The following is a 57671-nucleotide window of genomic DNA, read 5'->3' as shown; positions in this document are numbered from 1 at the left end:
CCGCTCGCAGGGGTGGCCTGGATGGAAGCCGCAGGAACGGGAATCGGCGTTGAAGTGGGCGTCGCGGTCGGCGAAGCGGCAGGTGTAGCGCTCGGCACGCTACCAGGTGTTGCGGTCGGGTATATGGTCTGCCCGCCATCGTCGATCTCGGTGATCACCAGAGAATCGATCGAAGACAGGATTACGTCATCTTTAATGCCGCTTCCCTGGATGAACAGGCTGACAGTCACCGGGTCTATCATGGTAATCACATAGTTGATACCCTCAGTAAGGCCTGAAGTAGCCATCACCTGCTCGAAGTAAGAATACCACAACAGCGAATGGTTGCTTTTTACGGTTATGGTGACGTTCATAACCTTGTTGGTATTGATCACGTTGTAAATCGGGAGCACGGTCGTTTTAATAGTACTGGTGCCGGTCGAGCTCACGGACTGCCGGGTTCCGGCGATCCTAGTAGGGTTTGCCGTTACAATAGCAGTCGTATTCGGGTCGTTGTAGACCCGGGAGACCGATACAGGCGGCGAAGCGATCATGGCGAGGCCGCCCGTCTGAGAGAGCACGAGCATGCCGCACTCGTAGTCGACCTGTTGATCGACGTAGAAGTGATTGCTGGAAGCATAGGCCAGGCGTCCCATCGGCGCAGGGCCGCGGGTAGTGATCATGGAGTTGTTATCGGTGATCAGCTTGTTGTTCGAGTAGGCGATAATGGAAAAGTTACCGTAATCAGGGTCGACTTTAATGGTGCCGCTGGAGGAGGATGGGTCGATAACAGGCAGAGAGCCGCCGCCCATCTCGATCGGAGAGCTGGTCGTGAAGCCGTTGCCGCTCGTGGAGGAGGCCTGGATGGTACATATCTGCGTCTTCAGATTCTGCATGTCGTCGATGACGTTCTGCATGTGCACTGACTCGGCTTCCTTTTTCATGTCCGGCACGTAAACCATCTTTACGGTTGCTACGACCGTGATCAGCAGTGCCAGAACAAGGACCGCACCGATGACGTTAGAGACCGCACGGTCTGACCGTATCATGGGCATGATATCACCTTTAAGTCAGGGCTGATATCGGACGGTTTATACAGTGTAATTTTATTCGTCAGATTGTCGTCCATTAAGATTCACCTCACCATCTCGGGCATGGTATCGATGGTGAAATCGCCCAGGACATGGTTAGTCATGCTATTGTAGACCATGATGCTCATCCTCTGCCGGGTATCCACATTCCTGAGATACAGGTTCTCCCCAAGATCCCACCTGCCGTTCCCATTCGTATCTGATGCCGTCGCGAGTATTACTTGACTGTTGATGACTACGGCGATCTGGCCGTAGGTGATCGTATCGCCCCCGGTATGACGGATGGCCAGGATCGTATCGTTCACCGCATGCGCGTCCATATGGATGATCTCGTTCTTCGGCTTGGTGATGATAGTGCTCACTGCCGCGATCAGGATGATGAAGATTACGACTGTGATTACGAGCATCATCATTTCGCCGATAACTTCGGATGCCGCCCCGTCCGATTTTCCCTCAGTTTTTCCGTTCCGTAGCATAGCCCACCAACCTATAAGAACAACATGAATACGACATAGCCGATCAAAATCATGACCGCCGAGTGTTTCAGCCCCGAGTAGACATTGCCTTCGCCCATCATGCCTGCGACCAGCCCGGAGAACAGGCCCTGTATGAGGACTGCATGCATAAAGATTAGCTTGTACATCTCTACATCTATACCTCCGGAGAATGACGCTGCAGTACTCGCCGCCGAAGCCATGCTCAGCTGATCATTAATGGGCGTAGCCGGCACTACTGGCAGGAATACAGTGCTCAGGGTGTACAGGATGTAGAGGAACACGAAGAACGAGATGTAGATGATCGACAGGTATAGCAGCATGTTCAGGAACCGCTCTTCCCTCTCGCTCTGGATTGCCGCTGCATCTGCCGCCGCGATGAACAAGGTTTCCTTTATGTCGCCAGTGGATTCGCTGGCCTTGGTGATCAGCGTCACCACTCTTCTGATGGATGCCGTGTTCACCCGGTACTCGAAGCGGATGAGCGCTTCTTTAGCATCGGCACCCCACTCGATATCTGTCCAGATTTTCCGGATCTCGGAGTTGAGCACGCCCATGTTCGAGTTCAGCAGCGCTTTGATCGCCATGGTCAGCGTCAGCCCGGACTCATTGAAAGACGCGAGGCGCTTCAGGAACTCCGGCACGGCCGCGTCCATTTTTCTGACCTTTTTCGAGCGCAGTTCCCAGCAGATGATGAAAGGTATGATTGCCACCGCAGCAGCGAGCAGCAGGATATCGTCGACGTGGGAGATCATGCTGAAGTAAGGAAGGCTGAAGTAGGGATAGGCTAAGCCGATAAAGAGCAACGCAGCGATAGGTACAGTCAGGTACAGTATCTGGTAGGGCTTGTTTACAAAAGCGTTTAACGGGTCATCAAGGAATCGGCGTATCCGGTATCGGAGCGCCGCGAGCTTCAGGATACGCGCGGACTGCGGATTGCCGGGGAGCTTCGTGACTCCGGCAAACTCGTCCATCTGACGCTTGAGAACGATCACTTTGGTATCGTCGCTTTCCAGCCCCATAGCGATGAGCAGCCAGATGAACATGACTGAGCCCAGAGGAATTGCGATGTAGACCAGCAGGTCGATCTGGCCGGTGTTGCCAGATGACACCATACCCATGGACACCAGGATGGTGATCAGGAACAGCGGCCCGGCGACAAAGGCAGTGACGTATACTTCCGCCAGCATGCTTAGCAGCTCCAGAAGCGTCTTGTGCTCCTGGACAGCGATTGCCTGGAACTGGTCTGCCCTCGTCCTCAGGAATTTCTCGAGGTCTCCGCCGCTCTCCATGTGAGTTGCGGTGCTCTCGAAGAAGTTTTTCAGGTGATCGGAAGGGGTTATTGTTGCAGCATGCCGCAGGGAGGTGATCAGGTCCATGCCCAGCAGTTCGACTCCCTGTACCACAGCCTGAAACTCGAGGGTCACCTCGCCGTAGATCTCCCGATGCTCGTTGATCGCCCTGAAGATATCCAGCAGGCTCATGCCGCCGCTGCGCATCGCGTGCATAAAGGTCACCGCATGGGGCAGCATCTGATCTATAGCGCTCTGCCTTATACTGGACTTATACAGAGGATAGTTACGGAACGTCACATAAACCAGGAAAAAGGTGGCCGGAAAAGACACGCCAAGGATGAGGAGGATGAGGAAAAGCTCACTGCTGATTACTTGCAGCAGGAAGCTGTCGGCAGGAGACACTCGCCAGGGCACAAAAGTCCCGTCGGGCGAGGTAAATTTTACCATTAGCGCCGTGAGCAGGCAGATCAGCGATACCGATATCCCGCCCAGGACGCTGAAGAACAGCATGCGTGACACGTAGATATCGAGCGGCACCGGGATGTTGGCCTTCTGCATGTGTAGCTGCAGGTCGTAATATGCCGGACGGTTCTTGCTTGCATATTGGCCGAACAACCGGTATGTGATACCATCGATGGGGCTCAGAGCGCTGACCATCCGGGTTACCTTCTGATACCCTCATCAAGGGTGCCGGCAAACGTATCGTTTCTGATCATTTCCATAACTTCGGCGGGCATCACATAGTAGGCATTGATGGCTGTAGTAATGTGTCGATAGTCACGTATGCCTTTGTTACGCAGGTAGTCCAGAACTTTACACCGGTTAGCGATCTCTTCTGTAAGCCTGTTGCGGTCCCATCCCCGCCGGGCCATGATGTCCGCCATCACGACGGAGTCCCCCATGGCCTCGAAGGTGTCGTCGACCGAATTCCACCGGTACAGCTCGTTGATCCGGAGGTTGTTGGTCCGTGGATCGACGCCGGTGATCTCCACGATAGCCTTGTTCCGGCGGATCTTCTTGCCCTCCTGGAACACCAGCTCCTGGATACACACGATGTTGAGAGCGGTGAGCATCATGTTCGGGACATTGATAGGATCGTTCAGCAGGCGGTTGACCACGGCCTGAATGGAGCTCGCATGCATGGTCGAGTAAGTCGTGTGGCCGGTGTTCATCGCCTGGAACAGTGTGAGCGCTTCCTTGCCCCGCACCTCGCCCACGATGATGTACTCGGGGCGCTGGCGCAAAGCTGCACGCAACAGATCATACATTTCGATCTCCACGGAATTGCCCTGCACCTGAGACTCCCGGGTCAGTCCGGCGATCCAGTTGCTGTGATAAAGCGTCAGCTCCCGGGTATCTTCTATGGTGATGACCTTGGAGTTCTGAGGTATGAACTGCGATACGGCGTTGAGCGAAGAGGTTTTTCCCGAGGCCGTTCCGCCCGCGAAGATCAGGTTCCGGTTGTTCTCGATGGCCAGCCAGAGGTACGCAAGGATTTCCAGGGACATGGTGTTATAGTTCAGGAGGTCGATCGGCGTGAACGGATCTGTCCTGAACCGCCTGATAGTGAAAGAGCTGCCGTGAGTGGTAATTTCCCGGCCGAGCGTAGCTTCGATACGGGAACCGTTCGGCAACGCAGCGCTTACGATGGGCATGGCAACTGAGATATGCCGGCCCCCGCGTTGTGCAAGCTTAACCACCATGGAGTTAAGCTCCGCCTCGCTGAAGGAGATATTGGTTTTAATGTTCTGGTATTTCTGGTGAAACAGAAAGATGGGAATGTCGACACCGTTACAGGATATGTCCTCTATACGGTTGTCCTGCATCAGAGCGTCGATTTTACCATAGCCCAGGTAGTTGCGCTCCAGATAATACTGTATTCGCTCCCTGGAGGCATTATCCAGCTTGATGCCGTAGATGCCCAGCAGCGTATCGCACCTTGACCGCAAAACCCCGGAGCGATCAGACCCTGCTTTTTCCATGTCGCTGCGAATGAGGATGTCGCGCAGATCACTATATATGCGTTCCAGCAGCTCGGCCTCGAATTCAGTGAGTGTCGGCTCGTTGACGTTGTAAGTGTACTCCCTGGTCCGGGAATCGAAGAGTATAACGGCGAAAGAGAAAGGCTCTTTCAGCCAGTAGCGCTCTGCTTCGACAATGCCGTCCTTAAGCGCCACGCTTGCCGGAGGCTTTTCTTGCGCGCCATCAGCGCATGCCGGCATCTCGGGGCTGCCCGGAAGGGGCATCTTTTTCAGCCGGGACCCGGCATCATCGATCTTATGCTCTTCAGCCGTTACAGGAATTGCACCTCCTGCTGACGAGAAGAGGGAAAAAGATACTGGCGTAATCCGTTTCATACACACACCATACAATACCTCTACCTTCAGGAAACCTACCCATTGACAAATAATTAAAGTTAGTCTATTATCATCCGATATAATCTTTATCGTTAAATATTGCCGTAATTGTAAATTAGAAAGCAAATAATCCTCCAAAATGGAAATAAATGGCAATTTACGTTATGTTTATGTAATTACCCGCAGGTAACGATAAGATTAAATCAATCACGCCATAGATATAAATCAAAGCGGGAAAAATAGGTTCGAATTAATAGATAAGCTCTGAAAGTATTATAGAGAGTATCAGATATTATAGAACACTATAGGTATGGGTATGTATGGAGACGATTTATAGAAAGGTTCCGACAGGCATAACGTCCTTTGATCCGGTGATTAAAGGAGGCTTCCCTGCGGGATCGTTCGTATTACTCCTGGGAGAAGTGGGAGCAGGCAGTCAGGAGTTCGTCTATTCGTCCGCCCTCATGCTATCGAAGATGAAGTACGATCACCTGAGGGCGAAGCCGGATGCGAAGCTCCCGGAGAAGATCGTGTACATATCGTTCACAAAGAGCAAGGAGAACGTCTTACAGAGTTTTGCTACTCTAAAATTAGCAAGCGCTTCAGAACTGAATAGTGCCCTGACCTTCGTCGACCTGTCAACCAAGTACTTTGCGAGAACACAGGTACCCATAACCTGGACGACCGGCAGCATGGGATCCCTGAGCGAGCTAAAATCAGAGCAGAAAAATAAGTCTTTATACGAACTGCTTGTCGAGACGCTGGATACGTATGCGCCCAACAACCTCGTGATCATTGATTCACTGACAGACGTGCTGCGCAGCGCAGTAGCAGATAAGGTATCGTGGACAGACTTTGTGTCTCTCCTGAAAGGCATAGGGCGCATGTCCAAGCAGTGGGACTCTACTATATATGCTCTGCTAACCTCCAACATATTCGATCGCAGTAACGAAGAGGAAGTCTCGGACTGCGCAGATGGAGTCCTGGTCTTCAACTGGGAATCGACAGGCGCCAACCAGCGACAGCGCATGATGTATATTAAAAAATTCAGGGGGCTCATGCCATATCTGGAAGAGGACAACGTCGTACGCTTTGAGACGAAGGTTTCGGCAAGCAGAGGGTTTGAGATATCCAACATCAAAGAGATATTAGGCAGATAATAACTGGGGTAGAAGAATGAAGTTACTAAGCACAGGAGTACAAGGGCTGGACGAACTGCTTCAGGGGGGTTTCCCGGAAAAGCACATGATCGTCGTGGTCGGAGGCATGGGCACCGGCAAATCCACGCTAGCCTTGCAGTTCCTGGTCAACGGCCTGAAGAACGGCGAAAAGTCAGTGTACATGAGCCTGGAAGAGAGGGAGTCCGAGATCGTCGAGTCAGCTGAAGGCTATGGGTGGGACCTGCAGACCTATATTGATAATAACAGCCTGATCCTGATCAGACTTGATCCCAACGACATCAAGACCACACTGACCCGGATCAAGAATGAAATGCCCCGGCTCATCAAGACATTCGGGGCTACCCGGCTGGTCATCGACTCGATCACCCTCTTCGAGATGATGTTTTCGGACGAGGCAGAAAGACGGCTAAACTTGTTCGAGATCTTCGCGATCCTGAAGGAAACAGGCGTCACTGCACTTATCACTTCTGAAGCTTCGAGGGCCGACGCGTATTCCAGCCGGTACGGGCTCGTAGAGTACGTGGCAGACGGCGTGATCATCCTGCGCTACGTGAGGCCAGATCAGCTAAGGGACGTCAAGCTGGCGGTAGAAGTAGTGAAGATGCGCCGCCACAAGCATTCCCGGAGCATCAAACCCTACGAGATTACGGACGAAGGCATAGCCGTGCACTCGGAGTCAGAGGTATTCTGAGCCTGAAGCGGGCCGAAGATATTTTTCCGAGAGGTAACCTGCCTATGCAGGTAGCCTCCCATGGGCAGATTGTCTGCTGGCGATAGCGCCGTGCCACCTCTGCGGCACGGCAAAAAATGAACCTTTCTTCTTTTTTCAGCCACTGCAGGCCACTTTTACCGTAAACTATGATGCTACTGCAGGCCGGCAGGCTTTACGCGCTTACAGCGGATTTGTGGCCTGCCAGACAATAGTTTTTTATATCTTCAACTAATTATAATAACTTCCGGACAATCATGAAAAATCTTTGCGGCAGCAGAAAGGTTTATTTTATGATGCGATAATTATTAAATTAACAACCGAATAGGAGGGAGAGGTTGGCTGTGGAAGAGCCCCAGAGATTGAGGAGGAGAGCACAACAGAGCTGGAAAAATAACGTCGAACAGGACTTAACCAGGCTGCTCGACCGGAAAGGCGTCCTCGGCGCGTTTCTGATTTCCAGGACAGGAGAGACCGTTACTCAGGTCTTCCAGGACACTACGGTGACCACCACGGCGGTCCCCAGGCAGAAAGAAAGCTCGCTCATGCAGATCGTCCGGAAGCTGACACCGCTCATGCAGAGCATGAGAAACGTGCCGCTCCGGAGGACCATCTTCGAGACCACAGAAGGGTCGGTCATATTATACAGTATGGAAAATGGCATAGTCGGCTGCATCCTCGACAAAGAGTTCGATGTTGTCTCGATAATGCTCGAAATTCAGACTGTCGCCGACATGATCAACAGCCACCTGAATAACGTCGACGTGGGCCGGGAGGCACTGGAGAGTCGCTTGCGGGAAAACCGCGAGGAGTTCCGGGCCTTCAGCCACGATCTGCTAAGAGAGATAGAAAAGCACTTTGGTACGGTGACCACTGAACAGATAATCGACAGGATGGTAAGGTGAACAGATGAAAAAGCTCAAGACTGGCATTCTAGGCTTAGACAGCCTCCTTGACGGAGGCTTCAACGAGCATTCCGCCACGATTCTCGTTGGCTCGGCTGGTACAGGTAAGACGACCATGGCTCTGCAATTCCTCCGAAAGGGGCTGGAGAACGGATCAGACGCGATCTACATCACCCTCGAAGAGCCTCGATCCCAGATCATCGAAGAGGCCCGGAACATGGGCTGGGAAGACATCGAGCAGTACGTCGAGAAAGGTTCGCTGGTGTTCCTGGAGGCCGCGGGCAAAGACCTCGCAGATTTCATCAAGGAAGAGCTACCCCGGTTTGTCAGCGAATGGGAAGGCTCGCAAGCCCGCATCGTCGTAGATCCGTTGACGCCTGTGATCTGGGCTAACGAGAACAAGTACGACCAGCGCATGCTCATCTCTCAGCTGTTCAAAGAAACCAAGCGCATGGGAACGGTGCTCAGCACTATCGAAGAACACGGGGTGACCGGTGAAATGACTGGCAGTGAGACGATCATCCCGATGTACCTGGCTGATACCATACTTCACATTTCGAGCGTGAGCATGGGCAACCGGATGATATCGATCAAGAAGTCGAGGCAATCGTGGCACAGCGAGAACAACTTCCCGTACCGTTTCGTGCTCGGCATTGGCATCGTCATCGATACCACAGGAATGAGTGGCAAGCGTATGAAGAAGATCACACCGGAGCTCAAGCAGCGCACCTACGAGACCATCATGAGGGTCAACAAGGATAACGTGGAGCAGGTGAAGAATATTATGAGATACCTGGAGCGCGCGGATCTGGGAGATATGGAGCCCGAACAGATCCTGGACATGCTCATCGAAGACTACAAAGTAGCACAGTGACGGTCGTGACGGATGCATAAGCAAGTATCGGATGTGGCTGAAGGCTGCATACCCGTCGCCACCGGGTCGATCTGCAGGAAATGCAGCAGTAGCCGGATAAAAGTGATCTACTTCGAAAAAGAAGGCAAAAAGTTCGCCGTATGCGAGGACTGCGGGGACATCAGGAGTGTGGGCTCCAGCCTGCAGGACTGCTACGAGAAGTGGAAATCCTACCGGGAGGCCCCGCCTCGATAGACCATGAGACGGGTTTTCCCCCTTTCTTTTTAGCTTAATCTCGCGTGCGCCAGACCCCGGATAAGGGTAAAACGCCGACACATTATTTTTTAAACTTTTTCCGTATTTATAATCAATAATTTCCACCCATGCACTAAAAGTATTTATACAAAATAGTCAATCATTTATGTGTGAGGGGCTGTAACCTCACAGAAGTTGTGCTATATTAGCAAAGATATCACTGCACAAGCAGGGCAGGGGCTTCCTCCCTGGCACATGCCCTGTCCAGATCATACGCGGGCTTGATCTCGCCTATGATAACCGGAACAAACCAAACCCCGATGCGAGGGAAAGTATCCATTTTTATACCTCCCAAGCCCTCGCATCTACCTTTCATAAGATCGTCCTCCAGAAGCAGGAAAAACATCCCGGATACCCGCCAGCCAGCCGCAGCTTCCCCCTTCCGGGCACTTTTCATGCAAAAAGTATAAGAGTCATGATGGTGTTTATTGAAAAAGTAAGCGGGCCTGTGGTCTAGTTGGTTATGACATCGCCTTTACACGGCGGGGATCAGGGGTTCGAATCCCTTCGGGCCCACTTCATTTTTCCTGAAATTTTTTGTATTGTATGTTTTTTACAGTAACTTTTTGGATTCATCATCAAGTCCTCCCTGGCCTCCGGTTCCTCACTATCCTCCTCTCTGATCTCCTGACCTCTCTGATCTCTCCCCGAGATCGTTCTCTCTGATCTCCGGTGCCTCGGAAACCTCACTGTTGTCCGGCTTGCGTATCCGTACCATGGAAAATGTGAGGTTGGGGAGTGCCCGGAGATCCGGGAGACTTTTTTTCAAACTGGGAGGTCAGGGAGGTCAGGAGGTCTGAGAGGAGGAAGGTGAGGAGCCGGAGGCTTGGAGAGGATAAACCGGCTGTCGGGAATCGCCTTTTGAACGCCTGCCATGGCAGGCGTTCTCAAGGCGAATATCCTGGCAGAAGAATTGTCCAAAAAGTTTTAGGAAAGACGATACTTGAAGATGTTAGTGAATTCATTAGCGCAATAGGGCTGTCTATCCTGACCAGCTTATTTCCCGCACTTCTCGACCGCCGGCAGCAGCACGACAAACCGGCTACCCATGGTGTAGTCGCCGCTCACCCGGTCTTCGACCCAGAACCGGCCGTTAAAGTCGTCCACGAGGATTTTGGTGAGACACAGGCCGAAGCCTTTGCCGCTCGCCCGGGTCTTCTCCAGCGACAGCCGGTCGAAGAGCTTCATCTTCAGGTCGTCCGGAATGCCTGGCCCGTCGTCCTCAATCTCGACCCTGCATTTCATATGCCCGCACTCTTCGTACTTCTCGGCCCTGACGTTGACAGAAAGCCGTCCGGTAGAGTGCTTGATTGCATTGCCAATCAGGTTCAGAAACACTTCCTTGAGAAGCTCATTTGCTATTACTATGCATGAGCAGGTGGAGACAAGAGTGATCTTTATGTCCCGGCCTGCGACGGCAGGAAACCGGGAGATGACCTCGCGGAGCAGGCTTTCGATATCGATCTCCTCGGCTTTGTAGACGCCAGCTTTACTTTTCTGTATCTTCCGGACGTTATCGATAAGCCGGGAGTTTGCCCGCAGGGTTTCTATAGGCCGGGTGATTAAAAACCGGTCTTCGGTGCCAAGCGATCCATGGGCCTCTATGATGTCATCGGCCAGCTCAAGGTAACCCATGGCAATCTGGTTCATATTATTGATGTCGTGGCCCATCAGATCCACGTATAGCTCAGCCTGAGCCTTGGCCGCCTTCAGCTCGTCTTCAGCGTGTATTCGCTCGGTGATGTCCTGGATGGTCCCGAAAAGCCAGGCAGGCTTACCGTCCGGGCCGGCAATCTGCTCACCTTCGACTCTGACGATAGAGACAGAATCATCAGGGCCGACGATGCGCAGCATCGTATCCAGCGTGCCGCTCGCGCAGCTGGCCAGCTCAGTAAATTCCCTGGATACACGGTCAAGGTCGTCCGGGTGAATGTACTTTTTTAGAATAGCTTCAACGCTTGAAGTAGAGGTGAGTTCATCGGTCCCGATAATGCGGCACACTTCGTCGGAACAGGTGAGTGTACACGTCGCCAGATCGAACTCCCACAAGCCTATGCGGGCGTTCCGTAGCGCTCTTGCCATACCTATCTCGCGTTTTGAGTACACCGATTTTCCCAGCCTCATCTCAGCCATGCCTGAACAGCTTTCTACAGGAATATTCAGACCTGTCGAACTTAGCGGTTTTTTCATATGACTAATGTTACATTCCCCGCTGATTAGGCAATTAGGATTTTCATAGATATTAATGTTTATATCAGGGCCCAATGTAAAAGAAAAGCGTAAAATAAAAGTATAATATAAAATTGTTATTTGTTAGGTATCCCGGCGATCACTTGTTGCACTTCATCCCGACTGCATCAGCGATGTTCTTGACCGCATCGTCCACGTCCATGTTGGCCGCTTTCGCCGCCCTCTGCAGGTCTTCCATCGTGATCAGGTCAGGGTTATTGTGCTTGTCGTGAGGCATTCCGCATCCGCAACTAATACACATATTATCACCGTAGGTAACAGTCTCGCAGCGGAGATAAAAAATGTACTAGTGTATTAATTACCTGCATAAACCTTAACCACTGGTTTATCAAGCCGGGAACAGATAACATTATGGAGCTGGTAACACGGTATTGGACGAGATCATCTCCGCACTCTCGGGGCTGCTAAACTACGCGTGGATATTGCTGTTCGTAGTCCTGTTCGTCATCCCGATCTTGCAGCGCTACATGGTGAACTCGGCCAGAAAGAGGATACTCAGGCGGATTTCCAGAGAACGCAAGTCTCAGGTGATTACGCTGATCCATCGCCAGGAAACGATCGCGTTTCTGGGAATTCCCCTGTCAAGGTACATCGACATAGACGACAGCGAAGAAGTGCTGCGCGCAATAAGGACCACTCCCCCCGACGTACCGATCGACCTGATCATGCATACCCCCGGAGGTATCGCACTGGCAGCCACCCAGATCGCCCTTGCGCTGAAGTCTCACCCTGCCAGAAAGACCGTCATAGTGCCTCACTATGCCATGAGCGGCGGCACGCTGATCGCCCTTGCCGCAGACGAGATCCTGATGGACCCGCACGCAGTCCTCGGACCGGTCGATCCCCAGCTCGCAGGCAAAGACGGCGCTTTCGCCGCCTCGTCCATCCTGAGCGTGCTCCGGCAAAAGCCTGCCGAAAAGATCGCCGACACGACCTTCATCCTCGCAGACGACGCCCGCAAGGCGCAGGAACAGATGAAGGAACTGGTGCGCATTATTATTAAAGGCAAGTGCGGCGAGCCTAACATCGAGACGATCCTCGCTGAGCTGGTCAGCGGCAAATATACGCACGACTACCCGATCTTCCCGGAGAAGGCGCTTGAGCTGTTCGGCGGGTGTATCAGAATTGGCATCCCCCCGGCAGTCTACGACCTAATGGACTTCTACAAGATGGAGATGAGCTCCAGACGGCCCGGCGTCGAATACATACCCATAGCGCCGCCAGAAAACCAGCGCGGGCGCTGATGCGCGGAGAACAGTATCCATTCTTTTTACCACGCTTTGGATTTTCGGCATTCAGATCCTCCCTGGCCTCCGGCACCTCACTGTCCTCTCCTCAGATCTCCTGACCTCTCTGACCTCACCCTGAGATCGTTCTCTCTGATCTCCGGCTCCTCCTAAACCTCCCTGTTGCCCGGCTTGCGCACACGTACCGGCAAAATTAGAGGTCGGGGAGTGCCCGGAGATCAGGGAGACTTTTCAAACTGGGAGGTCAGAGAGGTCAGGAGGTCAGAGAGGAGTAAAGTGAGGGGCCAGAGGATTGGAGAGGGAAAACTCAGTCGCCGGTGTTCGCCTTTTGAACGCCTGCCATGGCAGGCGTTCTCAAGGCGAATATCCTGGCAGAAGAACTGTCCAAAAAGTTACAGGAAAGACCATACACAAGGTACACGAAGTACGCGAAGTTTTACGATAAGATCATATTACAGCATGCCGTTATTATCGAACTTTGAGTACTTCGTGTACTTCGGGTACTTCGTGTAGATGGTACGGGCACTCGTACGAAACGTTCCAATAATGACTCGTGGATGGAAAAGGTGTTTTCAAGTAGAGGCTATACAAAATGTAAAGTTATATATACAAAAAGTAAAGTATACTTTACATATATGATAAACCACCTGAAGGAACTGAGGGCCCGGCACAATATGACGCAGGAAGACCTGGCGCAGAAGGTCGGTGTCTCGAGGCAGACGATCGTCGCCATCGAGAAGCAGAAGTACGACCCGTCGCTGTCGCTCGCGTTCAGGCTGGCCAGGTGTTTCGGAGTCAAAATTGAGGACATATTCGAGGAGGATACCGATGTTCAAAACTGAAGAGTCGAAAGTATCAGTCGCAATTCTACTAACGTTCGCCATACTGCTGGTTACCGGAGTCTATCCGCAGTACGTGCTCTGGATGACGATAGCGGTAGTCGCACTGCTCGTCGTACTAACGATCTACAGCGTACTGGTAAAGAAGAGATCCGGCGAGCCCCAGGACGAGCGGTCGGCGAAGTGCTCGCTTCTGGCCTCCCGTAACGGGTTCATCGTCGCGATCGCACTTGTGACGCTGCTCGGGGTTACTGTGAAGCTTGGCGCTCCGATAAGTATGGACAGTCTGGTCCAGATGACGTGGGGCCTTAGTACGGCGACCTACTTCCTGTCGTACATTGCGTACAAGAGGTTAGGGCTTGCGTAAAAAAGAAGTTATGCTTCTGACCTGATCATAATCAGAAGCATCTTAAATCTTTTAACTGCAGTCAGCGAGTGGATTGCATCCTTCGGGAAGATGATCATCTGCCCTGCCGTGACTCTGTGGGTCACGTGGTTGACCATGATGTCGGCTTCGCCGTCCAGAATGTAGACCATCGCGTCGAAGGGTGCGGTGTGCTCGCTCAGCCCTTCTCCCTGGTCGAAGGAGAAGACGGTCACGGTGCCTGTTTTCTTGCGGATGATCTCCCGGCTGACGACTGCGCCGTCCTGGTATTCGACGAGCCCCGCGAGATCGATCGGGCGGGCCAGCAGGTTCTCGGTAGTAGATTTCTTTTCGGGCATAAGATCACTTACACTACGTATGCACGCAAACGATAAAAAAGTAAGCCGGCGATGGCGTGGAATAATATAATGAACATGACCCTCAGACAGATCAGTATCAGGCACGTGGGGGAGACTAAGTGAAGAGAATAATGGCGATACTGGCACTGCTGATGGTGCTGACGGCTACTGCTTTGTCAGCATGTGCTCAGCAGGCAGTCCCTGGTGACCTGAAGGCGGACGATAATATGGCTACACAAGTTATGGCGCTCGACATCACGAGCCCGGCATTCAAGGACGGGGAGCGGATACCGGTGAAGTACACGGCAGACGGCGACGACATGTCCCCTCCCCTGAACTGGTCTCGAGTAGAAAACGCCAGTGAGTATGTGCTGATCTGCGACGACCCGGACGCGCCTGGCGGCACCTTCACCCACTGGATCATGTACAACATACCCAGCGGCTTCACCAGCCTGCCCGCTGGCGTACGGCAGGAGGAAGAGCTGGACTACGGAGCCATCCAGTCTAAGAACAGCATGGGCAACCCCGGCTACAACGGGCCTTCGCCACCCCCGGGAAAGCCACACAGGTACATCTTCAAGCTCTACGCCCTCGACGCCAGGCTCAACCTGCCGGCCGGGATCACAAAAGACCAGCTGCTGACCGCGATGAAAGGGCACGTGATCGCAGAAGGGAGCCTGACCGGAATTTATGGGCGATAAGTGGCTATACAGCCATCCCCAGGGTATACTGGTAATAATACACCACAGAGGCACAGAGATACACAGAGAAGGGTTTACCACAGAGGCACAGAGACGCACAGAGACCTGTATTGAATAATTTCTTCAGCTTAACACATTGAAGAATCTCTGTGCGTCTCTGTGTTCTCTGTGGTAGCTATCTCTCTGTGAGCCTCTACGTAACTCTGTGCCTCTGTGGTAAAAGGAGACTTGTTGTCGTAGAATACGGATTGCCATCCGGGGGAATGAGAAATGGCCCGGCATTAATAGCCGGGCTTATACCTTTCTCCCTGCAGGTAGTGTGGCAGGTAGATAAACCGTTTTCCGGTGATGTTCAGCGTGTAGTCGAGCCGCTGGAGGGTGCCGGGCTTTTCTGCCACGCTGGTGACGAAGATGAAGTCCGCCATCTGGGGCAGGAGCTCGACGGTCAGCGCGCACTTCAGCCTCCGGACGCCGGGCTCGGGCTTTGATGCCCGGTACTGGGGCGGGTTGCCCGTATGGTACATGGAGACGTCCTTGAAATGCCCGGGATCCATGTCATAGGCGGGCATGTAAATCACGATCGTACCCTGCCGGTCCTGGCCGCCGCCGAGGAGGCCGAACAGGTTCCCCAGCCCGCCTCCCTGGGCGCTCAGGTTGTGGATGTCGAACTGCGCGTTCAGCACCCAGAAGGGCAGGTAAACGCGTTCGCCTTCGCTTTTTTTATCTACGTCGAAAGCCCCGAACTCGTAGCCGATCGTTTCTACGTTGCCGTTGCTGCGGACGTGCATGGTCCCGCAGTTGTCGCAGAGAAAAACGTTGTCGACGTCCTGCGGTTTTGAGAACATGGGCGTCTTACAGTTCGGGCAGTATACCTGTACAATTTTTGTCGTCATCTTATCGCCCTCCGAACAGCGACGGCGCGATCTTGTCGAACGCGGCGTCTTCCGCATCCGGCCTGTTATTCTTGAACAGGTTGTACCCGCCTTTGACGTCGCCGGCTGTCATTTCTACACCGTGCCTGAAGAACCCGAAGGATCCGGCGGCGATAATGAGGCTTGCGGCCATCAGGAACAGCGCCAATCCGCAGCCTCCCTCGGACTCGATGACAAGCCCGATCCACGCGCTGAAGCCGATGCCGACTCCGCCGACGGCCATGCCGACGGCCATGCTGAGGCTCCGCCACAGGTAGTCGCCTGGCGCCCTGCCGGAAAGGACCCGGCCGGTGATACCGTCCACGGTAGCGAAATACATGCGATCGGCGTACTTGTACCGGACCATCCATATCGGGTAGAAGACCAGCGACAGCCCCCGGGGAATCACGTTCACCTGCTGGAAGGTGATGCTCGGCACGCCTGCATAGGACACTGCTTCAGAGCGAATCTGGGACAGGCCGGTACTCAGCGCGTCGGTGCTGGAGGTCGTCGCCTCGAAAGTGGGGATGCTCCCCTCGTCGAGGATGACCGCTTCTCCGTCCAGGTTGCGCAGGCGCTCGACACCGATGTCCCCGGCGTCGCTGGCTACCTGAGTCCAGTCCATGTCCCGGGCCACCATCTTTTCCAGCGGCACTCTCTCGGTGCGCTTGTTCCGCTGGACCGTCTTGTAGCCGCAAACCCAGCCCGCCGCCCTCGCCCGCAGGCGCCAGAAGGGCACGTAGATTGGATAGCACTCGGTCACTTCGCCCCGCCGGCGCAGGTCCCGGGCCTTGAACCCACCTTTCCACCACCGGCGTACCTCGGCGATCGCCTGGTCTCGGCTCACTTTATTCCTGAAGGTGATGCGGCGGACACCGTCGTCGCCTTCTATGGACAGGATCGCAGAGCAGTACTTACATGAGGTATACTTCGTCCCCTCGTCGACGCTCACGTCGCCGCCGCAGTTGGGGCAGTTCATGGAGAGAGATATGCTCATGTTAGAACCTCCTGACTACGACGTATGCGGCTGCTGTGACGAACGGGATGGTGAAGAGCGCGACCAGCAGGATGATGATCCATACGAATATAGCCGAATCTCCCGCGCCCATGGATAAGATGAAACCGGCGAGCCCTTCCAGGAAGAAGATGCCGAAAGCCGCGGCAGCGATGAGCAGGTAGGGCGCCGCTTTCCTGGTCGGGAACTGGCCGGTATAGACTTCCCCGGACGAGCCGTCGATGACGGCAGGGTACTTAGTACCCCTGTACTCGTACTGGATAGCCCAGATCGGGAAGAAGACCAGCGCCTGCTCGAGCGGAGTGCCCTCCAGGCTTGACAGGTAAGCCGTCATCTCGATGTCCGGCTTGACCAGCTCGACACCGCCGGTGCTGTAGCTCTCGTCGAATATTTTTAGATCGCCGGCGGGAACTTTCAGGGAGTGGAGCCCGGGCATGGTCGTGGATTTGGCCGGCTCGACGAACACTTTTTCCTGGCCGGAGATGTTCCGCCTGAATAGGTAGACCGGGAAGTATAGCTGCCTGAAGTCGGTGATCTTCGCTGTCTGTTCCAGGTCCCTGGCCATTTTGGCCCCTGCAGTCCACCGCTTGAAGATGCCCTCTGCGTCGTTCCGCTGAATGAAGAAGGGCATGATGTAGAAGAAGCCAGCGCCGCTTTTGTCGATGTACAGCTGCGTACCGCAGTGGCTGCACTTGACGAACTTGACGCCGGAGTCGAAAGGTATGGGTGCACCGCACCGGGTGCACCTGATCTCTGCCATTAGTTTTTCACCCTAGCTGATTTCCGCAGCTGGGGCAGAACTTGCTGCCGGCAGCGACTTTAGTGCCGCATTTGGGGCAGGCCTGCTCCCCACCGGCGGGCTGGCCGCAGGACGGACAGAACTTCGCACCGGGAGGCAGCGCTGCCCCGCACTTGCTGCAGACGGCGGTCTCCTGCTTCGCACCGCAGGACGGACAGAACTTCGCTCCCTGCGGGACGCTGGCGCCGCACTTCGCGCAAGGAGTGCCGGCGGCAGCCTGTTGCTGGGGCTGCTGCTGGGGCTGTTGTTGCTGCTGGCCCATCTGGCGCATCTGGTCGACCATCATATAGCCCATGCCGATGCCTGCGCCGACTCCGACGCCTGCTCCAGCGCCGCCGCCCGAAGGGTTCTGGGCTGCCTCGCGCATGGCCTGGCCGGTCTGGTACTGCATATAGTTAGTGCCCAGCACGCCCATGGACGATCTGGTATCAACAGCCTTCTGGACTTCCTCCGGCATGGTGATGTACAGTCCGGAGAGTTTGTCCATGGTGATGCCGTAAGGCTCGAAGTGAGCCTTGGACCGCTCCAGCCACGCCTGCTCGATGTTGGTCAGGTTGGCCGCGAGGTCTGCCACGCCCATGCCGCCGTTCTTGGCGTCGCCCAGCACGTCGTATAAAACGACTACCGCCTGGTCCTTGATGCGCTCTTCCACGTCAGCCGAGGTGGTGTAGCTGAAGGTGCCGACGAACTGGTTGATGAAGTTCATGGGGCCGGTGACCTTGTACCTGAACTCGCCGAACACCCGGAGGTTGACCAGCCCGAAGTCCTTGTCCCGGAATACGTATGGTTGCTTGCTGCCGAACTTGCCGTCGAATACCCGCTTCTGGATGTAGTATACTTCCGCGTCCTGCCTGACGCCGGACAGGAATTCCACGATGCGGCCGACGATGGGCGCGTTCATGGATGTCAGCGCATACCGGTCAGGCCGGTCGATATAGTCGAGGGCTTTGCCGTCCCTGTAGAAGACCGCCATCTCGTCCTCCCGGACGACGATGTTGTCGTTGAACCGGATGTTCCGCGGCACCTTCCACATGATGTTGCCGCGCTTCTCGTTCTCTTCCCAGGCGATCGTCGCAGCGCCGATGACGCTCTTCTTATCTCCGCCTATGATTGCCATGCTTTTACACCTCTGTGCCTGTGATGAAGGCCATCCGCCTCTTGTTCGTGCCCTGCATGCCGTCGAGCTTGATCGCGAGTTGAGCCAGCGCCTGCCGGTAATCCGGGCCGCCCGTGACGGCCAGAGACTTAACCCTGTCTACTTCAGCCTTGATCTCGGTCAGCAGCGTGACCATATTCAGGTCATACTCGTACAGCTTGTTCAGCCGGTCTTCGCCCACCCTGATCCGGGCGTCGATGCCTGAATAGCCCTGGGCGGCATGCCGAATTTCGCCTTCTACGGTTTTGAACTTGCTGATGAGTATCCCGATCTTGTCCAGGCCTTCCATCTGCCCGTTGTCCAGCAGGATAGTCCTGCATTCCTCAAAGTCGCCCCTGATCGATGCCAGCCGGTCAGCCACCTGAATGCGTAACATGTTGTCAGCGGCCCTCAGATCTTCTTTCGCTCGATACCCGCTGAACCCCGGGATCATGCTCTGGATTTTGGCTATGATGCCCCGATCTTGCACGACCTTATCTCTTAAGTCAACCATGTCAAATCCCTTGCCAGTTATAGGTTAGTTTAAAGTTTCCGGCTATACGTGGAGGCCAGTGATGCCCCAGATTCGATTCTTCATAAAATAGGACCTGTCAGCTGATAATCTTTATTATGTACGAAACTGGGCCGTCAAAGATCACTCAGGCAATCATCCGTCATTTCTTTGACCACAATAGCTAATTAATAATCGTTATAAATCAATACTTTTAAATACCATAAATAATCATTATAATTTGTTATCCCGCTGGAGGGATGACAGGAGATTGATAGAGGATGACAAGACGGAGGAGTCCAGAATAAGCGGGACAATATTGCTGGCCACAGATGGCTCGCTCCCGGCGCTGGCTGCTACGATACAGGCAGTAGAACTGGCCAGAGCCAGGAAAGCAAAGCTCTCCGTGCTCAACGTCAGAGAGCAGGGACCGGTAACTGGCATCGAGAAGATGGCGGAAAACTCGGCCCTTCGCAGGAAGCCCGAAGTCGACGGCATGGAATTTGCCCGCAGGCTGGCTGGCAGCCAGAGCGTTGCCGCCGAGTTCCTGACCAGAGACGGGCCGGTGGTAGGAGAAATCATCCGGACTGCCGCGGACATCAAGGCAGACATGATCATAATGGGAGCTTCAGACCCCAGGGGTATCAGCGGATTACTTCTGGGGAACGTAGCGGAAGCAGTGGTGAAACAGGCCCACTGCTCAGTCGTGGTCATCAAGCCGACAGAAGCCGAAATCCAGACAGCCCTGGATATCCTCAACGGTGCCGGGCACAAGGTGCCGGCTATCGATATCTCCGACATAACCGGCTCTGCCAGATTTAAAGTCGGGCTCGTGCTTTTTGGCCTGTACATAGCAGGCTACTCGGCCTTCACCATCACGGGCAGCTTCGCCAAAGGCCTGTTCAGCCAGGGCTTGCTGGGGCTGAACGTCGCCCTGGTGTCAGGCATGGTTCTGATCGCCGCAGCCATCCTCATGGCCATCGGCTATAGCTGGTACGCGGGCAGGATGGAATCAGAAACCGGAGGGGTATAGATGGATTATAGTTTCAAGCCCATTGCGTTCGCACTATTCTGCCTCATCACGCTGCTGGCCCTGGGGCTTTCGGCTTACGCTGCCAGAGGCGTGAGGACTGCCGGCCACTTCTACGCGGCGGGCGGAGGAGTCAAGTGGTTTGTCAACGGCATCGCTTTCTCCGGGGACTACCTGAGCGCTGCCTCGTTCCTGGGCATAGCAGGAATGATCGCGGCGAGCGGGTTCGACGGCTTCATGTACAGCATCGGCTTCCTCGCGGGCTGGATCGTGGCCCTGTTCATCGTGGCGGAGCCGCTCAGGAAGATCGGGAAGTATACGTTCGCAGACGCGCTGACCAGCACCTTCAAAAACAAGTACGTCAGGCTCACTGCGGCCATCAGTACGCTGGTGGTCAGCGTGTTTTACCTCATTCCCCAGATGGTCGGCGCTGGCTCGATCGTACAGCCATTGATCGGCCTGCCCTACGAGCTAGGCGTAGTTATCGTGGGGAGTCTGGTTATCGTGATCGTGGCCACGGCCGGGATGGTATCCACCACCTGGGTCCAGTTCATCAAGGGCTTCCTGCTTTTGATCGCCGCCGGAGGTCTTACCATAGGAGTGCTTATAATGGCGGGCCAGGGCCCGATCGACTTCATCTCGTCGATACTGTCGAGCCAGTCGATCCAGCTCCCCAAAGGGACAACGGTGACTGGCGAGCAGTTCCTGTCCCCCGGCCTCAAGTACACCAACCCGTGGGACTTCGCCTCGCTGGCCCTCGGACTGGTGCTCGGAACTGCTGCGCTGCCCCACATCCTGATCCGGTACTACACGGTGCCGAGTCCCGCAGACGCCCGGAAGTCCACTGTAATCGCCATCATAGCCATCGGGATCTTCTATATCCTGACGCTGTTCCTGGGCCTCGGAGCGAACTACTTCGGGACTTTCGACCCCGGGAACGAGAATCTGGCCGCCCCTCTGCTGGCGCAATACATAGGCGGTGAGGTATTCTTCGCCCTCATATCGTCCATCGCGTTCGCCACCATCCTGGGAACTGTGGCAGGCCTGATCATGGCGGCCGCAGGAGCGATCGCTCACGACATATACACAGAGATACTGGGCAATAAATCGGATGAGTCGAAGAGCCTGAAGGTCTCGAAATTGACAGCGATCGCAGTGGGAGTCATCGCGATAGCTCTGGGTATCCTGGCCAAAGGACAGAACGTCGCCTTCCTGGTCGGGCTCGCTTTCGCCATAGCCGCCTCGGCTAACCTGCCGGCTATCCTGAGCACGCTCTTCTGGAAAAGGGCGACCGACAAGGGCATAATAGCGGGCATACTCACCGGACTGGTATCGTCGATCGTCCTGATCCTGATCAGCCCTACAATAATGGGCTCAGGGGCGATTTTCCCGCTGAACAACCCGGGAATCGTCAGCATTCCGCTGGGCTTTGCGGTGACAGTCGGCGTCTCGCTGCTCGATGCAAGGAGAGTTGCGGATGAGATAACCGTAAAAACTGCAGGATCATAAGCTGGTCCTGCAACTTTTTTATTCAAATTCCCGGTAGAACAACCACGATTAATCGTTATAAAAACATTTAAGTATTTTAGAATGAACTATCGTGACAATACCGGTGACTATTCAATGGTTCAACAGAATATGACAAAAACTGGCGCATCAGCGCTCGCGATAGAGGATGTTACTAAAACTGGCGCATCAGTGCTTGCGAACCCGGCCCCCCTCGGGCTGATGGGCTTCGGAGCGACCACTGTGCTGCTCAACCTGCACAACGCGAACATAATTTCCGCTACGAGCCTTGGCATGATCTTCGCCATGGGCATCTTCTACGGAGGCCTCGCCCAGGTCATCGCCGGCATCCTGGAGTTCAGGAAGGGCAACACCTTCGGCATGACGGCATTCACGTCCTACGGCATGTTCTGGATCGCGCTGGTCGCGCTCCTCCAGTTCCCCAACATGGGCTGGGCAGCCAGTGTCGATAGCGCCTCGATGGGATTCTTCCTCGGAGTCTGGGGCCTATTCACCGCGTTCATGTTCGTGGCCACCCTCAAGAAGAATCTGGCCCTGCAGATCGTCTTCGGCAGTCTGACCGTGCTATTCTTCCTGCTGGCCATCGCCGACTTCACGGGCAGCGCCATGATCAAGACCATTGCCGGATATGAGGGCATCCTCTGCGGCCTGTCAGCCATATACCTCGCCTGCGCCGAAATCATGAATGATGCATACGGGAAGAAAGTGTTGCCCGTGTGAAGTGGCCGTAAGGCCACATTATATCTTTTTTACCATCAGGGACTTATATCCCGGATAACTGCCAGACAAGGTTTATCTGCCAATACAGGATAGATCTGTTTATGGCCTTACGAGACGACATCTGTTCGGCGATGGAAAGCTACATGATGAACGCCCCCTCGGACTGGAACACGGTTACAGTAGAGGAGTTGAAGCAAGAGCTTGCATCGAACCCGAAACTTTTCCTGTTAGACGTCCGGGAAAGGGACGAGTTCGCTTCCGGCCACATCCCGGGTGCTGTTAATATATCTGTCAGAGAGATCCCCCAGCGCGTCAAAGAGCTGCCTCGCGAGAAGGACATGAAAATTGTTGCTTACTGCGCCAGCGGCATCCGCTCCGCCTACGCCACCATGTTTCTGAGAGTATACGGCTACTCCGACGTCCGCAGCCTGGTCCATGGAATAAGAGAGTGGGTGGCCACCGGCAACCAGATCGTCGCATGAGCCAGCGACCACGAACAGCCCTAAAAGTTCTAACCACGGCGACACAGAGACACAGAGACAACTGTGACGCCGAACAGAGCACTCCTTTTTAGTCCGCTGCGACACGGAGACAGCCTATTAACCAATAACGGTTTACTGGCTAGATGTTACATTATATCATTATGGTCTCATGACCGGTAAACTAAATTCTATAGTGATTCCTCGTTCCTCCAGCCGGGTAACAATAAGTCGGTTGTCTCCGTGCTCCCGGCCCGCCGTGTCGCTGTGGGTCATAAAAAAGAGCCTTGCACTTCTGGTACGGTTGTCGCCGTGCCGCCGTGCCGCCGTGGTTCAAATAACCATCCTGCCATCGTTTCTCGCACTGTCTCCGTGCCGCCGTGCCGCCGTGGTTAGAACATCTGCCCTATAGTTGTCGGGATAAGGAGCCGTGCCGCCGTGGTTTAGTCCAAGCCCTAAAACGCTACTTTTCTGATCTTCATCACCGAGTAAGCGATCAGTGGCATTATGGATACTATAAGCCAGATGAAGGCGAGGGACATGGAGGTCCGCTCGGCGATGAAGCCTACGATTGGGAAGACGATCATGACGGCGATGCTGTTCATCTGGGCCTTCATCGAGAGCACCGTCGCCCGGTTCTCCGATGGCACTCTTTTGTTGATCAGATCGCTCAGTATGGGCCAGAACCCCACGACGAAGATCGTGGCAATCCAGAGGAACAGGACTACTACAGGCGAATCTACGACGGCAAAGAGCAGGTACATGGCCAGGATGACGGCCGGTACTATGATGACGATATCCCGGTTGCTGAATCTTTCCAGCACGTGGGCATACCTGGCGCCCAGTGCGGCGAAGATCGAATCGGCGCTCAGGATCAGGCCTATAAAGTAGACGGGGATTGCCATCGCCTCGAAGTATTTCTGGGAGTACATGTAGATGGTCTGATCGATGACCGTAATGGCTGCCGATATGACCAGCAGGTACAGGATCACCGGATTGCCGGCGATCAGCGTGACCGACCTGGTCAGCAGTTCTCTCAGCCTCGGCCTGCGTGAGCCGTCAGCGCGCTTGCGGGTTTCTGTGAACAGCAGCGCAGGTATCAGTGCGCAGAGCAGTATGCCAATCGTGGCATAGTAAACCCAGTCGTAGGAGACGTTGGCTATGAAGCCGCCTGCGGCGATGCCTGCTGCCGCAGCGATGAAGGTGACGGCGAGGACGTTGCCGTACACCTGCCTGTAGCTCACCTGCTGTCCGGTCTGCTTGCACGTGTCGTAGGTGAACGACTCCGAGGCGCTGCTGTACAGGACCATCGCCAGGGCGTTCACCGCGAAGCCGAGCGCAAAGCCTGCAAAGCTATGGGAGAAGAGGATGAGCGTATACCCGGCGATCCTTGCGATCGCTGCGATGATCAGGCTGGTTTTCCGGCCGAGGATGTCCGAGATGGCTCCTGCCGGTATCCCGAACAGCAGCATAGCCAGCTGATAAACGGATTCTATCAGCCCGATCTCTAACAGGCTCATGCCCCTTAAGCTCAGGAAAAGCATCCAGATTGCCCGGTCCAGTGTGCAGTTCATGAGCGCCGTGTAAACGTAGTTGAGCTTGATGTTCAGCCGGATCCTGTCGAGAGAGTCAGTCATTGCGGACGCTTCGTGCTCGATAATGGTGCGGAATCATATAAGCATATTGCGTGAGACCAGGTAGTTCCTGTCCGGGAACCGGACAGGCGGGGAGTACCATAGCCGGGTGGACAGGATAAATAATATCCGTTGCTTACTTCAGAACGGATAAATCGATAACCCTTTACAAAAGTTTAATATCTACACGATCGATAGAGCATATGAATCTAGTTATCAGGCGCCGATCCGATGCTATGGTTTAGCATGGCACAGCCCTTTTCGGTGCATGGTAAACGGGAGGTATATACATGAAGAAATTATCCGCAGTATCGATTATTGCTATCGCTCTGATGACGGTCGTGCTCGTCGTCAGCGGTTGCACGACTCCGACCGCCACTCCGGCAGCCGACGTCACCCCGACTCCGGCCGCCAACGTTACCCAGAACCTGACTATGACCCCGGGTGTCCTGTCAGTCGCCACCGAAGCGCACTACCCGCCCTTCGAGAACATCAACACCACGACTGGCGAGTTCTACGGCTTTGACATCGACCTCATGAACGAGATCGGCAAGGAACTGGGCCTCGAGGTCAAGTACACTGACCACGCCTTCGACACCATCATCCCGGCCGTCCAGGCTGGCAAGTTTGACTGCGCCATCTCGGCGTTCACCATCAGGCCGGACAGGCAGCAGTCTATCGACTTCACTGACTGGTACTACGAGTCCGCAGGCCAGGCTATCGTCACCAAGCCCGGCAGCTCTATCAAGAACGCTTCTGACCTTGTCGGCAAGATTGTCGGCGCCCAGGCTGGCACTGTCGGCTTCGACGCAACCAAGGCCATCGAGGGCATGCCCGAAGAGAACGTCAAGTCCTACGCCACCATGAATGAGGCCTTCATGGCACTCAAGAAGGGCGAAGTCGAGGCAGTCGTCGGCGACTACCCCGTTTGCGAGCCCTACTACAGGGACACCCCGGGTGACTACGCGCTTGCAGGACCCCTCAGCGAGACCGAGTACTTCGGCATCGTGGTAAACAAGCAGAACAAGCAGCTCACTGCAGCCATCAACGAGGCCCTTGCCAACATAAAGGCAGACGGCAGGTACCAGACCATTTACGACAGATGGTTCGCATAAGCGCCTGAAAGGCACGTAAATTACGTGCCTCTTATTTTTATTATGATGTAAAAAAACGTTAGCTAATTGAGTATGGATAAAAAGCTTTTTAATTGATTGATTATTAGTAAGTAACTTGCTGAGGAATCCGGGGAACGGGCGACCTTAGTACTTTAAAAAAATGGTGCGGTGATATAAGGTGAATAAAGGGTATAGATCGTTGTGGTTAATCGGCATACTGACTCTGCTTACATGTCTGGCTTTTGCAGCTCCTGCCTCGGCCCAAAGTACGAACGCCATTGTGGTCGTAAACGACGACCTGTTTTCACCCGTCCAGGGAGCCTCTGTTTATATTGATGAAACTTATATGGGCCTGACCAATTATGACGGCTCGATCAAAGTAAGCAATTTTACCCCGGGCATGCACAAGATCACCGCAAAAAAGGAGGGTCTCCAGGACCGGGTCAGAGAGTACAACCTCCAGTCGGGCGTCACCGTCCAGCTACAGATGAAGAGGGTGACGACGAGCATTTCACCAGACATTGTCACATTCATTATCCGGGAAGACAGCGCATCTAAAAGCATCGTCGCCGGAGCATCGATCTACATAGATAATCAACTGGCGGGAACGACCGATACAAGGGATGGCAAGCTCCAGATAGAGCTGACAGAGGGCATCCACGAGATTAGCGTCCATAAAAGCGGCATGATGGTCAATACGTCGACTATTGACGTCAAGCACGGCCAGACGTACATGATCGCGCTGACGCCCGGAAAGACCTTCTCTATCTTCGACGGAGAACTATTCATCTATTCTTTAGAGAAAGAAGTCACCAAAGGCCTGGTTACAACCCTGGAGCTGTCGATAATTGCGATGGCGATAGGCCTCGTAATCGGCCTGATCATGGGCCTGGGAAGGACTTCTACTAACATCCTGTTCCGGGGCATCGCCTCGATCTACGTGGAAGGCATCAGAGGATTACCCCTCCTGCTCCAGCTGCTGTTCGTCAACTTCGGCCTGCCATTCCTGATCCAGGACCTGACCGGCGGGTCTTTCAACATCGACGGGTTCACGGCCTGTATCGTAGCCCTTTCCATGAACAGCGGCGCCTACATGGCAGAGATCTTCAAGGCCGGCATCGAAGCGATCCACAAGGGCCAGATGGAAGCCGCCAGGTCGCTGGGCATGTCCCACTACCAGGCGATGACCTTCATCATCCTCCCCCAGGCGTTCAAGATCGTCCTTCCGGCGCTGGGTAACGAGTTTATCGCCCTCATCAAGGACTCCTCAATCGGCCTGGTCATATCGGTCTCGGAAGTCCTGTGGTGGTCCAAGACGGTAGGAGCAGAGCACTACAACACCTTCACCCCGCTGCTCGCCGCCGGACTGGTGTACCTGTGCATCACCATACCCCTGGGCAGGATAGTCCAGTACATGGAAAAGAAGTATAACGTCAACGCCAGAAAAGGCAACCTGCCGGCCAAGAAGAAGAAAACACCCCAGAAGGAGGCAACCGTATGAGCCAGTACATGGTAGAGCTGCAGGACCTCCACAAGCAGTTCGGAGAACTGGAAGTCCTGAAAGGGATCAATATGCAGGTGAAGAAAGGCGAAGTGGTGGTCATCCTGGGCCCCAGCGGCTCAGGCAAGAGCACCATCCTGCGGTGCATCAACCGGCTCGAGGAGCCCACCTCAGGCAAAATCTTCGTGGAAGGCATTGAGGTCACCGACAGGAGGACAGATCTCAACAAGATCAGGCAGCGCGTCGGCATGGTCTTCCAGCAGTTCAACCTGTTCCCCCACATGACCGCCCTGCAGAACGTCACTCTCGCCCCCATCAAGGTGCAGAAGAAGTCGAAAGCAGAGGCAGAAACGCTGGGTAAAGAACTCCTGAAGAAGGTGGGCCTGGAGCAAAAGATTAACAGCTATCCCATGCAGCTCTCCGGCGGCCAGCAGCAGAGAGTTGCTATCGCCCGCGCCCTCGCCATGAAGCCGGACGTCATGCTGTTCGACGAAGTCACCTCGGCACTCGATCCCGAGTTAGTGAAAGAAGTGCTGGACGTCATGCGCAACCTCGCCATGGATGGCATGACCATGATGGTGGTCACCCACGAGATGAACTTCGCAAGGGAAGTAGGCGACCGCGTCGTCCTGATGGATGGCGGTGTCATCGTCGAGGAGAACACCCCCGACCAGTTCTTCACCAACCCCCGGCACGAGAGGACCAAGAAGTTCCTCAACATGATCAAGAACTGAGGCCGCCTGCGGGCGGCCGCAAAGTGCCGGGCTCCGCTCCACTTTTTTACTTACCCACCCATTATTTAACTCTCGGCTGTGCCCGAGAGCCTTTTTATTCTGGCTGTCGAAATCCGCTTCGTCACCTTCCGCCCTATTAAAAAACCGAACCGGCCCTCCGGCGCCTGTCGATTTACACGGGCGGCGTGGTACGATTTTTATTCCCCATAATTATAATGCGGAAAAGTTACGTCAATTGTCGAACCGAACTACTACAAGGCTTATATACTAGGACTTCGTTTATTAGCGACAGATGCAGAACGATATTGTCAACCTGAGGGCCAAGCTTGCCGAGAAGATGGCGGGCGAAATCACGCTTTCGGAAAACCCCGGCGAGACGATCAAGAAGTGGAGGAAAAACTTCGGGATCTCCCAGATCGACCTTGCCAGCAGCATCGGGGTGTCGCCGTCTGTTATCAGCGACTACGAGAGCGGGAGGAGGAAATCCCCGGGAACGACAATCATCAGCAAGATCGTTGAGGCGATGCTCGACCTGGACGAGAAGGCCGGGTCGCACAAGATACGTGCCTACGAGACCATGTTCTTAGACCGGTATGATTCCGACGTCATTCTGGACATCCACGAATACCGGTCGCCGGTGCCGCTGAGCAAATTTGCCCGCGCTATAGGCGCCGAGAAGGTCTCCGGCAATTTCGACAGGGCGATCAACGGCTACACCATCGTCGACAGTCTCAACGCAATTTTCCAGTTCTCGGCGAACGAGTTCTACCGGCTCTACGGCTGGAGCACCGAGCGCGCCCTGATCTTCTGTAACGTTTCTACAGGAAGGTCTCCCATGGTAGCGCTGCGAGTCTCGACCCTCAAGCCGGCGGCAGTCGTTTTGCACGGGCTGGAGTCGGACAGGATTGACCCCGTGGCGCGCAAGATCGCCTCGGTCGAGTCGTTCCCGCTGATGACCTCGATGACAGAGATAGAAGAGATGATAAAGACGCTAAAGGGTTTGAAAGAATGAAGCTCGGAATTAGTGCATATGGAGCGTACGTCCCCCAGTACCGCATCAAGGTAGAGGAGATCGCCAAAGTGTGGGGCGACGACGCGGACGACTACAGGAACGGCTTAATGGTTTCTGAAAAGTCGGTGCCGGACGTCGACGAGGACACGGCGACGATCGCCGTGGAAGCAGCGAGGAACGCCATCGCCAGAGGTGCAGACCCGAAGAAGATCGGCGCCATCTACGTAGGATCGGAAAGTCACCCGTACGCGGTCAAGCCGACAGCCACTATCGTGGCGGCTGCCATAGGAGCACCGAACCGGATGACGGCGGCCGACTTCGAGTTCGCCTGCAAGGCAGGCACCGCGGCCATCCAGACTTCCATGGGTGTAGTGGCCTCCGGCCTGGCCGAGACCGCCCTCGCCATCGGTGCAGACACTTCCCAGGGCGCCCCCGGGGACGCGCTGGAATACACTGCAGCCGCAGGCGGCGCAGCGTTCGTCATCAGCAAGAATGACCACATCGCAGTCATCAACCACACCTGCTCGTTCACCTCCGACACCCCGGACTTCTGGAGAAGGGAAGGCGCAGACTACCCGAGGCACGGCGGCAGGTTCACCGGAGACCCCGGCTACTTCAAGCACGTCCTCTCGGCTTCGAGGATGATGCTGGAATGCCAGGGCACCAAACCCTCTGACTATAACTATGCAGTGTTCCACCAGCCGAACGGCAAGTTCCCCACGAGGGCAGCCCTGACTCTCGGCTTCAAGAAAGAGCAGCTAAGCCCCGGCCTGACCTGCCCGATGATGGGCAACACCTACTCCGGCGCCAGCATGGTAGGCTTATCCGCAGTGCTGGACATCGCTAAGCCCGGCGAGAGGATCTTCGTCACCTCGTTCGGCTCGGGCGCAGGCAGCGACTCGTTCGACATCACGGTCACAGACCGGATCACTGAGGTGCAGGACCTGGCTCCCAAGACCTGGGACTACATTAAGAAGGCAAAGTACCTTGACTACGCGTCTTACGCCAGGCACAAGGGCAAGATCAATACTGACAACTAAGGGGTGACAAAATGAGAGACGTAGCAATCATAGGTGTAGGATGCACCAAGTTCGGCGAAATGTGGGACCGCTCATTCAGAGACATCTTCGTGGAGGCAGGCGCCCAGGCCATTGAGGACGCCAACCTCTCCGGCGAAGAGATCGAGGCCATGTACGTGGGCAACATGAGCGGCGGCCAGTTCGTCCAGCAGGAGCACATCGGCTCCCTCATCGCAGACTACGCAGGCCTCGCCAGGGACTTCAACATCCCGGCGACCCGTGTAGAGGCGGCATGCGCTTCCGGCGGCTTAGCTCTGAGGAACGCTGTCATCGCCGTCGCGTCGGGCTACCACGATGTAGTCGTCGCGGCCGGCGTCGAGAAGATGACCGACGTGGAGACCGGCGTCACCGTAGATGCACTGGCATCTGCGGCAGACAGGGAATGGGAAGGCTTCATGGGCGCCACTTTCCCCGCGCTGTACGCAATGATAGCCAGGCTCCACATGCACAAGTACGGCACCACCAGGAAACAGTTAGCGGAAGTGGCGGTCAAGAACCACAGGAACGCCGTCCACAACCCCAGAGCCCAGTTCAGGAACGAGATCACCGTCGACACCGTCCTCAACGCATCCATGGTCGCAGACCCGTTCACCCTGTTCGACTGCTCTCCGATCACCGACGGTGCAGCCGCAGTCATCGTGGCCCCCGTCGAGATCGCAAAGAAGTACACCGACAGCCCGATCTACGTGCTGGGCGCCGGCCAGGCGACTGACACCATCTCCCTGCACAACAGGAAGGATTTCTGCACCTTCGGCGCCACCGTCGCCGCAGGCAAGAGGGCGTACGAGCAGGCAGGCGTCGGCCCGGAGGACATCGATCTCGTAGAAGTCCACGACTGCTTCACCATCGCTGAGCTGCTGGCCATCGAGGACCTCGGCTTCTTCAAGAAGGGAGAAGGCGGCCCGGCGACGGAGAGAGGCGACACAGCCATCGGCGGCAAGATCGCAGTCAACGCCTCGGGCGGCCTGAAGGCTACTGGACATCCGGTGGGCGCCACTGGTATCAAGCAGGCAGTAGAATGCGTCGAACAGCTCCGCGGCGAAGCAGGCAAGAGACAGGTAGACGGCGCTAAGATCGCCATGACCCACAACGTGGGCGGCACCGGCGGCACGGCAGTCTGCCACATATTCTCGAACGAGAAGAGGAGGAAATAACATGAGCGTCCCAAGATTCTGGAGAGAGATCCCGGCCCGCTACAACCTGATGGGAACCAAGTGCGAGACCTGCGGCACCCACTACTACCCGCCCAGGGCCTGGTGCCCCCAGTGCAGGAGACAGGGCAAGATGACGGAGGTACAGTACAAGGGTACCGGCGAAGTCGTCACCTACTCCACGATATACGCCCCCGGCGAAAGCTGGATCGGCGGCAAGCCCTACGTGCTGGCCATCGTCAGGCTGGACGAGGGCCCCCACGTGACCACCCAGGTCATCTGCGACCCTTCGGAGATAAAGATCGGCATGAGAGTCAAGAAAGTCTTCCGCCGGATCGGCGAAGACGGCGACAAGGGCATGATCCACTACGGCACGAAGTTTGTGCCGGAGTGAATCTAACCCCTTTTTCTTACTTTTTAAAAACTATTTCTCCATAAGCCCGAGATAGGCTCATATTATAATAACAATATAGTTATATTATATGAGCCTCCAGGCTTTCGCTTACCGGAAAGGGGAAGTCGAAGTGGTCCGGCCGGAACAATTCGACAGATATCAGGGCTATAACAGGTGGATTAGCCTCACCCGCCCGGAAAAGCAGGATATCGATCTCGTCGTCTCTAAATTTTCGCTGCACCCCCTGGTGATCGAGGACATCACCAACCCCCGGGAGATCCCGAAGGTCGACGAGTACGCTGGCTATACTTTCGTGGTTACCGATATACCGGAGATCGAAAACGAGAGCGTGATCATCCACAAGCTCTACATAATCCTCGGAAAAGATTTCCTGATCAGCGCCTCCGATCACTGGGATACTATCAGGACTGCAGAGACAGGGCTGATCAACAAGGCAGGCATCATAAGCGAAAGTGGGCCAGATTTTCTTGCGTACACCCTGCTGGATCACGCCACGGACCACTTCTACCCCGTCCTGGACCGCCTGGAAGACCTCATCGAGGAGATAGAAGACGAGGCGATGGCCACCCCGGGCAAGGAGTTATTATCGAAGATGGCCGATGTCAGGAAGAGCCTGCTGACCCTCAGGAAGTCCGCCTGGCAGATCAGGAATGTCGTCAACGACCTGAGCAGAGGTGCTTCCCCGTTCATAGCGCCCACTACCCTGATATACATCAGGGATATCGACGACCACGTCACCCAGGTGATGGACCTCATAGAAACCTACAGAGACATACTGACCTCATCACGGGACGTATACATGTCCGCCGTCTCAGTATCGCTCAACCAGATCATGAAGCAGTTGACCATCATAGCCACCATCATGCTCCCCCTCAGCTTTATAGTAGGCGTCTACGGCATGAACTTCAAAAACATGCCTGAGCTATACTGGGAATACGGGTACTACACAGTCTGGGTGATCATCATATCTGTCACCCTGATTATGCTGGCCTACTTCAGGGCAAAAAAATGGATTTAGAGAGCCTATCCCGTCGCAACATCTATCTTGCCGTACCTCGAATATTACAGTACATGAAGAACGCCGGAAGCATCGAAGAAGTCCTGGTACCCTGTCCCATGTGCGGCAAAATACACAAGGTTTCCGCGCGAGATGCCAGAGAACATGAGCACGTCACACTGCCATGCGGAGCCGTCATCGGTAGCGTAGGCGTGCTGCGGAGAATCAGCGACGCCGAGGAGCGGGCGAAAAGCTTGCAGAGTAAGCTCTATAAGCTGGGATAAAACAGCCTTACGATTGCACGACTGGATTACTGCCGGATCTACAGCACCCCCATTTTTCAAGACCATACCAGTTATACGCTAACCGATAAGCAACGTGGTGCCCGAGGCTCAGCGGCAGCCATGATATTCTACAGAATAAATGTTTTAGGCGATATAACACTTCGCGGACATTAGACCATTGTATTTTAGCTAATAATTACTGGCAAGTTTTATATAACATGTAATAGTGGAAATTATTCTATTCAAGCGGTTGCATATTGCGGCAGGGCTGATTGGAATGGATGGGGATGCGGGAGTAAAAAATGGGTCGAACAGGATCGGGCTAATGATTGTGGCGATGTTCATCACGAGCATCGTTAGTTTTATTCTGTTGCTGGTACCGGCAGATGGCCAGAGCCTGGCCAACAATCTGGTACAGGTGATCTTGCCGCTCTTCTGCATGGTTCTGACAATTAAGCTATACTTTAGCGAGCGTGACCGGAACATCAAGTTCCTCAGCATCATATTGACCGCCGCTTTGCTCTTCTGGACGATGTCCAGCAGTGTATGGTACCTGCTGCCTATGATAATCCCTCCCGCCCTGAAGCTGGGCTGGTACATCAAGGGAGCCGGAGCGATAGTATGGCTAATCAGCTACTGCATCATTGCATACGGGCTTTATACCCTGATAAATTCGAAACAATGGTACATAAGCCCGTCCAGATCCAGGATTATCAATATTGCCGGGTTGACGCTGGCGATTGTTTTTCTCGCCTGGGTGCTGGCCACCATCAACTGGCAAAGCAGAGATCTGGACGATATCCTGATCTTGATGATCTACATCCTGCTGGACATCTACATCGTCAGCACGTTTTTCAAGCTGCTCCTGATGAACCTGAAAGTCAACCTGAAGTACCTGCTCATATCCATTTTCGTATTCTGCCTGATAAACTCCATTGGAGATATAGTGAACATAGTTAACTTCCTCATGGGCATCCGCATTATATCCGAAAACCTGTACTACATTACAGGTATTATTTACAATGCGTCCATCCTATTCCTCTCCTCGGCACTGTTTGTATACACGACTAACGACATCCGGGAAAAGACGCTGGGAAACCTGATAAAGAAGCTCAAGGACACTACACTGGCGATGGAAAACATAGTGATGAAATCACCCGACGCCATGGGCATATTTGATACATCGGGCAGGGCAGTCCTGGTCAACGATCATTTCCTCGAAGTCCTCGGGATGAAAAGGACAGACATATCAAGGCGCCTCAACCTCTCGATGCTGCCGGAGAAGATCCCGGAGATATCCGCCGAGTGCCTGGCCACGCTCAGGGAAGGCACAAGTACGACGATACCCCTGGCCGAGTTGCCAGCTTCAGGAGATAAACCGCCGGTATACCTGCAGGTAAAACTATACCCGATAATGGCCTCGGACGACCAGATCGAAAGCTTTGCAGTAGTCATGGAGGACATCACCGAACGGGTCAAGCTGGAACGCGAACTCAAGATATCCCTCGACGAGAAAGACGTTCTGCTGAAAGAAGTGCACCACAGAGTGAAAAACAACCTGCAGATAGTCACCAGCCTCCTGAGCCTGCAATCCGCCTACCTCTCCGACCAGAAATCGATCGACGCGTTCAATGAGACCCGGAACCGGGTCATGTCGATGGCTCTGATCCACGAGAAGCTCTACAGGTCCAGAGACCTGGCCCGGATAGACTTTTCTGAGTACATCCAGATGCTCGCATCCCAGATTTCGACCACGTACTCTATGAAAGGAAACGTGGCCATGAGAGTCAATGTCGATAAGATCCTGATAGGCATAGACATGGCTGTACCATGCGGCCTGATGATCAACGAGATGATCTCCAACGCTATGAAACATGCCTTCCCGGATGGCAGGCCGGGAGAGATTGTGATCGACATGCATGAGTACCCCGGCGATGGCGAAAAGCAGTACCTCCTCAAAGTGAAGGATAACGGAATAGGGCTTCCCGAGGGCTTTTCCATAGAAAAAGCCAGCTCCCTCGGCATGATCTTGATCAGCAGCCTGGCCACTCAGCTGAACGGCAGCCTGGAGATCAGGTCCGACGGCGGCACCGAGTACAGCATACGGATACGAGAGAAGAGCGACCTGTGACAGGATTGCCGATCAAGTAGCTAAAACAATAAGACTATCAGGTTGTCTCATAATTCATTGCGATTGCCTGTTAAGATAATACGATACCCAAATGCATAATTGTATCCTTTCAGGATGTACGCCTTTTGAACGCCTGCCAGGGCAGGCGTTCTCGAAGGCGATCCGTATACTATCGCTGCGCTGTGTGTTCTCTGGTTGCCCGGATTCTGTGAGACAGCAAGACGAACGCTGCGCTGTGCTGGGACACAGATTTAACAGATTGTACAGATTGCACAGATGAACACAATAGATAATACAGGTAATGAACGCCTTTACCATCTGATTCGACGATCATCTGTGCAATCTGTATCATCTGTGCAATCTGTGTCCAGGCACAGCGCAGCGATCGTCATCACATCGCCCGCATCGGACGCCTGCAATTGCAGGCGTTCTGGCGGGCGAAATTACAGTATAAGATCGTACGGTTTCTCTAATAAGGATAATTAGTTCCTTATTGTATAATGAAAATGAATTATGTGACAGCCTGCTATGTCTGAAGCACGTACTTCTTCAGCACTTCGATGACGGCATAGATGATCAGCAGCACCGGCGGTACGATCACGATCAGTACTATCAGTGTCTGGGACCACCCCTCCAGCCAGGGCAGCATTCCTTTATACTGGCATATCAGGACTACCCCGCAGACCACCCACACGATGAAGAGGAATGGCGTCAGGAAAGCCTGCACGTTCCGTACAATTGAGCTCATAGCAGTATCACCAGGTTATCTCTTCTGATTAATGGCTTCGGTTACATATAACCATTGATCACAAACGCAGCCGCCCGGAATACTTTCAATTAACAGATTATGAGAGTAATATTATATACTGAGAATACTTAGCAGACATAACAAGCGAGTAGTATACAATATGTTGTGGGGTCACTATGAAGGACAAATATCGGCTATACAATGATCGGCTTTTCCAATGGCCGGGCGTCTGTTATAAAATCCTGAATATAGTCACAGTCAGCATAGTTCTCCTGGGATTGCTCATAAGCAGCGCATCCGGTCCCATAGGAGTATCGTTAGCCGCGTCACCGCTGGCTGAAGACGACGCATACACCACGGACGAAGATACACCCCTGAACGTGCCAGCCCCCGGCGTACTGAGCAACGACGCAGATAGTGATGGTGATACCATCACTGCGATCTTGATCGCCGGGCCCGTGAACGGAGCACTCACACTCAACCTGAACGGATCGTTCGCCTACACTCCAAAGCCAGACTGGCATGGCACCGATTCGTTCACGTACGTAGCAAACGATGGTACCGCAAACTCCAGTGCGGCCACAGTTACGCTGACGGTCAACCCGGTCGACGACATGCCGATAGCTCTTAATGACGATTACCAGGTGGCAGAGGATAACACGCTGACCATAGCAGCCCCAGGAGTCCTTAGTAATGATGTGGACCCGGAGGGGGGCACCTTAACGGCAGTATATAATTCACTGCCGAATCACGGCACTCTGACGCTCAACGCCGACGGCAGCTTTGTATATACCCCCTCGACTAACTACCATGGCACCGACTCCTTCACCTACAAGGCCCTCACCTACAGGGGCCTCGACGGCACCGCAGAATCCGACATAGCGACTGTTACTATCACAGTAAATCCGATCAATGATCTCCCGGTTGCCGGTAATGACACATACACTACTTCTGAGGATGCCCCGCTGATCAAGAGTACTGTCAGCGAGGGCGTACTGGGGAACGACGCAGATATCGACGCAGACAGCCTGACCGCCATCATCGTCACGAGTCCTGCGCACGGTGCTCTCTCCCTCAACCCCGACGGAACCTTCACCTACATCCCGAACGCCAACTTCTACGGCACCGACTCCTTCACCTATAAAGCCAATGACGGCACCGCAGACTCCAACACAGCGACAGCCACCATCACTATCACACCGGTCAACGATGCGCCCACAGCCGTAGATGATTCTTACAGGATCGACAGGAATACGTCACTATGGGCAGCCCAGGGCGTGCTCCACAACGATGTTGACGTCGAGGGAGACAATATGATCGTGATGCTCGTGACAGGCGTTACCCACGGCACGCTTGCCTTATACTCGAATGGGACATTTGCATACACACCTGAAGATGGGTACCTGGGGATTGACACGTTTACCTACAAGGTGAATGACGGCACTGAGGACTCAGTGACAGCCACAGTAAGCCTGATTGTAAACAAGGCCCCCGTAGCAGGTGATAATGCATATAGCCTGAACGAGGATACCACTCTGGCCATAGCAGCCCCGGGAGTGCTCAATGATGATGCAGACCCGGATGGGGGCACCTTGACGGCAGTACTTATGTCGGGGCCGGATCACGGCACTCTGACGCTTAATGCCGACGGCAGCTTTGTATATACCCCATGGGCTAACTATCATGGCCTGGACTGGTTCACATACAAGGCGTACGACGGAATCGAATACTCGGAGCCACGGACCGTCACAATCACCGTAAACAGCATCAACGACGTGCCGGTAGCCAGCGATGACAGCTATGAGGTCAGCGAGGATTCTACGCTATCCCCGCAGGTCCCGGGCGTGCTCGGGAACGACTGGGACGCTGACGGCACCCAGATGGGCGCATATTTAGTCTCAGGCCCCAGCCACGGTTCACTGACGCTTTATAACAATGGATCCTTCCGGTATGTCCCGGCCTCTAATTACTATGGCGAGGACTCGTTCAAGTACACCGCCGGGGACGGAAGCTCGAATTCAAGCGCTGCGACGGTGAGAATCAAGGTCAACCCGGTGAACGATCTCCCCTCTTTTAAGAATCCATCGTACCCGTCCAGGACGGAACCAGGCAAGCCTATCAGCTTCAGCCTGTCGTTTACCGATCCGGATCCAGAAAATACCCACATTGCCACAATCTACTGGGGTGACGGCGCAAAATCGTATGCATCGGTCAGCGAAAGCTCAGGATCGGGCACGATCACGGGAGAGCATACCTACACCGTACCCGGCAAATACCGGATCACCACGTTCCTGATAGAGGTGGACGGGGAGTCGGTTTCGTATCAGACCGACGAAATCAACGTCACCACTGTAAGTGATAGCGATACCGGCTCAAGCGAAGGCAGCAATGGAGACAATTCGGGCGAGGCAACACCGACACCGGAGCCGACAATCCAGCCGTCGCAGGCTCCGACAGGCACGCCATCCCCATCTCCGGGGACTGACGGATCGGTCACGTCCACAATAGTGTGGCTGATGTTGGCGGTTTTCGGAGGGCTGGCAATAATCGTCACCGGATACCTGGTATTCTTCAGGCGCAAGAGCTGAAAGTCTGACAGTAGCCTACCCGTGGGCGGCTTTGTCGAGGCCCTTACTGAAGGTGATGATAAACGTCGTCCCGGGACCGTCGGGATGCTCGATAAGCCCGCCCAGCTGTTCGGTCAGGGTCACGACCAGCTGCATGCCGAGGGTAGTGGTATTCCGGAAATCGAGGCCGGAGGGCAGCCCGATGCCGTCATCGCTCACGGAGAGGCGATACCCTCCGCCCGCCCAGGTCATAGCTACCTCAATGGTTCCGGGCTGCCCTCCCACAAACGCGTACTTCAGGCTGTTCGAGATCAGCTCGTTGATGATCAGGCCGCAGGGGATCGCCGTGTCGATATCCAGAGAGATGTCGTCGATCCGGGCAACGAAGGTAACTTCGGGGCGGATCACGTATGACCGGGCCCAGAAAGAGATAAGGTTCGCGACGTAGCCCTTGAAATCGATGCTCGCCAGGTCTCTGGACAGGTATAGCTGCTCGTGGATCAGGGCCATGGACTTTATCCGGTTCTGGCTCTCCTTCAGGCTGGCGCGAGCAGCCTCGTTCGTCATTGTGGAGATCTGCAGGTTCATGAGGCTGGAGATAATCTGGAGGTTGTTCTTCACCCGGTGGTGTATCTCTTTCAGCAGCAGCTCTTTCTCTTTCAGCGAGATTTCCAGCTTTTCTTCTGCCTGCCGGCGGACTTCGATCTCAGCCTGCAGTGCCTTTTCCACCTGCTTTCGCTCGGCAATCTCGACCCGGAGAGACTCGTTAGACCGGGTGATCGCTTCTTCTGAGAGCTTATGCTGAGTGATATCCCGCAGTGCAACGAGCCTGCCATAAAACTTGCCGGGGCCGTCGTCGATGGTAGATACACGGACGTCAAGCCACGTTTGGGCGTCCGCCTCACTGACCACGATCTCGGTCGTCGTGCCGAGGTTGATACAATCGATCAGTCCGGGCCATCTGGACAGGACTTTTTCTGCAGACTGTCCGAGCGAATCACCGGTAATGCCCAGCAGACTCTCAGCTGCCGGATTCTGATCGACAAGCCTGCCGTCCTTATCCAGCACCAGCATCCCGTCTGGCATGCTCCTGACCAGCAGCTCTTTTGCCACCGGGACCAGCGGGAACAGTTGCTGATGGTAGATGCTCCATGCGAAGATCATGATAGTAGCAGTGAGCGCCGGAGGCGTGATGTCGATGCCGGCCGGTTCCAGGCCTAAAAAAATGATAAGGCTGCTGGCTATAGGGATCATCGTCGCAGCCATAAGGGTAAGGGCTTTGCGAAGGTCGCTCTTATAGGAACTCATGGTAGTCAATAGCATGAGGCAAAAGCCGGCCAGCAGCAACAGGTAAGTGTATGCGAGGTTGATCGAGAGGAACAGGCCATGTCCGAGTATAGACAGGTCACCTGCGGCCCGGGGCCAGATCAGCCCGTGCCATTCATTCGTCAAGGCGAGAATGCTGGCGATCACGGGGATTACCCATATCCAGTGAATTTTACTTTTTAAGATCCAGTGGCTGCGATAGCCGTAATCGAGGACGAACAGCAGCCACAGCGGGCCTGCACAGGTGACGGCCACATATTGCAGCCGGATTACCGTGTTCAAAAGGAATTGGTCTGTGGCAGACAGCTCTATCAGGCACATGAGGGCCCAAAAAGATAAGGCGGTCAGTAACAGGGAAAAATACCTGCCGCCGGGCATGCTACGCCGCTGCCATATGTGCATTACCAGTATGATGGCCACTATCACAATAGTAGCGTAGCCGATCTGACTCGTGGACAGACAGAGTACCAGAATATCAAGCCCCGTGCGGAAATCCAGAATCATCAACAGGCGAGATAGTCAGGGATGATACTACTATAGCCTGTGGAGATTACTACAGTAATGATGGCGGACATAATAATCTTTCTAGTACCAGGTGCAATAATATTTATTTATTCGTTTATATTCAACATATCGGTGATTACTTTGGACATGAATTCCTTCAGCCGACTACCCCGGATGCAAAAGTGAAGGTGACATGTAGCAGACGGAGTAATGACGAAGACGAGGGCACAGTATAAAATCACGGTGGCCCTGTTGATAGTTTAAAGCAGTTTTATATATAAATTATTAATATAATTATGTAAGATAATTTATAAAAGCCTCAGGAGCTACCTTTTTGTACATCATCATCATCGGGCTGGGAGGGATAGGCAGAAGCCTGGCGAAGATAGCGGTGGCTGAGAAGCATAACGTGATGGTCATCGATCGGAACGCTGAGAGGACCGAGAACATGGCCTTAAAGTACGATCTCGTAGGCATCACTGGCGATGCCTCGATGCTGTCGACGCTGGAAGAGGCGAACATATCAGAGGCCGACGCGGTCATCTGCACAACGGGAGACGACAACGTAAACCTGATGGTCGTGCTCAAGGCCCTGGAGCTTGGAATCAAGACTGTCACGACAGTAGTTAACGAGCAGGAAAACATCGAGATTTTTAAAAAAACAGGCGCTATCATCCACAAAGACCCGGATGCAATCGTGGCTGAAAACATCTTTAACTCGATCTGGAGGCCGGGCATCAACGCCTTCACTTCGATGGCCGGGGGAAAAGCCGAGATCATAGAGGTGATCATACACGAAGGGTCTCATGCCGCAGGGAAGGCCATCCGGGAGCTTGGCCTGCCATCAAACACCCTGATCATAGCCATCGAGCGCGGCGACGAAGTGATCATTCCGGAAGGCAGCACCCTGATCCTGCCCAACGATTCGCTGTACGTGTTTGCCAGAAGCGATGTCGTGGATAAGGTTTCGAGCATATTCCAGTAAGTTCAGGCATATAAGAAACGGCCCGGTGAGGGAAATTGCCGCGGAACAATGATTTAAACATCATCCTCGGGGATCTGAAGAGCCTGTTTTCAATTGCAGCCGTGCTGATGTCCGCAATGGTTGTCTCCAGCCTGCTCTTCTGGGAACTGAGGAGCGCTGCCGGCTTTATCGCAGGGATGCTCGTCAGCCTGATCATAGCGGCGGCGATCCACTCGATCACGCCGAGGTCGGAAGCGCTCGAGCTTAAGCACGCGATTATCATCGCAGCCCTCGCTTACCTCTTAATCCCGGCAGTGAGCGCTATCCCCTATATGATCAGCACAGGGATGTCGCCTGTAGATGCCTATTTCGAGTCGATCTCGGGCTGGACGAGCAGCGGCTTTACGATGCTACCAGCGCCGGACAGCATCGGCCACTCAATGCAGCTATGGCGCAGCGTGACCCAGTGGATCGGCGCGGTGGGCGTCATTCTGCTGATGGTGACTGTCCTGATCCGGCCGGGCACCAGCGCTTACATCCTTTATCAGTCTGAAGCCAGAAAAGAGAGGATAAGGCCAAGCATAAGGTCGACTGTACGGACAATCTGGAAGGTTTACTTAGCGCTGACGATCATCTCTTTTTTTATCCTGCTACTGGCGGGGATGCCCGCGTGGGATGCCCTGAACGTTTCCATGACCGCCATAGGGGGAGGCTTCACGCTCTACTCAGACAGCATAGGCCATTACGACAGCCTCCCGATCGAGATCGTGCTGCTGCCAGTCATGATCGCCGGGGCGATACCTTTCGCTGTCCTCTTCATGATGTTCAAGCTGAAGCTGCATACGATGATCTACGATATCCAGGTGAGGACTTTTGCAGGCTTGATTGCCACTGGTTGTCTGCTGCTGGTGGCCCAGAACTACTTTTACTTTTACAACGACCTGTTCAGCGCCACCAGGTATTCGGTTTTCCAGCTCGTATCGGCCATTACAAGCACGGGTTTGCAGACCACGGACATTTCCGGCTGGTCCCCCACCGCGCTCCTGATCATGTCCATCGCCATGATCATAGGCGGATGCGCCGGGTCGACCAGCGGCGGCATCAAGGTCGCCAGAGAGATTTTTCTGGTCAACCAGATCAAGCTCTGGCTGAAAAAGACCCTGCTGTCAAAAAAAGCGGTCATCGTGATCAGGCTGGGACAGCACAAGGTAGTCGAAAAAACGATAACGGAAGAGCTGAACGAAGCCACCCTTATCTCGTTCCTCTGGATCCTGAACATCCTCGTCAGCATCATGCTGCTGGCCAACATCCTGGGACCGGAAGTCAGCCTCTCCAACCTCATCTTCGAAGTGTGCTCAGCTCAGGGCAACTGTGGCCTGACCACCGGTATTATCAACCCGGCTATCAGCCCTCTGGCAAAGCTGATCTTCATAGCCGACATGTGGATGGGGAGGCTGGAGATCGTCCCGGTCATACTGCTGTTGAGGACCGTGTTCAGAGGTTTTGGCAGATAGTAGTTTAGCTCTTAATCGGGAAGAGGATCAGTGTCTGCAGCTTCGACGGCTCGGTATCCATCGGGCTGTTATAGTAAATCTCGTAGGCAACTCCGGTCGGCTCCAGCCCTTTCTCGGCGATCAGCTTTGCCAGCGCATCGTATGCCGGGGCTATTTCCTGGTATGGGCCAGTGTACATGCAGGTTCCTGTCCTGCCACCAGGGATCCGGGAAGGCTGCACGACGCCTTTGCCCGGCAGCTCCCGGTTCACCGGGAAACCGATTTCGAGGTCCAGGTCAGTCATGTCCATATTGTAGTAGGCCACGAAGGGCGCTCCCGCAGGCTGCTCGCCAAGCTCGGACATGTACTGGATGATGGTCCCATAGGTCTGGCCGATCACATTGGGCAGGTTCTCCACAGGCGACCGGGTGCGTACAGATAAAGCCTGCTGTACAGGCAATTCTTTGATCTCGCAGGTAAAAGGCATAGAATCATTTACTCCAGAGAAGCATGATAAGATTGTAGCTTTCAGCTAACTTTTGCTCTCTTATATGAAAATATTAACGTAAGAGCTACCTGAAAGTAACAGCGTGTCGTGACCTCACAAGAGAGTATACGTACAGGTTCATAAGTAGTTATAGCAGGCAGGACTATATTATGAGAGAGTCTGAGATTATTCAGAAAACCCCGGAGCCCCGCACAGTCGAGAGCATATCGAGAGACCTGCGGGCGCTGGGATTGCGAGAAGGCATGACAGTCATTGTGCACGCTTCCCTCAGCTCGATAGGCTGGGTGTGCGGCGAAGCGGTAGCCGTGATACAGGCGCTCCTCAACGTGGTCACAGAAGAGGGCACCCTCGTCATGCCTGCACAAACCGGGCTCTCAGACCCTGCCGGCTGGAAAAACCCGCCTGTGCCTGCCCCGTGGGTAGCGATCATCCGGGAGACGATGCCTGCATACGACGCCGCCGTCACCCCTACGAGAGGGATTGGCATCATCGCTGAAACTTTTAGAAAATGGCCAGGGGCAGTCAGAAGTTCCCATCCTAACCTTTCGCTGTCCGCCCTGGGGAAAAATGCCAGACGGATAACAGAAGGCCAGACTATCGACTATGCCCTCGGGGAAAATTCTCCCCTCGCCCGCATCTATGATCTCGATGGGTACGTGCTAATGCTGGGCACAGGATACGATACCTGTACCTCGCTTCACCTCGCCGAGTACAGGGCTCCCGGTGCGAAGCCCTGCAGAGACGGCTTCCCGATCATGAAAGATGGCAGGCGGACATGGGTAGAAAGCGAAGACATCGTGCTGGACTCCGATATTTTCCCCCACATCGGAGCGGACTTCGAAGAGAGCGTACAGATATCCAGAGGCTACGTCGGCTCCGCCGGGTCCAGGCTGTTCCGGCAGCGGGAGGCAGTCGACTTCGCCACGAAGTGGCTGACGGAGTACCGGAAGAGCCACGGCTGAAAGTCAGACGTCGACCATGATCTCGTTATGCCTCAGGAACCCCGGTATCCAGGGCGGGTCATACCGGGCCAACCGGAAACTGGACTTCGGCTCCAGATCATTCCCTCTAAGCCAATCCTTCAGCTCGCCTATTTTCTCCCTCACCTTCGGCTCGTGCGAGTGGCCGGAAAACCGTATGACCGCCACTTTATGGTCAGGTATCTCAGTGAAGCCTATGGACTCGTTGTCAGGCCTCGGCAGGGTCTCGAGGGTGTACCTCCCGGGCATGATAAAGCCGACGCGGTAAACGCCTTCTCGCCTGGGCTCCATGATCACCGGCACAGTCATGGGAATGGTCTCTGTGCGCTCCCCGACCTCTCCAGTGGCGGGCATGGTCAGAGGGACTTTTGTCCGCACCCGGTTATGGCCAGTAATGTAGCCGAACAGCGCCCGGAAACCCTCATTCAGCGCGGTGTCGAAGTCAGCCTCCACGTCCACATGGGCGAGAACGTAGCCGTTGTACCGTCGTACCTCAAAACTACCGTCCTGCTTCAGCGTTTCGTATGCTGGCTGCTCTACGGACATAATTAGAATCTTGGCGGGCGGAATGAAAAAATCAACGAAAGATTCCGCCGGCATCGATAAAAGGTTGTTAGTAGGCCAGCGGAAGAAAACGAACGCTGCGCCATGCACCTATTTTCTCGAACAAACATCATCTCTTACCACAGGGTAAGCTACCTCCGGCCTCCTGACAATGAACGAGCTGTCGAGGTCCTCGCACATGGCGATCGCCAGCTTTACAGGGATGCCGATCCCGAGGCAGTTTTCCGGGAACCAGCAATTGCCTGTCGGGTCCATGGGCCCCAGGTAGGCCGAGTCTGCCGGCGCCTTTTCTGCCATGCCGGCCGGATAAGTGATCCACGATGCGCAGGTCGGGCCCCAGGCGGCCCTTACCGGGTTGAAGGGGTCCGCGCTGCGGAAATGGATGAGGGCTGACAGGTTTCTGATCTGCTCGCTGTTGCCGAAACAGATGACTGCCCTGACACCCGGATCCTGATCCAGGTCTTCGCAAGCCCGCACTACCGTGTAGGTGCCGGGCGGGGTGATGATGCCGACCGCGTCTTTGGAGGCCCTGACCAGCTCCGGGCTGGCTTTCAGGTACTCGGCTGCGCCATCCCTGAACTCTCTGGTCCCGTACGACACGAAGTACTCCAGCGCCGGGGCCAGTCTGCCGTAGCCAGTCCATCCGATTCCGCCCGGACAGCACCCGGCCATGGCACCCTTGCCGAAGTACAGAGGAGGCATGTCAGCGCATGCCGAGGCAGCGAACATTGCCTTTGCGATACAGCGGTCTACGGAGGTCATCGGCCTCCCGCCGGCCGGAACGGTCTCCGAGCCGTAGATGCAGAGCGGCCGAAACTTGAGCCTGCCGGCTACCGCCAGCTTTTCACCGATTTCTTTTGGGGAGAGAGTCATGGTATCCGCATCCATAACAGTTCTGAGCATCAAAACGACTTGCTGATTACGTCCACTACTTCAGCAATGTTGCTATCCAGGCTGGTGCCTCTCCATACGATGACTCCGGCAGCGCCCACTTTCCCGCCCCTGACTTCGGCTTCCTTCTTAAGCCTGTTGACGGCCCCGCTGCCGCCGGTCCATCTAAAGGGCAAGCCTTTGGTGACGAAGCATGCGACCTTTTTACCATTAAGAGGAGGTAGCTGCTTCATGTAGGCAGCCATGACTGGTGCAAGGGAAAATGCCTGCACCGGAGAGCCGAAGACCAGCCCTTCGTACTGATTTAAGTCAGGCAGATTGCCGAACTGGATGTTCTTCCCGTCTTTCTCGCCGCTGAGGGGCACGAGCCTCTCGACAGCAGCTGAGTGTCCTGCAGCAGTGAGCTTGTTTTTGAGGTTTTCGGCTACGAGCAGGGTGTGGCCGGTCTGGGAGTAAACGATGATACCGATCTTCATAGGTAAAAGTTGTTGCTCGCCACGGATTAAGATTTGCCCCTATTGCGGCTGGAAAGGAAGTGGTTTATCCGATACAGGCGTTAATGGTAGTCCGCCGCATCGTATAGCAGGTACATAATATCAAAAATATATTTAATCATTTTTAGTGTTTATATGATCAGGTATCGAAGTTGGCGGGCAAAGAGATATTGTACGGAAACGAGGAGACCTTTAAGTTCGTCGTAGACCACATTCTGGAAATCATGATCGTGATGGATACGAGCCACCGGATCACTTTCGTAAACAAGGGTTTCTTCAGGATAACAGGATTTGCCATTGAAGAAACCGTAGGCAAGAATATTACCGACTTCTTAGTCGACGCCCGGCCCGGCGCAATCGAAGAATTGTTCCATCGACTCGATGAACAGCCCGAAAGCCCGCCGATACTGATCCGCAAGAAAGACGGGGAAACAATATGGGTCGTAGTGGCTCAATCCGGGATCCGCTCCGACGATGGGCACTTAATCGGCCTGCTCTGGTCTGCCGCCGACGTGAGACGCCTGATGGAAACTGAGGACAGGCTCAGAAAGGCTAACGAGCGGATTAACCTGTATCTCAGCCTGATAACACACGACATGAGCAACCTCAACCAGATAGCCCTGTCGCACCTCGAATATGCTTTATCAGCGCTGGCGCTTAAAGAGGAAGAGAAGAAATGGATATCGGCGCCACTGGATGCAATACGGAGAAGTTCGAAGTTGATACAGACGATGAGGACATTACAGAAAATAGAGGTCACCAGCCTGAAACTGGTTCCTCTGGATCTGTGCAGGATGATCTCAGAGGTATTGCCCATATACTCCCATATCCCGGGCAGAAACATCGCCATCAACTTTGTGCCAGGGCATGATTGTATGGTCCTGGCGAACGAGCTTATTAGCCAGGTATTCTCCAATATCCTGGACAATGCCGTTAAGCACTCACCGCCAGACAGGGATCTGACCATCGACATCAGGGTAGAGCACACAAAGGTAAAGGATCAGGCCTACTCAATGGCCATCATAGAGGACAATGGCCCGGGCATTCCCGACGAGCTTAAAGCCCGGCTGTTCCGCGTCCCTTTAAGCAGGGGCGAACATCAGGTCCGGGGAGGGCTGGGATTATACCTTGTCGGAAGGCTGATCGAGTCCGCCCGGGGGCAAATCAGGGTAGAAGATCGGGTGCCCGGCGACCACACGAAGGGCACTAAGTTCGTGATCATGTTGCCGGCCGCGAACTAGCAAGAGTATGGACATTGAATTACAGGAAAACGAATACGATCACAGGAATTACTATCACAGGAAAACCTTTTGAGAAAGGTTTTCCGTGAGCCTTTCCAAAACTTTTTACTAATGCAACTCCTTCGGAGTTGCGAGTTATTACTTAATATTGTAATATAAGTAATAAGGGCTCTTCTCCAAGGTTGGGATTGAGTCCTGTTGGCTGATCGGTAAGTAGTAAGGCATCGTTTGCTCTTTTAGTTTTGGCAAACAATCATGAGTAAACGATGCAAATACTCGATGGTATTCAGTACCGTGTATAATTTTCCAGGCTTTAAGATTGTTGGTCTGAGCGTGATGACCATGCTGGTTGGCATGGTGGTCATCCAGCTCGGACGATCGAAGCATAAGGTCCGGTGTCCTTGCTGTAACCGTGTGGTGAAACGTTTTGAAGGCTCGTATGGCCGGCTTGTCCGTCACCTGGACTTCTCGGGGTTCGAATGCTACCTGTACTTTGAGGAGTACAAATTGCATTGTAAATGTGGGTACCGTGGGTATGAGGATGTGGGTTTCGTAAGGGATTACAGTAATTGTACAAGGGCGTATGAAGCGTATGTGGGCCGTCTCTGTGATCATATGAGTGTGAAAGAAGCGGCGAGCTTTGTAGGGTTGGACTGGAAGACGGTTAAGAACATCGATAAAGAATCTATTCGGTCAGCCCTGAAGGGTTTGTCCGAGGTGCATCCTGTCAGGATTGGTGTTGATGAGATCGCTTATCAGAAAGGGCATAAATATCTCACGGTCGTCCGTGACGTGGACCATGGTTATGTCCTCTGGGTTGGCCTGGACCGTAAGAAGGAGACTCTGAACGCCTTCTTCCAGGAGCTTGGACCTGAGAAATGTCAGTTGATCAAGGTGGCAGTTATGGATATGTGGGATCCCTTTATCGCTAGTGTGAAAGAGTACACGAGGGCGGACATCGTCTTCGACAAGTTCCATGTCGCTAAAAAGGTGAACGAAGCGTTGGATTCGATACGCCGACACGAGTTCAGGAATGCTGGTAAGGATGAGCAGAAGGAGTTCAAGAAAAAACGTTTCCTGATCCTCCTGAGAAACGAGAATGTGCCACCTGACCGACGAGAAACCCTCAACAGTCTCCTGGAGAAGAATCAGACCCTGTACAGTGCATATGTGCTAAAAGAGCAACTCCTCAGCATCCTGGACGAAAAATGCTACGATGTCGCCATACGACGATTGGAAACCTGGAAGGCCAATGTTCAGGAGTCCGGCATACAAGAATACGACAAAGTGGTGAAGACCATTAACAATTACCTGTACGGCATCCACAACTACTTCAAACACGGAGTGACGAATGCCGCCAGCGAGGGGTTCAACAATAAGATCGGGCTCATCAAACGTAGAGCATACGGTTTCCGGGACATCGAATACTTCATGCTAAAAATAATAAAAATATGCGGCCTCTAACCCCGATCCCAAACAGGGAGAAGAACCGTAATAAGGAAAGAAGTAATAAGGAAAGCGCCGCGGCGGAGATTTGAACTCCGGAGCTCTTTCGAGCACAGGTTTAGCAAACCTGCTCCATACCAGGCTTGGATACCGCGACAATATGACAGAACACTGAATCAGTGCAGAGGCCTTATCTACCTTTATACTATTTAAGTATTTCCGGCGCCTCCGCAAGTCCATTCAATGAACTGCAACTAATTATATTATACATCACATATATAATTTACTCAGGCCTGAAATCATCCCCCGATAGCGAGCCCGACCGCTCTGGTCGAAGACCCGTCTTCTGGCAGGAAGAACACGTATACGGGGCGTGCTCCGCCGGCGGAGAGGCGCTCTACCGCAGCGGCGTCGGCTTCTATCTGGAACCCTATGGCAACTTTATCTGCGGAAGACCCGTGAACCGCGCTGATCCGGACTTTGTCGCCTGTCGTACCGGCGGCGAAGAAGGTCCTTCCGAGGTCCATCCGGCCGCTTTCCACCAGGGCGCGGAGCGCTTCCACGGAAGTCGCATCTGTTTTCGCCAGCAGGTACTGGCCGATCCGGGCGTCTTCCTGGACGGAGATGTCAGACGGCTGGCGGACGAAGGAGACTCCCGCGCCCCAGACACGGGCCTGCAGTGTCATCGCAATAATGCCCGTCAGCGGGCTGTCGGCCAGCGATCCGAGATAAGGCCGGGCGAGGTGAGTGAGCACGATCTCTCTCATGACCCCGTCGCGCAGGAATGAGTCAGTGACGTCGTAGGGCACGGTGAGATCTACGTGTTCGGGCCTGATGGTATTAAAGTAAAGCTCGTCCGTCATGTAGGCGATCGTCTGATCGGTCAGCACGTCTGCATCTCCTATCATCTCCACCGTGTCGTCCAGCTTGAAGAGGTCGCAGGTCGCCTCGAGCATGGGGTATTTCGACCTGACAAACGCCTTCATCTCCCCGGCTTTAAGGTACGGCTGCCGCTTGGGATATGCGCGACAAGCATAAGGACGGGCGTCGTGTACGCTGCACAGCTTCCCGTCTAAAAACGGGCACCGCTGCTCTACCGTCCGGATGTACATGTGGATCATCGGGTTTAGCGAAGTCTCTCCGATCTCACAGTAACGGCTGAAAAGCTCCGCCGGCGGGGTATTCAGGCGCTCTGCCAGCCGGAACAGCTCGTACGACGTCAGCTGGATCAGGTCCTGGTTAGCGCAGCACTGGCCGCACATCGCACACTCGAAGGGTCTGATGTCACCACTCATGTAGGTCTACCACAGCATCGATATTGCGAGGGTATTAAAATAGTTTTGTGGCCAGAGTGCAGGGGAAAAGAGTAGGTATTAATAATCATGACGCAGATAGCTGTCCCTGAGAGGGTATGCGTACGGACACTGTCAGCTTTGAGGAAATCGGAGAAGAGCACCTCGACGCGGTGCTGGGCATCTACAACCACTATGTCTTGAACACGACCGCCACCTTCCACGCCCACGCGTTCGGAAGAGACGAGTTCAGGGAGCTGGTGTTCTTCGACAACCCGCGGTACCGGACTTACGTGATAAAGGAAGCTGGCATCATCTGCGGCTACGTTTTGCTGACGCAGCACAAGAAGCGGGAAGCGTACGACGAAACTGCCGAGGTGACCGTATACCTGGCCCCGGGCAGCGTCGGGAAAGGCCTCGGAAGCAGGGCGCTGCAGTTCATCGAACAGGTAGCAGTAGAGCGCGGGATTCACGTGCTGGTCGCCACGATCTGCGGGGAAAATGCCCGGAGCATCGGGCTGTTTGAGAAAAACGGCTACGATAAGTGTGCCCATTACAGAGAGGTCGGCCGGAAGTTCGGGCAGCGGCTCGATGTGGTCGCCTACCAGAAAATCATCGGCTAAACGGGCTTACGGGCCAATGATCTCCCACGCCTTTTCTATGATGGCACATTTCTCCACGTCGTCGAAGGGGAACTCGTCGAGCTCTCTCGCCACTTTCAGGGCGTCTTCCCGCAGTTCTTCCACCGATATCGTGAGCACACCATTGACGGCAGAGTCTGTCCTGAACTGCAGTATCTCGCGTATCCTTGATACCAGCTTGAACATCGCCAGCTGAGTGGTGTCTTCCCCGTGCCTGTGTACTACGGCAGCGAAGTCCATGATACAGAGTCAGGACCCGACAATATATGGGTATCGCGGGTTAAAAACGTCATGCTGCGATTTGATCGGCCCCCCGGGGCAGCTATTCCGCAGTCATCCTGCACTACGGAAAAAGAAAAAAAGAATCCCCGGGCTTATTTCACGAGCTGCATCAGGCAGCTCTCGTCGTACTCGCCCGGGTGGCAGATTGCGCAGGAGTGCTTCTCTGACCAGCGTTTGTACCGCCTGACTTCTCTCCCGCACTGGGTACACTTGTAAACGGTGATCTTCGGGCGGATGTGGGCGCGGAACTCCTGCAGGGGGATAGTCATCTGATCCTTGGTGATCTTGATCAACATTCTCTCGTCCGACTTTTCGCCGCAGTCGCAGAACTGGACGGTGCTGAAAGGCCGGTAAGTGGAGTAGGTCTGTCCGCAGGCGCGGCAGCGGTAGTGCCACTTATCCCGTTCTACGAACAGCTCATTCGTCCTTGCTGTAGGGGAGACGTTCATCATCTCGCAGGCGCTGCGGAAATTGTGGCCGCGGTGACCCCGCTCGCCATAGAAGTGAAATGCGTAAATGTGAGCGACCTCGTGCTTCAGCACCTCGTCCATCACTTCCCACCCGTACTTGTCCATGTACCGGTAGGAAAGGACGATGCCAAGCGGGTTGCTGTGGGCATAGCCGATACGGCTCAGCAGCCGGTCGCTGATCCGGAGCATGATGTCCGGAATCCGGTTATCAAAGTAAACCTTATTGATGTTTTCGAACCGTTCCCGGGTATCGCTGAGGTACCCGTTCATTATCTCCATTCTCAAAGCCCGATCGTATTCCATCCACTCACCTTTCTGTGGTAAAGCGTCTTATGCTTGTAATGGCCTTCGAGCCTGGCCGGCTCGAGACGTTCGATAGCTCTATTGATCGTGTGGCATCTTGCCAGCACAGAACCTAAATAAATGCATATCTTTTATTAACTTTGTCGTTTTTGCTTGCCCGGTTTGAAAAACCGGCTGATTATTTCAGTTAAAATGAAATAATTGTTAAAAATGGCTTGCTATTTTATATACAATGAGCTGTGACATTCGTATTTGCATTTATATGGCGTAATCGCTTGCAAAGCAAGCAAAATCGCCGTATTACGCCGGCATTATTGAGCGCAGTATAGCCTCACGGCCTTTAAGTACCTTGCCGTAGTCGTCGATCTCTATGATCATCCGGTCCTGGCCCCGCAACATTTTCAGGTCGAGGATGCCTTCTCCCGGGCAAAGATGCTGATCACGTTCGCCCATGTTATCGTTGACATGCAGGTAGGAGATTTCAGGCATCCGCAGGAATTCCTGTGGCTCTGCGCACAGGATCGCGTGGCCGACATCGATTGTAACGCCGCAACCGCAATGAGCCCGGAAATCAGATAGCTCTTCAGGCGTATTGCACAGATACTGCTTTGAGGCAGGCATGTTCTCAATGGACAGCGTCACCCCGGCAGACCTCGCGTAGTCAGCGGCCTCCCCGAGCACCTGTTTTGCGAACTCCACACCGACATTGCGGACTTTGTCCTTGTGAACGATGCCCGGGTGCGTCGTCAGGCAGGAGGCGCCGATGGCGGCTGCAAGGTCAGCCGTTTCCCGAAGCTGGCGCAGCGTTTCCTCACGTATGCCGGGATTCATGCTGGCCGGGTTCAGGTCTATCGTCGGGGAGTGCAGGTAGAGGTCAATGCCGGAGCCTGCAATACTTTCCCTGATCGTATCTTTATCCGCCTGTCTGGGCCACTGGGGGCCTTCGCAGAGGATCTCGATGGAGCCGAACCCGTCTGTCCTGGCCGCCTCAGCCCATTCGGGCGGCGTCTTCCAGAAGAGCGAGAGGGTGGAAAACCCGATCCGGACGGTTCTCATAAACAGTACTCTGTAGATAATCGACCATAATTTTGCCGATGCGGGGCAAGGCTTACCGCGTCAGCTACATGCTGACCTCCACTTCCCGGAGCGGGGTCTCGGCCTTCTCCTCATACCTGCGGAAGAATTTGAAGTAGAGGACGGCGGCAAGGCCGTAAAAGATGCAGGCGCTGTAGTACGGCATCGTGTAAGCCCCCCAGGACATCAGGACGCCGGCGATCAGCGAGCCAATGGAGATCGCTATGTAGTTCCCGGTAGAAGTGAGGCTGGAGACGGAGGCCATGTCCTCAGCGTCGACGATCTCCATGGAAAAGCTGTTGCTTATCGGGGAGGACATGTTCATGAACAGCATACGCAGCACGTAGGCCGCCCCGGCAAGGTAGAGGTTAGATGTCAGGGCCAGCATTACGAGAAAGGGTATAGAGCAGAGGTAGGAGAGCGCGATCATCCTGACTTTGCCTATGCGGCGGGCCAGATAGGGCACGATGACAGCACTCGCGACCATTGAGATCTGCGCCAGGGAGAAGATGATGCCGATCTCCCCCGTGGTCGCATAGAGCACTTTATTAAAGTAGACGTTGAAGAACGGGACGATAAGGCCTGCACCCATGCCGATCAGGCAGCTGATCAGCACAAGTTGCCGGACTACTCTGGACTCGGCAAGCCTGCGGACAAAGGTTTTCATATCACCCTTCACAGAACAGGGCTTCTTGCGGTCCTTGATGAAGATCAGCGGCACGACGCTCAGCGCAGCTATAGCCAGAGAGATCATCAGGGTATACCTGTATGCGTCGACCCCGATCTCCTGCAGCCCGAAAAAGGCCTGGCATAGCTGGGGCAGATAGCCGCCTGCCGAGGTGCCAATAATGGTGGCCGCCATGATAGTGCCGAAGCTGATGCTGAACACGTGCAGGCGGTTTTCCCGGGAGCTGTTCTCGACCAGAAACGGGTGGCCTATAACCGTAGGAATGGCGCCCAGGATGCCGTTCAGGATGCTCAGCACCAGCAACAGGTCAGCGGACGTGACCGTATACAGCAGATAGAGTGTGACTGAGGTCAGCAGGCCCGATGTGACCAGGCACATCTTGCTGCCCATGCGATCGCAGCACTGGGCTGCTGGAAAGGCGAACAGGCCGGTAGAGATCATAGAGGCGGAGATGATTAGCCCCAGGAACTGCTCGGTGTACCCGAGCTTGATCACGTACAGGTTGAAGATGACGTTGTAGATGCCTATATAAAGGGACATCAAAAAGGTGAATATGACGAAGGCCCTGGCGTTAAATGTCGAGTTTTTCAACGCGCGTATATAGTCTAACATCAGCGACCTGCCCACCGACATAGTTTAGACAAAAAGTATTGATTAACATTTTTTGCTGATAGAGCATGGTACTCTGGAAAATCAGTGGCAATGAGCAGAGGGAAACCAGAGTGAATGCAGGGCTGCTGCTGTTTGAATCATGGCCATATTCTATGATCTACAGGACTCTGGCACCCTCTAATCTGCAATGGCTTTGGCCAGCGGCCGGAGCAGAGGTACGGCCTCCACATCCTTGAAATAGTGGTAGAGCAGCACCGCGGTGGCTATGTAGCCGGCGCAGGTAAGGATAAACGGCACGGTATAGTTCCCGTGGGAGATCAGCAGGCCGCTGATAAACGAGCTGGCGGATACGGCGAGGCAGCTGCCGGTGGACATCAGCCCTACAGCGAAGCCCTGCTCGTGCTTCTTGATCTGCTCCATCTGGAAGCTGGTCGTCGCCGGGCCGGCCATGTTGATCAGGAACATGTAGACAACGTAGGCGCCGGCAGCGATCACGAAGTCCTTGGTGAAGGCCATCAGCACCACGAACGGCGCCGAGATCAGCTTGGTGAACACGGCGGACCTGACTTTGCCGATGTGTGCGGTCAGGTACGGGGTGATGATGAAGCCCACCAGCATGAAGGCGCCGGCGGCCGCCGAGATGACGCCGATCTGGAACACGTCCATGTGGAGCACTTTCATGAAGTAGACGTTGAAGTACGGCACGATCATGCCCGAGGCGACGCCGAAGGTGACGCTGGTCAGGGTGAACTTCAGCACCGTCGGGGACGGCCGCAGGTCTTTGAGCGAGAACCTGAACTTCGGCTTATGCGGCTTAGTAATGGGCGACGGGTCAGCACAAGTCCTTCCTTTTTTCAGCAGCAGCGCAAACATGCAGCTTATGGCCAGCAGCGTCATGGAGGCAAGCAGCGTGAGCTGGTATCCGCTACGCCCTATGGGGAGGTGGGCGATCATTAAGCCCGGCAGGACTCCGCCGAGGGCGCACCCTATCACCGAAGCGATCCAGCCCAGCGAAGCGTTGGCGCTGAAGACATGGACAGTCCCGTTACGATCACAGTTGTCAGACAGGATCGGGGTCAGGCAGACCGCGCTGACGGAGCCGAAGATTCCCCCTGCGGCGCTGAACAGAAGCATCACAGCGGGGTCTCTCAACAGGAAAACCGGCAGGGTAGCCGCCATAGCGAGCACACTGGAGATGATCAGCAGCTTCCGGCGATCGAACCGGTCGCACAAAACGCCGGCCGGGATGGACATAGCGGAGGAAGCCATGAGAGAGATGGAGAGCAGCAGCCCTAAAAAGTCCGTCTTGTAGCCCATCTCCAGAATGTAGAAGTTGAAGATGAGACCGTGAATACCGGCGTAAAGCCCCATAGCGATGGTGCGGAGCAGCAATAGCCGGACGTTCCGGTTGAAGCTGGCGACCGTACTCACGTAGTTTTTTATAAATTCCGTTTTCATCCCTCCTGCTAGTGGAATAGGGGGTGTGGCAGGACTAGTTTATAGTCTTCTGCCTGCGCCTCCGGCGGTCAGAAAAGAAAAGCAGGTGGCGATACCTGCGCCTGAGGGCTCAACTCGGAGCATGAAGAGGATCATGCCGTCGTGGAGCCCGGGTTTTGCCGGCGCTCACGGTGGCCGAAGAAGTAGTATAATAGCCCGGCTGCCGCGAGGTACGCGATGCAGGTGATGGTGAACGGCAGCACGTAGTTCCCGCCGACCATGAGCAGGCCGCTGACGTAGGTGCTGGCGGCGACCGCGAGGCTGTTCCCCGTAGAAATCAGGCCTACGGCGAACCCTCGCTCCTCCGGATGAATGACTTCCATCTGCAGGCTGGTCGTCGCCGGGCCGGCCATGTTCATCAGCATCATACGCATGATGTACGCGGCCGAAGCAGCCATCAGGTTAGTCGTGATCGCCATCAGGATCAGGAAGGGCAGCGACGCCGCCTGAGTGATGACCGCCGAGCGGGCTCTGCCGATCTTTTCAGCCAGGTAGGGGATGAAGATGAAGCCGGCTACCATGAAGATGTTGGCGACGGCGAAGATCACCCCGGTCTCGAAGATGCTCGCCCGGATGATCTTAGTGAAGTACACGTTGAAGTATGGGACGACCATGCCGGATCCGAGGCCGATGATGACGCTGATCGCCGCAAACTTGAGCGTTTCCGGGGACGGCCGCACCTTCGTTATCGAGAACGGCTTCGTGGTGTGCCTTCTGGTACATTTGCCGCCCTTGAGGAACAACAGCATTGCACAGCCCGCGAACAGCAGCACGACCGAGGCGATAAGCGTGAGCTGGTAGCGGTTTGCCTGCAGGTGCAGCAAAGGCCAGATCATGGGTACCAGGCCGCCGAGGGCGGCGCCGACCACCGAGGCAGCCCATCCCAGCGCCGCGCTGGCGCTGAACACGTGGACCGCCTCGTCTCTCTCGCAGTTCTCGGTCAGGAAGGGCGTAGCGCAGACGGTGCTGATAGATCCCAGCATGCCGCCGAGAGCGCTGGCCACCAGCAGGACCGGCGGAGAGGACGATATGAAGAGAGGCAGCACTGCCAGTGCAGACAGGAAGGTCGAGCCGACCAGGATTTTTTTGTGGTCGAAGCGATCGCACAGGAAGCCGGCCGGCACCGATGCTATCGAGGCTGCGAGCAGAGATACGGAGAGCATCAGCCCGAGGAAATCGGTCTTGAAGCCCAACTCCAGGATATGCAGGTTGAATACGATACCGTAGATGCCCGTATAGATGCCCATGATGAACACCTGGGCCAGGAACAGTTTGACGTTCCGGTTGAAGCTTAACATGCTGCGTATATACTGGATTATCATACTGATCGCCGGTTTTTGGGCAATCTTTTACGCTGCCGGTTTAAAGTCTTCTGCATGAGCCGGAAAGGCCAGGAAAAGGGCGGTAATCAGTAAATTGGCAGTGGATTACCTAGAAACCACATATATAAGCATTTATACGGATTTTTTCACAGATATAAGCACAAAAATCAATGAACGTTTATATTTATAAAAATAGGACACTCCTACTAACAAAGTTGGTGATACTATGGATGGTCTGATTTGGTTAGCGGTAGTCTTTCTGGTACTGGCGCTGATCGCATACGTCCTCGGTGCACGAGGAGTGGCGGGGTTCAGCATGGAGATCGCAAAGTGGCTGGTCATCATATTCGTGATTCTGGCCGTGCTCGTCATCCTGTTTGGTGGCAGAGTGCTTTTGCCGGCAATCCTGCTGTTAGGCTGAAACCGCCATCTTTTTTTAAACCGGAGTCAGGGCCTGCCCGGAGAAACCTTGATTAGTGATCGGGCGCCTTTTTACTCCTTATCCGGCCTCTATACGGAAAATAGCCCATTTTACAGCGCCGTAAAAAACAGACAAGTACAAATAGTGGGGAAGTACATCTGTAGATAAACGCTTAGATACTGCGTTTAAGGGGTAGGGTGGCAACCTGCGGGTTGCACTCGGAT

General features: G+C 54.5%; 58 protein-coding genes and 2 tRNA genes (1 of these 60 only partly in view). 32 read left to right on the top strand and 28 right to left on the bottom strand.

The window, feature by feature from the left end:
• The 4 genes from RCI_RS12865 to RCI_RS12850 all read right to left on the bottom strand — a co-directional run.
• Positions 1 to 1034: the 5' portion of a DUF7289 family protein gene (locus RCI_RS12865; RefSeq protein ID WP_012036885.1), read on the bottom strand. 1051 nt of this gene lie to the left of the window's left edge; 1034 of the gene's 2085 nt are visible here — the first part of the coding sequence; the start codon lies at positions 1032 to 1034; its stop codon lies beyond the left edge, outside the window.
• Positions 1035 to 1114: 80 nt separating this feature from the next.
• Positions 1115 to 1546, bottom strand: coding sequence for a type IV pilin N-terminal domain-containing protein (locus RCI_RS12860; protein WP_012036884.1), 432 nt, complete (start codon positions 1544 to 1546; stop codon positions 1115 to 1117).
• Positions 1547 to 1557: 11 nt separating this feature from the next.
• Positions 1558 to 3516 (bottom strand): type II secretion system F family protein, encoded by a 1959-nt coding sequence (locus tag RCI_RS12855; protein WP_012036883.1) that lies wholly within the window; start codon positions 3514 to 3516, stop codon positions 1558 to 1560.
• 5 nt (positions 3517 to 3521) lie between these two features.
• The gene (locus RCI_RS12850) at positions 3522 to 5216 is read right to left on the bottom strand and encodes a type II/IV secretion system ATPase subunit (protein ID WP_231844848.1); all 1695 of its coding nucleotides are present in this window, start codon (positions 5214 to 5216) and stop codon (positions 3522 to 3524) included.
• Positions 5217 to 5536: 320 nt separating this feature from the next.
• On the opposite strand from RCI_RS12850, the gene RCI_RS12845 reads away from it, so the two are divergent.
• The 5 genes from RCI_RS12845 (at position 5537) to RCI_RS12825 (ending at position 9119) form a co-directional block, all read left to right on the top strand.
• Positions 5537 to 6376: an RAD55 family ATPase gene (locus tag RCI_RS12845; protein WP_012036881.1), complete on the top strand. Its 840-nt coding sequence runs from the start codon at positions 5537 to 5539 to the stop codon at positions 6374 to 6376.
• A 16-nt stretch (positions 6377 to 6392) separates the two neighbouring features.
• Positions 6393 to 7088, top strand: a complete 696-nt coding sequence (locus RCI_RS12840) for a KaiC domain-containing protein (protein WP_012036880.1) — start codon at positions 6393 to 6395, stop codon at positions 7086 to 7088.
• A gap of 356 nt (positions 7089 to 7444) precedes the next feature.
• On the top strand, positions 7445 to 8011 hold the full coding sequence (locus RCI_RS12835; RefSeq protein ID WP_012036879.1) for a hypothetical protein: 567 nt from the start codon (positions 7445 to 7447) through the stop codon (positions 8009 to 8011).
• 4 nt (positions 8012 to 8015) lie between these two features.
• A complete protein-coding gene (locus tag RCI_RS12830; protein ID WP_012036878.1) occupies positions 8016 to 8885 on the top strand; it encodes an RAD55 family ATPase in 870 nt (289 codons plus the stop codon).
• Positions 8886 to 8897: 12 nt separating this feature from the next.
• Positions 8898 to 9119, top strand: coding sequence for a hypothetical protein (locus tag RCI_RS12825; protein WP_012036877.1), 222 nt, complete (start codon positions 8898 to 8900; stop codon positions 9117 to 9119).
• Between the two features lie 217 nt (positions 9120 to 9336).
• Here RCI_RS12825 and RCI_RS17540 read toward each other — a convergent pair whose 3' ends face one another.
• Positions 9337 to 9459, bottom strand: a complete 123-nt coding sequence (locus tag RCI_RS17540) for a hypothetical protein (RefSeq protein ID WP_269446476.1) — start codon at positions 9457 to 9459, stop codon at positions 9337 to 9339.
• A gap of 162 nt (positions 9460 to 9621) precedes the next feature.
• Between RCI_RS17540 and RCI_RS12815 the strand changes: the two genes are divergently transcribed.
• Positions 9622 to 9695: transfer RNA gene (locus RCI_RS12815), tRNA-Val, on the top strand.
• Between the two features lie 480 nt (positions 9696 to 10175).
• On the opposite strand, the gene RCI_RS12810 is transcribed toward RCI_RS12815, so the two are convergent.
• Positions 10176 to 11312, bottom strand: coding sequence for a PAS domain-containing sensor histidine kinase (locus RCI_RS12810; protein WP_158308917.1), 1137 nt, complete (start codon positions 11310 to 11312; stop codon positions 10176 to 10178).
• A gap of 196 nt (positions 11313 to 11508) precedes the next feature.
• Positions 11509 to 11646 carry a hypothetical protein gene (locus tag RCI_RS17200; protein WP_173363047.1) on the bottom strand — a complete coding sequence of 46 codons (138 nt, stop codon included), beginning with the start codon at positions 11644 to 11646 and terminating at the stop codon, positions 11509 to 11511.
• Positions 11647 to 11800: 154 nt separating this feature from the next.
• On the opposite strand from RCI_RS17200, the gene RCI_RS12805 reads away from it, so the two are divergent.
• From RCI_RS12805 to RCI_RS12795, 3 genes are all read left to right on the top strand, one after another.
• A complete protein-coding gene (locus RCI_RS12805) occupies positions 11801 to 12673 on the top strand; it encodes an SDH family Clp fold serine proteinase (protein ID WP_012036875.1) in 873 nt (290 codons plus the stop codon).
• A 638-nt stretch (positions 12674 to 13311) separates the two neighbouring features.
• A complete protein-coding gene (locus tag RCI_RS12800; protein ID WP_012036873.1) occupies positions 13312 to 13518 on the top strand; it encodes a helix-turn-helix transcriptional regulator in 207 nt (68 codons plus the stop codon).
• Positions 13505 to 13882: a hypothetical protein gene (locus tag RCI_RS12795; protein WP_048198593.1), complete on the top strand. Its 378-nt coding sequence runs from the start codon at positions 13505 to 13507 to the stop codon at positions 13880 to 13882. The genes RCI_RS12800 and RCI_RS12795 overlap by 14 nt, the downstream gene beginning before the upstream one ends.
• Positions 13883 to 13890: 8 nt before the next feature.
• Here RCI_RS12795 and RCI_RS12790 read toward each other — a convergent pair whose 3' ends face one another.
• Positions 13891 to 14238, bottom strand: a complete 348-nt coding sequence (locus RCI_RS12790; RefSeq protein WP_012036871.1) for a cupin domain-containing protein — start codon at positions 14236 to 14238, stop codon at positions 13891 to 13893.
• A gap of 119 nt (positions 14239 to 14357) precedes the next feature.
• On the opposite strand from RCI_RS12790, the gene RCI_RS12785 reads away from it, so the two are divergent.
• Positions 14358 to 14939 (top strand): YbhB/YbcL family Raf kinase inhibitor-like protein, encoded by a 582-nt coding sequence (locus RCI_RS12785; RefSeq protein ID WP_231844847.1) that lies wholly within the window; start codon positions 14358 to 14360, stop codon positions 14937 to 14939.
• Between the two features lie 281 nt (positions 14940 to 15220).
• On the opposite strand, the gene RCI_RS12780 is transcribed toward RCI_RS12785, so the two are convergent.
• Genes RCI_RS12780 through RCI_RS12760 form a run of 5 tightly spaced genes read right to left on the bottom strand, consistent with a single transcriptional unit; the run spans position 15221 to position 19313 of the window.
• Positions 15221 to 15832, bottom strand: a complete 612-nt coding sequence (locus tag RCI_RS12780) for a hypothetical protein (RefSeq protein ID WP_148266626.1) — start codon at positions 15830 to 15832, stop codon at positions 15221 to 15223.
• A gap of 1 nt (position 15833) precedes the next feature.
• Positions 15834 to 16847: a hypothetical protein gene (locus RCI_RS12775; RefSeq protein WP_012036868.1), complete on the bottom strand. Its 1014-nt coding sequence runs from the start codon at positions 16845 to 16847 to the stop codon at positions 15834 to 15836.
• Between the two features lies 1 nt (position 16848).
• The gene (locus RCI_RS12770; RefSeq protein WP_012036867.1) at positions 16849 to 17625 is read right to left on the bottom strand and encodes a zinc ribbon domain-containing protein; all 777 of its coding nucleotides are present in this window, start codon (positions 17623 to 17625) and stop codon (positions 16849 to 16851) included.
• Positions 17626 to 17632: 7 nt separating this feature from the next.
• Entirely contained in the window at positions 17633 to 18781 is a 1149-nt protein-coding gene (locus tag RCI_RS12765) for an SPFH domain-containing protein (RefSeq protein WP_012036866.1), read from the bottom strand.
• A gap of 4 nt (positions 18782 to 18785) precedes the next feature.
• A complete protein-coding gene (locus RCI_RS12760; RefSeq protein WP_081477347.1) occupies positions 18786 to 19313 on the bottom strand; it encodes a hypothetical protein in 528 nt (175 codons plus the stop codon).
• Positions 19314 to 19581: 268 nt separating this feature from the next.
• On the opposite strand from RCI_RS12760, the gene RCI_RS12755 reads away from it, so the two are divergent.
• From RCI_RS12755 to RCI_RS12740, 4 genes are all read left to right on the top strand, one after another.
• Positions 19582 to 20343, top strand: a complete 762-nt coding sequence (locus tag RCI_RS12755) for a universal stress protein (protein ID WP_048198591.1) — start codon at positions 19582 to 19584, stop codon at positions 20341 to 20343.
• Positions 20344 to 21849 carry a solute symporter family protein gene (locus RCI_RS12750; RefSeq protein ID WP_012036863.1) on the top strand — a complete coding sequence of 502 codons (1506 nt, stop codon included), beginning with the start codon at positions 20344 to 20346 and terminating at the stop codon, positions 21847 to 21849.
• A gap of 129 nt (positions 21850 to 21978) precedes the next feature.
• On the top strand, positions 21979 to 22587 hold the full coding sequence (locus tag RCI_RS12745; RefSeq protein WP_012036862.1) for an acetate uptake transporter: 609 nt from the start codon (positions 21979 to 21981) through the stop codon (positions 22585 to 22587).
• 101 nt (positions 22588 to 22688) lie between these two features.
• Positions 22689 to 23069: a rhodanese-like domain-containing protein gene (locus tag RCI_RS12740; RefSeq protein ID WP_012036861.1), complete on the top strand. Its 381-nt coding sequence runs from the start codon at positions 22689 to 22691 to the stop codon at positions 23067 to 23069.
• Between the two features lie 452 nt (positions 23070 to 23521).
• Here RCI_RS12740 and RCI_RS12735 read toward each other — a convergent pair whose 3' ends face one another.
• A complete protein-coding gene (locus RCI_RS12735; RefSeq protein WP_012036860.1) occupies positions 23522 to 24703 on the bottom strand; it encodes an MFS transporter in 1182 nt (393 codons plus the stop codon).
• A 287-nt stretch (positions 24704 to 24990) separates the two neighbouring features.
• Here RCI_RS12735 and RCI_RS12730 point away from each other — a divergent pair, with 287 nt between their 5' ends.
• From RCI_RS12730 to RCI_RS15965, 10 genes are all read left to right on the top strand, one after another.
• Entirely contained in the window at positions 24991 to 25815 is an 825-nt protein-coding gene (locus RCI_RS12730) for a basic amino acid ABC transporter substrate-binding protein (protein ID WP_048198587.1), read from the top strand.
• A gap of 178 nt (positions 25816 to 25993) precedes the next feature.
• On the top strand, positions 25994 to 27316 hold the full coding sequence (locus RCI_RS15970) for an ABC transporter permease subunit (RefSeq protein WP_012036858.1): 1323 nt from the start codon (positions 25994 to 25996) through the stop codon (positions 27314 to 27316).
• Between the two features lie 8 nt (positions 27317 to 27324).
• Positions 27325 to 28050: an amino acid ABC transporter ATP-binding protein gene (locus RCI_RS12720; protein ID WP_048199348.1), complete on the top strand. Its 726-nt coding sequence runs from the start codon at positions 27325 to 27327 to the stop codon at positions 28048 to 28050.
• 292 nt (positions 28051 to 28342) lie between these two features.
• A complete protein-coding gene (locus tag RCI_RS12715; RefSeq protein ID WP_012036856.1) occupies positions 28343 to 29062 on the top strand; it encodes a helix-turn-helix domain-containing protein in 720 nt (239 codons plus the stop codon).
• Entirely contained in the window at positions 29059 to 30102 is a 1044-nt protein-coding gene (locus tag RCI_RS12710; protein ID WP_012036855.1) for a hydroxymethylglutaryl-CoA synthase, read from the top strand. The genes RCI_RS12715 and RCI_RS12710 overlap by 4 nt, the downstream gene beginning before the upstream one ends.
• An 11-nt stretch (positions 30103 to 30113) precedes the next feature.
• Positions 30114 to 31295, top strand: a complete 1182-nt coding sequence (locus RCI_RS12705) for a thiolase domain-containing protein (RefSeq protein WP_012036854.1) — start codon at positions 30114 to 30116, stop codon at positions 31293 to 31295.
• Between the two features lies 1 nt (position 31296).
• A complete protein-coding gene (locus tag RCI_RS12700; RefSeq protein WP_012036853.1) occupies positions 31297 to 31686 on the top strand; it encodes a Zn-ribbon domain-containing OB-fold protein in 390 nt (129 codons plus the stop codon).
• Between the two features lie 88 nt (positions 31687 to 31774).
• A complete protein-coding gene (corA, locus tag RCI_RS12695; protein WP_012036852.1) occupies positions 31775 to 32725 on the top strand; it encodes a magnesium/cobalt transporter CorA in 951 nt (316 codons plus the stop codon).
• A gap of 53 nt (positions 32726 to 32778) precedes the next feature.
• Positions 32779 to 32988 (top strand): hypothetical protein, encoded by a 210-nt coding sequence (locus RCI_RS12690; protein WP_012036851.1) that lies wholly within the window; start codon positions 32779 to 32781, stop codon positions 32986 to 32988.
• A 226-nt stretch (positions 32989 to 33214) separates the two neighbouring features.
• Positions 33215 to 35119 carry a sensor histidine kinase gene (locus RCI_RS15965; protein WP_012036850.1) on the top strand — a complete coding sequence of 635 codons (1905 nt, stop codon included), beginning with the start codon at positions 33215 to 33217 and terminating at the stop codon, positions 35117 to 35119.
• Positions 35120 to 35645: 526 nt separating this feature from the next.
• Here the strand turns inward: RCI_RS15965 and RCI_RS12680 are convergent.
• Positions 35646 to 35867 carry a hypothetical protein gene (locus RCI_RS12680; protein WP_048198585.1) on the bottom strand — a complete coding sequence of 74 codons (222 nt, stop codon included), beginning with the start codon at positions 35865 to 35867 and terminating at the stop codon, positions 35646 to 35648.
• A gap of 176 nt (positions 35868 to 36043) precedes the next feature.
• Between RCI_RS12680 and RCI_RS12675 the strand changes: the two genes are divergently transcribed.
• A complete protein-coding gene (locus RCI_RS12675; protein WP_012036848.1) occupies positions 36044 to 38455 on the top strand; it encodes an Ig-like domain-containing protein in 2412 nt (803 codons plus the stop codon).
• A 15-nt stretch (positions 38456 to 38470) separates the two neighbouring features.
• Here RCI_RS12675 and RCI_RS15960 read toward each other — a convergent pair whose 3' ends face one another.
• The gene (locus RCI_RS15960; protein WP_052309984.1) at positions 38471 to 40264 is read right to left on the bottom strand and encodes a histidine kinase N-terminal 7TM domain-containing protein; all 1794 of its coding nucleotides are present in this window, start codon (positions 40262 to 40264) and stop codon (positions 38471 to 38473) included.
• 334 nt (positions 40265 to 40598) lie between these two features.
• On the opposite strand from RCI_RS15960, the gene RCI_RS12665 reads away from it, so the two are divergent.
• Both RCI_RS12665 and RCI_RS12660 read left to right on the top strand, forming a co-directional pair.
• On the top strand, positions 40599 to 41249 hold the full coding sequence (locus tag RCI_RS12665; protein WP_012036846.1) for a potassium channel family protein: 651 nt from the start codon (positions 40599 to 40601) through the stop codon (positions 41247 to 41249).
• Between the two features lie 35 nt (positions 41250 to 41284).
• Positions 41285 to 42742 carry a TrkH family potassium uptake protein gene (locus RCI_RS12660; RefSeq protein WP_012036845.1) on the top strand — a complete coding sequence of 486 codons (1458 nt, stop codon included), beginning with the start codon at positions 41285 to 41287 and terminating at the stop codon, positions 42740 to 42742.
• Positions 42743 to 42746: 4 nt separating this feature from the next.
• Here RCI_RS12660 and RCI_RS12655 read toward each other — a convergent pair whose 3' ends face one another.
• Positions 42747 to 43208 carry a GyrI-like domain-containing protein gene (locus tag RCI_RS12655; RefSeq protein WP_012036844.1) on the bottom strand — a complete coding sequence of 154 codons (462 nt, stop codon included), beginning with the start codon at positions 43206 to 43208 and terminating at the stop codon, positions 42747 to 42749.
• A 170-nt stretch (positions 43209 to 43378) separates the two neighbouring features.
• On the opposite strand from RCI_RS12655, the gene RCI_RS12650 reads away from it, so the two are divergent.
• Complete coding sequence (locus RCI_RS12650) at positions 43379 to 44191, top strand: aminoglycoside N(3)-acetyltransferase (protein ID WP_012036843.1); 813 nt, start codon at positions 43379 to 43381, stop codon at positions 44189 to 44191.
• A 3-nt stretch (positions 44192 to 44194) separates the two neighbouring features.
• On the opposite strand, the gene RCI_RS12645 is transcribed toward RCI_RS12650, so the two are convergent.
• From RCI_RS12645 to RCI_RS12635, 3 genes are read right to left on the bottom strand one after another with little or no spacing between them, the layout of a single operon-like run.
• Positions 44195 to 44809 carry an SOUL family heme-binding protein gene (locus RCI_RS12645; RefSeq protein WP_148266625.1) on the bottom strand — a complete coding sequence of 205 codons (615 nt, stop codon included), beginning with the start codon at positions 44807 to 44809 and terminating at the stop codon, positions 44195 to 44197.
• Positions 44810 to 44863: 54 nt separating this feature from the next.
• Positions 44864 to 45661 (bottom strand): DUF169 domain-containing protein, encoded by a 798-nt coding sequence (locus RCI_RS12640; protein WP_012036841.1) that lies wholly within the window; start codon positions 45659 to 45661, stop codon positions 44864 to 44866.
• Between the two features lie 14 nt (positions 45662 to 45675).
• Positions 45676 to 46140, bottom strand: a complete 465-nt coding sequence (locus tag RCI_RS12635; RefSeq protein ID WP_012036840.1) for a flavodoxin family protein — start codon at positions 46138 to 46140, stop codon at positions 45676 to 45678.
• 170 nt (positions 46141 to 46310) lie between these two features.
• Here RCI_RS12635 and RCI_RS12630 point away from each other — a divergent pair, with 170 nt between their 5' ends.
• Both RCI_RS12630 and RCI_RS12625 read left to right on the top strand, forming a co-directional pair.
• Entirely contained in the window at positions 46311 to 47399 is a 1089-nt protein-coding gene (locus RCI_RS12630; protein ID WP_012036839.1) for a PAS domain-containing sensor histidine kinase, read from the top strand.
• A 255-nt stretch (positions 47400 to 47654) separates the two neighbouring features.
• The gene (locus RCI_RS12625; RefSeq protein WP_012036672.1) at positions 47655 to 48863 is read left to right on the top strand and encodes an ISL3-like element ISArch12 family transposase; all 1209 of its coding nucleotides are present in this window, start codon (positions 47655 to 47657) and stop codon (positions 48861 to 48863) included.
• Between the two features lie 55 nt (positions 48864 to 48918).
• Here the strand turns inward: RCI_RS12625 and RCI_RS12620 are convergent.
• Positions 48919 to 49002 (bottom strand) — tRNA-Ser (locus tag RCI_RS12620).
• 142 nt (positions 49003 to 49144) lie between these two features.
• Positions 49145 to 50140 (bottom strand): YkgJ family cysteine cluster protein, encoded by a 996-nt coding sequence (locus tag RCI_RS12615; RefSeq protein WP_012036838.1) that lies wholly within the window; start codon positions 50138 to 50140, stop codon positions 49145 to 49147.
• A gap of 116 nt (positions 50141 to 50256) precedes the next feature.
• Here RCI_RS12615 and RCI_RS12610 point away from each other — a divergent pair, with 116 nt between their 5' ends.
• A complete protein-coding gene (locus RCI_RS12610) occupies positions 50257 to 50760 on the top strand; it encodes a GNAT family N-acetyltransferase (protein ID WP_012036837.1) in 504 nt (167 codons plus the stop codon).
• 6 nt (positions 50761 to 50766) lie between these two features.
• Here the strand turns inward: RCI_RS12610 and RCI_RS12605 are convergent, their stop codons facing one another.
• The 6 genes from RCI_RS12605 to RCI_RS12580 form a co-directional block, all read right to left on the bottom strand.
• A complete protein-coding gene (locus RCI_RS12605; protein ID WP_012036836.1) occupies positions 50767 to 51018 on the bottom strand; it encodes a hypothetical protein in 252 nt (83 codons plus the stop codon).
• Between the two features lie 134 nt (positions 51019 to 51152).
• Positions 51153 to 51833 (bottom strand): SprT family zinc-dependent metalloprotease, encoded by a 681-nt coding sequence (locus tag RCI_RS12600; RefSeq protein WP_012036835.1) that lies wholly within the window; start codon positions 51831 to 51833, stop codon positions 51153 to 51155.
• Positions 51834 to 52133: 300 nt separating this feature from the next.
• Positions 52134 to 52889 carry a sugar phosphate isomerase/epimerase family protein gene (locus RCI_RS12595; RefSeq protein WP_012036834.1) on the bottom strand — a complete coding sequence of 252 codons (756 nt, stop codon included), beginning with the start codon at positions 52887 to 52889 and terminating at the stop codon, positions 52134 to 52136.
• A 64-nt stretch (positions 52890 to 52953) separates the two neighbouring features.
• Positions 52954 to 54207 (bottom strand): MFS transporter, encoded by a 1254-nt coding sequence (locus RCI_RS12590; protein ID WP_231844844.1) that lies wholly within the window; start codon positions 54205 to 54207, stop codon positions 52954 to 52956.
• A gap of 177 nt (positions 54208 to 54384) precedes the next feature.
• Entirely contained in the window at positions 54385 to 55665 is a 1281-nt protein-coding gene (locus RCI_RS12585) for an MFS transporter (protein WP_012036832.1), read from the bottom strand.
• Between the two features lie 131 nt (positions 55666 to 55796).
• On the bottom strand, positions 55797 to 57002 hold the full coding sequence (locus RCI_RS12580) for an MFS transporter (RefSeq protein WP_012036831.1): 1206 nt from the start codon (positions 57000 to 57002) through the stop codon (positions 55797 to 55799).
• A gap of 250 nt (positions 57003 to 57252) precedes the next feature.
• On the opposite strand from RCI_RS12580, the gene RCI_RS12575 reads away from it, so the two are divergent.
• Positions 57253 to 57447: a DUF1328 domain-containing protein gene (locus tag RCI_RS12575; RefSeq protein ID WP_048198582.1), complete on the top strand. Its 195-nt coding sequence runs from the start codon at positions 57253 to 57255 to the stop codon at positions 57445 to 57447.
• Positions 57448 to 57671: the final 224 nt, after the last annotated feature.

This window comes from Methanocella arvoryzae MRE50 (assembly GCF_000063445.1).
GTDB classification, from domain to species: domain Archaea; phylum Halobacteriota; class Methanocellia; order Methanocellales; family Methanocellaceae; genus Methanocella_A; species Methanocella_A arvoryzae.
Note: the sequence above shows the minus strand (reverse complement) of the source record. Positions and strands in the feature narration are given on the sequence as shown.

Coding starts and splice junctions, on each gene's coding strand:
- RCI_RS12860 (WP_012036884.1), bottom strand. CDS start 1,546: ATGCTACGGAACGGAAAAACTGAGGGAAAATCGGACGGGGCGGCATCC.
- RCI_RS12855 (WP_012036883.1), bottom strand. CDS start 3,516: ATGGTCAGCGCTCTGAGCCCCATCGATGGTATCACATACCGGTTGTTC.
- RCI_RS12850 (WP_231844848.1), bottom strand. CDS start 5,216: ATGAAACGGATTACGCCAGTATCTTTTTCCCTCTTCTCGTCAGCAGGA.
- RCI_RS12845 (WP_012036881.1), top strand. CDS start 5,537: ATGGAGACGATTTATAGAAAGGTTCCGACAGGCATAACGTCCTTTGAT.
- RCI_RS12840 (WP_012036880.1), top strand. CDS start 6,393: ATGAAGTTACTAAGCACAGGAGTACAAGGGCTGGACGAACTGCTTCAG.
- RCI_RS12830 (WP_012036878.1), top strand. CDS start 8,016: ATGAAAAAGCTCAAGACTGGCATTCTAGGCTTAGACAGCCTCCTTGAC.
- RCI_RS12825 (WP_012036877.1), top strand. CDS start 8,898: ATGCATAAGCAAGTATCGGATGTGGCTGAAGGCTGCATACCCGTCGCC.
- RCI_RS17540 (WP_269446476.1), bottom strand. CDS start 9,459: ATGGATACTTTCCCTCGCATCGGGGTTTGGTTTGTTCCGGTTATCATA.
- RCI_RS12810 (WP_158308917.1), bottom strand. CDS start 11,312: ATGGCTGAGATGAGGCTGGGAAAATCGGTGTACTCAAAACGCGAGATA.
- RCI_RS17200 (WP_173363047.1), bottom strand. CDS start 11,646: ATGCCTCACGACAAGCACAATAACCCTGACCTGATCACGATGGAAGAC.
- RCI_RS12800 (WP_012036873.1), top strand. CDS start 13,312: ATGATAAACCACCTGAAGGAACTGAGGGCCCGGCACAATATGACGCAG.
- RCI_RS12795 (WP_048198593.1), top strand. CDS start 13,505: ATGTTCAAAACTGAAGAGTCGAAAGTATCAGTCGCAATTCTACTAACG.
- RCI_RS12790 (WP_012036871.1), bottom strand. CDS start 14,238: ATGCCCGAAAAGAAATCTACTACCGAGAACCTGCTGGCCCGCCCGATC.
- RCI_RS12780 (WP_148266626.1), bottom strand. CDS start 15,832: ATGACGACAAAAATTGTACAGGTATACTGCCCGAACTGTAAGACGCCC.
- RCI_RS12775 (WP_012036868.1), bottom strand. CDS start 16,847: ATGAGCATATCTCTCTCCATGAACTGCCCCAACTGCGGCGGCGACGTG.
- RCI_RS12770 (WP_012036867.1), bottom strand. CDS start 17,625: ATGGCAGAGATCAGGTGCACCCGGTGCGGTGCACCCATACCTTTCGAC.
- RCI_RS12765 (WP_012036866.1), bottom strand. CDS start 18,781: ATGGCAATCATAGGCGGAGATAAGAAGAGCGTCATCGGCGCTGCGACG.
- RCI_RS12760 (WP_081477347.1), bottom strand. CDS start 19,313: ATGGTTGACTTAAGAGATAAGGTCGTGCAAGATCGGGGCATCATAGCC.
- RCI_RS12750 (WP_012036863.1), top strand. CDS start 20,344: ATGGATTATAGTTTCAAGCCCATTGCGTTCGCACTATTCTGCCTCATC.
- RCI_RS12745 (WP_012036862.1), top strand. CDS start 21,979: ATGACAAAAACTGGCGCATCAGCGCTCGCGATAGAGGATGTTACTAAA.
- RCI_RS12740 (WP_012036861.1), top strand. CDS start 22,689: ATGGCCTTACGAGACGACATCTGTTCGGCGATGGAAAGCTACATGATG.
- RCI_RS12735 (WP_012036860.1), bottom strand. CDS start 24,703: ATGACTGACTCTCTCGACAGGATCCGGCTGAACATCAAGCTCAACTAC.
- RCI_RS12730 (WP_048198587.1), top strand. CDS start 24,991: ATGAAGAAATTATCCGCAGTATCGATTATTGCTATCGCTCTGATGACG.
- RCI_RS12720 (WP_048199348.1), top strand. CDS start 27,325: ATGGTAGAGCTGCAGGACCTCCACAAGCAGTTCGGAGAACTGGAAGTC.
- RCI_RS12715 (WP_012036856.1), top strand. CDS start 28,343: ATGCAGAACGATATTGTCAACCTGAGGGCCAAGCTTGCCGAGAAGATG.
- RCI_RS12710 (WP_012036855.1), top strand. CDS start 29,059: ATGAAGCTCGGAATTAGTGCATATGGAGCGTACGTCCCCCAGTACCGC.
- RCI_RS12705 (WP_012036854.1), top strand. CDS start 30,114: ATGAGAGACGTAGCAATCATAGGTGTAGGATGCACCAAGTTCGGCGAA.
- RCI_RS12700 (WP_012036853.1), top strand. CDS start 31,297: ATGAGCGTCCCAAGATTCTGGAGAGAGATCCCGGCCCGCTACAACCTG.
- corA (WP_012036852.1), top strand. CDS start 31,775: ATGAGCCTCCAGGCTTTCGCTTACCGGAAAGGGGAAGTCGAAGTGGTC.
- RCI_RS12690 (WP_012036851.1), top strand. CDS start 32,779: ATGAAGAACGCCGGAAGCATCGAAGAAGTCCTGGTACCCTGTCCCATG.
- RCI_RS12680 (WP_048198585.1), bottom strand. CDS start 35,867: ATGAGCTCAATTGTACGGAACGTGCAGGCTTTCCTGACGCCATTCCTC.
- RCI_RS12675 (WP_012036848.1), top strand. CDS start 36,044: ATGAAGGACAAATATCGGCTATACAATGATCGGCTTTTCCAATGGCCG.
- RCI_RS15960 (WP_052309984.1), bottom strand. CDS start 40,264: ATGATTCTGGATTTCCGCACGGGGCTTGATATTCTGGTACTCTGTCTG.
- RCI_RS12655 (WP_012036844.1), bottom strand. CDS start 43,208: ATGCCTTTTACCTGCGAGATCAAAGAATTGCCTGTACAGCAGGCTTTA.
- RCI_RS12650 (WP_012036843.1), top strand. CDS start 43,379: ATGAGAGAGTCTGAGATTATTCAGAAAACCCCGGAGCCCCGCACAGTC.
- RCI_RS12645 (WP_148266625.1), bottom strand. CDS start 44,809: ATGCCGGCGGAATCTTTCGTTGATTTTTTCATTCCGCCCGCCAAGATT.
- RCI_RS12640 (WP_012036841.1), bottom strand. CDS start 45,661: ATGGATGCGGATACCATGACTCTCTCCCCAAAAGAAATCGGTGAAAAG.
- RCI_RS12635 (WP_012036840.1), bottom strand. CDS start 46,140: ATGAAGATCGGTATCATCGTTTACTCCCAGACCGGCCACACCCTGCTC.
- RCI_RS12625 (WP_012036672.1), top strand. CDS start 47,655: ATGAGTAAACGATGCAAATACTCGATGGTATTCAGTACCGTGTATAAT.
- RCI_RS12615 (WP_012036838.1), bottom strand. CDS start 50,140: ATGAGTGGTGACATCAGACCCTTCGAGTGTGCGATGTGCGGCCAGTGC.
- RCI_RS12610 (WP_012036837.1), top strand. CDS start 50,257: ATGCGTACGGACACTGTCAGCTTTGAGGAAATCGGAGAAGAGCACCTC.
- RCI_RS12605 (WP_012036836.1), bottom strand. CDS start 51,018: ATGGACTTCGCTGCCGTAGTACACAGGCACGGGGAAGACACCACTCAG.
- RCI_RS12600 (WP_012036835.1), bottom strand. CDS start 51,833: ATGGAATACGATCGGGCTTTGAGAATGGAGATAATGAACGGGTACCTC.
- RCI_RS12595 (WP_012036834.1), bottom strand. CDS start 52,889: ATGAGAACCGTCCGGATCGGGTTTTCCACCCTCTCGCTCTTCTGGAAG.
- RCI_RS12590 (WP_231844844.1), bottom strand. CDS start 54,207: ATGTTAGACTATATACGCGCGTTGAAAAACTCGACATTTAACGCCAGG.
- RCI_RS12585 (WP_012036832.1), bottom strand. CDS start 55,665: ATGAAAACGGAATTTATAAAAAACTACGTGAGTACGGTCGCCAGCTTC.
- RCI_RS12580 (WP_012036831.1), bottom strand. CDS start 57,002: ATGTTAAGCTTCAACCGGAACGTCAAACTGTTCCTGGCCCAGGTGTTC.
- RCI_RS12575 (WP_048198582.1), top strand. CDS start 57,253: ATGGATGGTCTGATTTGGTTAGCGGTAGTCTTTCTGGTACTGGCGCTG.